This window comes from Streptomyces sp. CC208A (assembly GCF_030010625.1).
Taxonomy (GTDB): Bacteria; Actinomycetota; Actinomycetes; order Streptomycetales; family Streptomycetaceae; genus Streptomyces.
In genome coordinates, this window is the sequence record NZ_JASCXN010000004.1 from 171,914 (window position 1) to 228,210 (window position 56,297).

Annotated in this window: 53 protein-coding genes and 2 tRNA genes (2 of these 55 running past the window's edge); 23 read left to right on the forward strand and 32 right to left on the reverse strand. The window is 72.6% G+C overall.

Annotated features, from left to right (window positions below; translation table 11 throughout):
- Positions 1-1,103, forward strand: partial view of a hypothetical protein gene (locus QK442_RS06930; protein ID WP_282692950.1) — the 3' portion only. 718 nt of this gene lie to the left of the window's left edge; the window shows 1,103 of its 1,821 coding nt (coding positions 719-1,821); its start codon lies beyond the left edge, outside the window; it ends in the stop codon at positions 1,101-1,103.
- Between the two features lie 231 nt (positions 1,104-1,334).
- Here the strand turns inward: QK442_RS06930 and QK442_RS06935 are convergent.
- The 7 genes from QK442_RS06935 to galU all read right to left on the reverse strand — a co-directional run bounded on the left by QK442_RS06935 (position 1,335) and on the right by galU (position 6,754).
- A tRNA-Ala gene (locus QK442_RS06935) sits at positions 1,335-1,411 on the reverse strand.
- A gap of 87 nt (positions 1,412-1,498) precedes the next feature.
- Entirely contained in the window at positions 1,499-2,536 is a 1,038-nt protein-coding gene (gene glpR, locus QK442_RS06940) for a gephyrin-like molybdotransferase receptor GlpR (protein ID WP_282692951.1), read from the reverse strand.
- 154 nt (positions 2,537-2,690) lie between these two features.
- Complete coding sequence (locus QK442_RS06945; RefSeq protein ID WP_282692952.1) at positions 2,691-3,311, reverse strand: GNAT family protein; 621 nt, start codon at positions 3,309-3,311, stop codon at positions 2,691-2,693.
- Entirely contained in the window at positions 3,308-3,817 is a 510-nt protein-coding gene (locus QK442_RS06950) for a MogA/MoaB family molybdenum cofactor biosynthesis protein (protein WP_282693119.1), read from the reverse strand. The genes QK442_RS06945 and QK442_RS06950 overlap by 4 nt, the downstream gene beginning before the upstream one ends.
- A gap of 107 nt (positions 3,818-3,924) precedes the next feature.
- A complete protein-coding gene (gene moaC, locus QK442_RS06955; protein ID WP_282692953.1) occupies positions 3,925-4,422 on the reverse strand; it encodes a cyclic pyranopterin monophosphate synthase MoaC in 498 nt (165 codons plus the stop codon).
- Positions 4,423-4,479: 57 nt separating this feature from the next.
- The gene (gene glp, locus QK442_RS06960) at positions 4,480-5,748 is read right to left on the reverse strand and encodes a gephyrin-like molybdotransferase Glp (RefSeq protein ID WP_282693120.1); all 1,269 of its coding nucleotides are present in this window, start codon (positions 5,746-5,748) and stop codon (positions 4,480-4,482) included.
- A gap of 94 nt (positions 5,749-5,842) precedes the next feature.
- Positions 5,843-6,754, reverse strand: coding sequence for a UTP--glucose-1-phosphate uridylyltransferase GalU (gene galU, locus QK442_RS06965; protein ID WP_282692954.1), 912 nt, complete (start codon positions 6,752-6,754; stop codon positions 5,843-5,845).
- 115 nt (positions 6,755-6,869) lie between these two features.
- On the opposite strand from galU, the gene QK442_RS06970 reads away from it, so the two are divergent.
- Positions 6,870-7,472, forward strand: coding sequence for a 5-formyltetrahydrofolate cyclo-ligase (locus tag QK442_RS06970; protein ID WP_282692955.1), 603 nt, complete (start codon positions 6,870-6,872; stop codon positions 7,470-7,472).
- A gap of 6 nt (positions 7,473-7,478) precedes the next feature.
- Here QK442_RS06970 and QK442_RS06975 read toward each other — a convergent pair whose 3' ends face one another.
- Positions 7,479-10,223, reverse strand: coding sequence for a penicillin acylase family protein (locus QK442_RS06975; RefSeq protein WP_282692956.1), 2,745 nt, complete (start codon positions 10,221-10,223; stop codon positions 7,479-7,481).
- 284 nt (positions 10,224-10,507) lie between these two features.
- On the opposite strand from QK442_RS06975, the gene QK442_RS06980 reads away from it, so the two are divergent.
- The 6 genes from QK442_RS06980 (at position 10,508) to mscL (ending at position 16,346) form a co-directional block, all read left to right on the forward strand.
- Positions 10,508-12,028, forward strand: a complete 1,521-nt coding sequence (locus QK442_RS06980) for a potassium/proton antiporter (protein WP_349239634.1) — start codon at positions 10,508-10,510, stop codon at positions 12,026-12,028.
- Positions 12,029-12,310: 282 nt separating this feature from the next.
- A complete protein-coding gene (locus QK442_RS06985) occupies positions 12,311-13,597 on the forward strand; it encodes an MFS transporter (RefSeq protein WP_282692957.1) in 1,287 nt (428 codons plus the stop codon).
- A 220-nt stretch (positions 13,598-13,817) separates the two neighbouring features.
- A complete protein-coding gene (locus QK442_RS06990; protein ID WP_282692958.1) occupies positions 13,818-14,123 on the forward strand; it encodes an FmdB family zinc ribbon protein in 306 nt (101 codons plus the stop codon).
- A gap of 93 nt (positions 14,124-14,216) precedes the next feature.
- Positions 14,217-15,107: an S-methyl-5'-thioadenosine phosphorylase gene (locus tag QK442_RS06995; protein WP_282692959.1), complete on the forward strand. Its 891-nt coding sequence runs from the start codon at positions 14,217-14,219 to the stop codon at positions 15,105-15,107.
- Between the two features lie 99 nt (positions 15,108-15,206).
- Positions 15,207-15,749: a hypothetical protein gene (locus QK442_RS07000; protein ID WP_282692960.1), complete on the forward strand. Its 543-nt coding sequence runs from the start codon at positions 15,207-15,209 to the stop codon at positions 15,747-15,749.
- A gap of 114 nt (positions 15,750-15,863) precedes the next feature.
- Complete coding sequence (mscL, locus tag QK442_RS07005) at positions 15,864-16,346, forward strand: large conductance mechanosensitive channel protein MscL (protein WP_282692961.1); 483 nt, start codon at positions 15,864-15,866, stop codon at positions 16,344-16,346.
- A 19-nt stretch (positions 16,347-16,365) separates the two neighbouring features.
- On the opposite strand, the gene QK442_RS07010 is transcribed toward mscL, so the two are convergent.
- The 6 genes from QK442_RS07010 to QK442_RS07035 form a co-directional block, all read right to left on the reverse strand.
- A complete protein-coding gene (locus QK442_RS07010) occupies positions 16,366-16,584 on the reverse strand; it encodes a hypothetical protein (protein ID WP_282692962.1) in 219 nt (72 codons plus the stop codon).
- A 102-nt stretch (positions 16,585-16,686) separates the two neighbouring features.
- Positions 16,687-17,091 (reverse strand): DUF6755 family protein, encoded by a 405-nt coding sequence (locus QK442_RS07015; RefSeq protein WP_282692963.1) that lies wholly within the window; start codon positions 17,089-17,091, stop codon positions 16,687-16,689.
- A complete protein-coding gene (locus QK442_RS07020; protein ID WP_282692964.1) occupies positions 17,088-17,735 on the reverse strand; it encodes a Rieske (2Fe-2S) protein in 648 nt (215 codons plus the stop codon). Before QK442_RS07020 ends, QK442_RS07015 begins: the two co-directional genes overlap by 4 nt.
- The gene (locus tag QK442_RS07025) at positions 17,732-18,331 is read right to left on the reverse strand and encodes a 4Fe-4S dicluster domain-containing protein (protein WP_282692965.1); all 600 of its coding nucleotides are present in this window, start codon (positions 18,329-18,331) and stop codon (positions 17,732-17,734) included. The genes QK442_RS07020 and QK442_RS07025 overlap by 4 nt, the downstream gene beginning before the upstream one ends.
- A gap of 6 nt (positions 18,332-18,337) precedes the next feature.
- Positions 18,338-20,650 carry a molybdopterin oxidoreductase family protein gene (locus QK442_RS07030; RefSeq protein ID WP_282692966.1) on the reverse strand — a complete coding sequence of 771 codons (2,313 nt, stop codon included), beginning with the start codon at positions 20,648-20,650 and terminating at the stop codon, positions 18,338-18,340.
- Positions 20,651-21,631 (reverse strand): MFS transporter, encoded by a 981-nt coding sequence (locus QK442_RS07035; RefSeq protein ID WP_282693122.1) that lies wholly within the window; start codon positions 21,629-21,631, stop codon positions 20,651-20,653. It lies immediately after the preceding gene.
- 933 nt (positions 21,632-22,564) lie between these two features.
- Here QK442_RS07035 and QK442_RS07045 point away from each other — a divergent pair.
- The 3 genes from QK442_RS07045 to QK442_RS07055 all read left to right on the forward strand — a co-directional run bounded on the left by QK442_RS07045 (position 22,565) and on the right by QK442_RS07055 (position 25,829).
- On the forward strand, positions 22,565-23,743 hold the full coding sequence (locus tag QK442_RS07045; RefSeq protein WP_282693123.1) for a low temperature requirement protein A: 1,179 nt from the start codon (positions 22,565-22,567) through the stop codon (positions 23,741-23,743).
- Positions 23,744-23,791: 48 nt separating this feature from the next.
- Positions 23,792-24,886: a P1 family peptidase gene (locus QK442_RS07050; RefSeq protein WP_282692967.1), complete on the forward strand. Its 1,095-nt coding sequence runs from the start codon at positions 23,792-23,794 to the stop codon at positions 24,884-24,886.
- A gap of 166 nt (positions 24,887-25,052) precedes the next feature.
- The gene (locus tag QK442_RS07055; RefSeq protein WP_282692968.1) at positions 25,053-25,829 is read left to right on the forward strand and encodes a DUF6227 family protein; all 777 of its coding nucleotides are present in this window, start codon (positions 25,053-25,055) and stop codon (positions 25,827-25,829) included.
- A gap of 26 nt (positions 25,830-25,855) precedes the next feature.
- Here QK442_RS07055 and QK442_RS07060 read toward each other — a convergent pair whose 3' ends face one another.
- Positions 25,856-26,932, reverse strand: coding sequence for a glycosyltransferase (locus QK442_RS07060; RefSeq protein WP_282692969.1), 1,077 nt, complete (start codon positions 26,930-26,932; stop codon positions 25,856-25,858).
- Between the two features lie 332 nt (positions 26,933-27,264).
- Here QK442_RS07060 and QK442_RS07065 point away from each other — a divergent pair, with 332 nt between their 5' ends.
- On the forward strand, positions 27,265-27,981 hold the full coding sequence (locus QK442_RS07065) for a hypothetical protein (protein ID WP_282692970.1): 717 nt from the start codon (positions 27,265-27,267) through the stop codon (positions 27,979-27,981).
- A gap of 48 nt (positions 27,982-28,029) precedes the next feature.
- Positions 28,030-28,323, forward strand: coding sequence for a hypothetical protein (locus QK442_RS07070; protein ID WP_282692971.1), 294 nt, complete (start codon positions 28,030-28,032; stop codon positions 28,321-28,323).
- Positions 28,324-28,407: 84 nt separating this feature from the next.
- Here QK442_RS07070 and QK442_RS07075 read toward each other — a convergent pair whose 3' ends face one another.
- Entirely contained in the window at positions 28,408-29,949 is a 1,542-nt protein-coding gene (locus QK442_RS07075; RefSeq protein WP_282692972.1) for an MFS transporter, read from the reverse strand.
- A 62-nt stretch (positions 29,950-30,011) separates the two neighbouring features.
- Between QK442_RS07075 and QK442_RS07080 the strand changes: the two genes are divergently transcribed.
- On the forward strand, positions 30,012-30,968 hold the full coding sequence (locus QK442_RS07080; RefSeq protein ID WP_282692973.1) for a transcriptional regulator: 957 nt from the start codon (positions 30,012-30,014) through the stop codon (positions 30,966-30,968).
- A 101-nt stretch (positions 30,969-31,069) separates the two neighbouring features.
- On the opposite strand, the gene QK442_RS07085 is transcribed toward QK442_RS07080, so the two are convergent.
- Positions 31,070-32,104, reverse strand: a complete 1,035-nt coding sequence (locus QK442_RS07085; protein ID WP_282692974.1) for a sigma-70 family RNA polymerase sigma factor — start codon at positions 32,102-32,104, stop codon at positions 31,070-31,072.
- Positions 32,105-32,469: 365 nt separating this feature from the next.
- On the opposite strand from QK442_RS07085, the gene QK442_RS07090 reads away from it, so the two are divergent.
- Complete coding sequence (locus QK442_RS07090; protein WP_282692975.1) at positions 32,470-33,480, forward strand: questin oxidase family protein; 1,011 nt, start codon at positions 32,470-32,472, stop codon at positions 33,478-33,480.
- Between the two features lie 6 nt (positions 33,481-33,486).
- Here QK442_RS07090 and QK442_RS07095 read toward each other — a convergent pair whose 3' ends face one another.
- Positions 33,487-34,254, reverse strand: a complete 768-nt coding sequence (locus QK442_RS07095) for a class III extradiol ring-cleavage dioxygenase (RefSeq protein ID WP_282693124.1) — start codon at positions 34,252-34,254, stop codon at positions 33,487-33,489.
- A 134-nt stretch (positions 34,255-34,388) separates the two neighbouring features.
- Between QK442_RS07095 and QK442_RS07100 the strand changes: the two genes are divergently transcribed.
- Positions 34,389-34,895 (forward strand): MarR family transcriptional regulator, encoded by a 507-nt coding sequence (locus QK442_RS07100; RefSeq protein ID WP_282692976.1) that lies wholly within the window; start codon positions 34,389-34,391, stop codon positions 34,893-34,895.
- Between the two features lie 49 nt (positions 34,896-34,944).
- Here the strand turns inward: QK442_RS07100 and QK442_RS07105 are convergent, their stop codons facing one another.
- Together QK442_RS07105 and QK442_RS07110 are read right to left on the reverse strand one after the other, a co-directional pair.
- Positions 34,945-36,495 (reverse strand): MFS transporter, encoded by a 1,551-nt coding sequence (locus QK442_RS07105; protein WP_282692977.1) that lies wholly within the window; start codon positions 36,493-36,495, stop codon positions 34,945-34,947.
- 78 nt (positions 36,496-36,573) lie between these two features.
- Entirely contained in the window at positions 36,574-37,254 is a 681-nt protein-coding gene (locus QK442_RS07110; protein ID WP_282693125.1) for a TetR/AcrR family transcriptional regulator, read from the reverse strand.
- A gap of 321 nt (positions 37,255-37,575) precedes the next feature.
- Here QK442_RS07110 and QK442_RS07115 point away from each other — a divergent pair, with 321 nt between their 5' ends.
- Positions 37,576-38,847, forward strand: coding sequence for a M6 family metalloprotease domain-containing protein (locus QK442_RS07115; protein ID WP_282692978.1), 1,272 nt, complete (start codon positions 37,576-37,578; stop codon positions 38,845-38,847).
- On the opposite strand, the gene QK442_RS07120 is transcribed toward QK442_RS07115, so the two are convergent.
- Together QK442_RS07120 and QK442_RS07125 are read right to left on the reverse strand one after the other, a co-directional pair.
- Positions 38,834-40,501: a class I adenylate-forming enzyme family protein gene (locus tag QK442_RS07120; protein WP_282693126.1), complete on the reverse strand. Its 1,668-nt coding sequence runs from the start codon at positions 40,499-40,501 to the stop codon at positions 38,834-38,836. The two genes, QK442_RS07115 and QK442_RS07120, sit on opposite strands and share 14 nt — an antisense overlap.
- 71 nt (positions 40,502-40,572) lie before the next feature.
- On the reverse strand, positions 40,573-41,208 hold the full coding sequence (locus QK442_RS07125; RefSeq protein WP_282692979.1) for a ScbR family autoregulator-binding transcription factor: 636 nt from the start codon (positions 41,206-41,208) through the stop codon (positions 40,573-40,575).
- Between the two features lie 126 nt (positions 41,209-41,334).
- Between QK442_RS07125 and QK442_RS07130 the strand changes: the two genes are divergently transcribed.
- Both QK442_RS07130 and QK442_RS07135 read left to right on the forward strand, forming a co-directional pair.
- The gene (locus QK442_RS07130; RefSeq protein ID WP_282692980.1) at positions 41,335-42,324 is read left to right on the forward strand and encodes a ScbA/BarX family gamma-butyrolactone biosynthesis protein; all 990 of its coding nucleotides are present in this window, start codon (positions 41,335-41,337) and stop codon (positions 42,322-42,324) included.
- Positions 42,321-43,325, forward strand: a complete 1,005-nt coding sequence (locus tag QK442_RS07135; RefSeq protein ID WP_282692981.1) for an FAD-dependent oxidoreductase — start codon at positions 42,321-42,323, stop codon at positions 43,323-43,325. Before QK442_RS07130 ends, QK442_RS07135 begins: the two co-directional genes overlap by 4 nt.
- Here QK442_RS07135 and QK442_RS07140 read toward each other — a convergent pair.
- The 7 genes from QK442_RS07140 to QK442_RS07170 all read right to left on the reverse strand — a co-directional run bounded on the left by QK442_RS07140 (position 43,322) and on the right by QK442_RS07170 (position 50,339).
- Positions 43,322-44,428: an alcohol dehydrogenase catalytic domain-containing protein gene (locus QK442_RS07140; protein ID WP_282692982.1), complete on the reverse strand. Its 1,107-nt coding sequence runs from the start codon at positions 44,426-44,428 to the stop codon at positions 43,322-43,324. The two genes, QK442_RS07135 and QK442_RS07140, sit on opposite strands and share 4 nt — an antisense overlap.
- Positions 44,429-44,435: 7 nt before the next feature.
- A complete protein-coding gene (locus QK442_RS07145; protein ID WP_282692983.1) occupies positions 44,436-45,329 on the reverse strand; it encodes a TIM barrel protein in 894 nt (297 codons plus the stop codon).
- On the reverse strand, positions 45,326-46,114 hold the full coding sequence (locus QK442_RS07150) for an SDR family NAD(P)-dependent oxidoreductase (protein WP_282692984.1): 789 nt from the start codon (positions 46,112-46,114) through the stop codon (positions 45,326-45,328). Before QK442_RS07150 ends, QK442_RS07145 begins: the two co-directional genes overlap by 4 nt.
- Positions 46,115-46,127: 13 nt before the next feature.
- A complete protein-coding gene (locus QK442_RS07155; protein ID WP_282692985.1) occupies positions 46,128-47,270 on the reverse strand; it encodes an alcohol dehydrogenase catalytic domain-containing protein in 1,143 nt (380 codons plus the stop codon).
- Positions 47,267-48,361: an ROK family protein gene (locus tag QK442_RS07160; protein ID WP_282692986.1), complete on the reverse strand. Its 1,095-nt coding sequence runs from the start codon at positions 48,359-48,361 to the stop codon at positions 47,267-47,269. Before QK442_RS07160 ends, QK442_RS07155 begins: the two co-directional genes overlap by 4 nt.
- On the reverse strand, positions 48,358-49,677 hold the full coding sequence (locus QK442_RS07165) for a sedoheptulose 7-phosphate cyclase (protein ID WP_282692987.1): 1,320 nt from the start codon (positions 49,675-49,677) through the stop codon (positions 48,358-48,360). Before QK442_RS07165 ends, QK442_RS07160 begins: the two co-directional genes overlap by 4 nt.
- 191 nt (positions 49,678-49,868) lie before the next feature.
- A complete protein-coding gene (locus tag QK442_RS07170; RefSeq protein WP_282692988.1) occupies positions 49,869-50,339 on the reverse strand; it encodes a MarR family transcriptional regulator in 471 nt (156 codons plus the stop codon).
- 182 nt (positions 50,340-50,521) lie between these two features.
- On the opposite strand from QK442_RS07170, the gene QK442_RS07175 reads away from it, so the two are divergent.
- The 4 genes from QK442_RS07175 (at position 50,522) to QK442_RS07190 (ending at position 52,901) form a co-directional block, all read left to right on the forward strand.
- Positions 50,522-51,748, forward strand: coding sequence for an MFS transporter (locus tag QK442_RS07175; protein ID WP_282692989.1), 1,227 nt, complete (start codon positions 50,522-50,524; stop codon positions 51,746-51,748).
- A gap of 191 nt (positions 51,749-51,939) precedes the next feature.
- Positions 51,940-52,015, forward strand: a tRNA-Arg gene (locus tag QK442_RS07180).
- Positions 52,016-52,191: 176 nt separating this feature from the next.
- Positions 52,192-52,458: a hypothetical protein gene (locus tag QK442_RS07185; RefSeq protein WP_282692990.1), complete on the forward strand. Its 267-nt coding sequence runs from the start codon at positions 52,192-52,194 to the stop codon at positions 52,456-52,458.
- Positions 52,455-52,901 (forward strand): hypothetical protein, encoded by a 447-nt coding sequence (locus QK442_RS07190; RefSeq protein ID WP_282692991.1) that lies wholly within the window; start codon positions 52,455-52,457, stop codon positions 52,899-52,901. The genes QK442_RS07185 and QK442_RS07190 overlap by 4 nt, the downstream gene beginning before the upstream one ends.
- 211 nt (positions 52,902-53,112) lie before the next feature.
- Here QK442_RS07190 and QK442_RS07195 read toward each other — a convergent pair whose 3' ends face one another.
- The 3 genes in view from QK442_RS07195 to QK442_RS07205 are tightly spaced (at most 5 nt apart) and all read right to left on the reverse strand, a layout consistent with a single transcriptional unit that may run on beyond the window.
- The gene (locus tag QK442_RS07195) at positions 53,113-54,852 is read right to left on the reverse strand and encodes an ADP-ribosylglycohydrolase family protein (protein ID WP_282692992.1); all 1,740 of its coding nucleotides are present in this window, start codon (positions 54,850-54,852) and stop codon (positions 53,113-53,115) included.
- A gap of 5 nt (positions 54,853-54,857) precedes the next feature.
- Positions 54,858-55,556 carry a DarT ssDNA thymidine ADP-ribosyltransferase family protein gene (locus QK442_RS07200; protein ID WP_282692993.1) on the reverse strand — a complete coding sequence of 233 codons (699 nt, stop codon included), beginning with the start codon at positions 55,554-55,556 and terminating at the stop codon, positions 54,858-54,860.
- Positions 55,553-56,297 carry the 3' portion of a DEAD/DEAH box helicase gene (locus QK442_RS07205; protein WP_282692994.1) on the reverse strand. Its footprint extends 656 nt past the window's final position, so 745 of the gene's 1,401 nt are visible here — the last part of the coding sequence; its start codon lies off the right edge, out of view; the stop codon is at positions 55,553-55,555. The genes QK442_RS07200 and QK442_RS07205 overlap by 4 nt, the downstream gene beginning before the upstream one ends.

The window sequence follows — 56,297 nt, forward strand, 5'->3', positions numbered from 1 at the left end:
GCCTGCTCGTCGCCGCCCACTCCCGTACGGGCGAAGGAGCCACGAAGGGCCGCCGCGCGCCCTCCTATCCACAGCTCTGCCTTGGTGTCAGCCTGGACACTCCGACCGTCCGTACGGGCGAGAACGCGGTCACCGTGTTGAAGCACCTCGCCGAGCTTCGACTGCCGACAGGTATCTGTGCCGCAGATCGGGCCTACACCGGCTGCTCGCCGGAGAACTTTCAGGTTCCGGTACGCCGACTCGGCTACCGCCTGGCCCTGGACTACAAGGCGGCCGACCGTGGCATCCAGGGCAGCTGGCAAGGAGCCGTACTGATCGACGGCTCCCTCGCCTGCCCACACATCCCCAACGCCCTGGCTCAGGCCACTCACGGCATGGACGACAAGACCTTCCGCCGACGGCTCGATGAACTGAAACCGGTGGCCGCCGAGCGGCTGCCCTACTTCCTCAAGCTCAAGCAGAACGCCGACGCCCGTGGAACCGTGCGCCTGCAGTGCCCGGCGGCCGGACCGTCCCCTTCGGTGAACTGTCCACGCCGAGAACGCCTCCGCCCTACTCGACCGACCGCCTCGGGCCCGCCTCAGACCGTGATCAAACTGGCGGATCTCCGCTCTCGCGCCAGCCACGCCTCGGCTCGCCCGACCATCCAGCTCCCTGACAGAGAGTGGACGGACCCTCCCGGCAAGGAGGCGCTGCCCGCCGTCTGCGGGGCCTCCGCGATCAGCGTCCCCGCCGACGCGGCCGGAGACCTGAAGATCGCAAAGTTCCGACAGGACAGTCACTACCTCAGCCCCGCCTGGGACCGGATCTACAAGCCGATCCGCTCCCACAACGAGGGGCTCAACGGTCGTCTCAAGAGCGCCGACATGAACATCGGGAACCCCATGCACCGCCGAGCGCCCGGCCAGGTGGCCCAGACGATCCTCATCGCGATCATGGTGACAATCGGAAACCTGGACATCCTGGAAACCTGGCTCTACGAGCGCACCGGCAGCCGACTCTCCGACGCCGACTTCGAATCCGTTCCAGCTGCCCCAGATCATGACCTGGCGTACATGCCCACCCCACTCGACATGGGGCGGCATCCGCCGGCCAACCTCTGATCGGGCAGCGTCACAGCCGCACAGCACCATCACCAGCCCCGGGCGACCGGGGCCGGTTCGCACGCCCCGGCAGCGGTGAGGCACCTGCCGAGCAACCCGCCAGACCCGATACGCCGCCATCCACCACCCCGAACAGGCATCGAACGACCCCGAAACGACGAAGATCCCGCCCGATCTTGCGATCGGACGGGATCTCGTCAACGTTCCTGAGAGCTACTCAAGAACAATCGCTGGTGGACCTGAGGGGATTCGAACCCCTGACCCCCTCGATGCGAACGAGGTGCGCTACCGGACTGCGCCACAGGCCCCTGCGACGTGTGAAACATTAGCATCCCGATCGACGAGAAGAAAAATCGCTTCCGCCGCAGGTCGGGCGGGGGCCCGGCCGGTCGTGCTCATTCGTTGGCGGCGCGGGGGCGCTCGTCGTCGGTGGGGTCGGCGTACTGGTCGAAGAGGGGGGTGCGGCCTTGGTCGCGGCCGCGGCGCGGGGGGGCCGGGCGGCGGCGGGGGGCCGGGGAGGCGGGCGGGGGCTGCTCGGCGGCCGTGGAGGAGCGGGCCGCGCTCCAGGTCTCCGGGTCGGTGACGTCCACGCCGTTGGAGGCCCGGGGGGCGACCGGCGCGGTGACGTACGTGGGGAGCGGCACCGGCACCGGGTCCCAGCTGTCGCCGCGGGCCGGGCCGCGCTCGCGCTGCTGGTCCACCCACTCCGCGTGGTCGGTCTGCTCGACCAGGGCGCGCCGGTCGGCCTCCTGCGGGGAGACGGCGGGGGCGGGCGAGGGCTCCGGGGCGGGGGCGGCCGCGCGGCTCTCGCGGAGGCGGGCGGCGGCGGCCTCGGCGCGGCGCCGGTCCATCACGTAGACGAAGCGGCGGCGCTCCTGGGCGCGCAGGTGGACGATGTAGGCGCTGAGCAGCACGGCGGGGACGCCCGGCGCCCACAGGAACGCGATGCCGCCGACGGCGGCGACCACGGCCCCGAGGGTGAAGGCGGAGAAGAGCATGATCGTGGTGCGCCGGCGGCGCGCCAGGACCTTGCCGCGGCGGGCCCGCTCGGCGGCGCCGGCGGCGGCCTGGCGGGCGGGGGCCGGCGCGGGCGCCGGGGCCGGTTCCGGCTCGGGTTCGGGCAGCACGAGGCGCGCCTCGGTCCTGGCCGGAGGCGCGGAGAAGGCCCGGACGTCGACCGAGCTCAGATGCTCGGTCGCCGCGTCCGGGTCCACGTCGGGCGTCGCGTCCCGGGCCGTACGGTCCCGCTCACGGAGCTCCTTGGCGTACCGGCGCTCCATGCCCGCCCGTCCGGACAGCAGCCGGATGGCGGTGCTGAAGCGTTCCGTCGGACGGGCTTCGTTCAGCTCGTCCTGCCTGCGGAGCCACATCGGCACCAAGTAGGCGGCCCAGGCCCCGACGATGACTGCGTAGATGAGGCCGCTGCTGCTCACGTCTCACACGGTAGAGGTGTTCGCGACGGGGCATCGGCCAATTGGGCCGGTGTGTCGCACGATCTGGCTGATATCACTGAACTTTTTTGTGATTGTTCAGATCGAGCGGTGTTCATATGCCGCTGGAATTCGAACAGTTATGTGATTTACGGGTTCAGGCGGCGTCCCGGCGTCGCGTGCGGTGCCAGCGGGCGAGCAGCCCCTCCGAAATCTCCTCCACCGTCAGCGCGAAGACCAGGTGGTCCCGCCAGGCCCCGTCGATGTGCAGATAACGCGGCCGCAATCCCTCTTCCCGGAAACCGAGTTTCTCCACCACCCGGCGCGAGGGGCCGTTCTCCGGCCGGATGCAGACCTCCATGCGGTGCAGCCCCACCGTCCGGAAACAGTGGTCGACGGCGAGCGCGACCGCCGTCGGCATCACTCCGCGCCCGGCGACCTCGCTGTCCACCCAGTAGCCCACGTGCCCCGAGCACATCGACCCCCAGGTGATCCCGGCCACCGTCAGCTGCCCGGCCATCCGCCCCCGGTACTCGATGACGAACGGCAGCATCCGCCCCGCGTTCGCCTCCGCCCGCAGGTGGCGCACCATCTGACGGTACGTGGGGCGCTGGGCGGGCGGCATGCCCGGCGCGGGCGGCGGGACCGTCGCCTCCCAGGGGCGCAGCCACTCGCGGTTGCGGCGGTTCACCTCCCGCCACTCCTTCTGGTCGCGCATCCTTATCGGGCGGAGCAGTACGTCTCCGTCGACGAGGACGACCGGCCAGGCCGCGGTCATGACGCCGGGCCCGCTTCCACCGGTCTCGGGTGGTCGCCGCCGCGGATCTGGTCCACGGCGTGCCGCAGCAACGGCTCCAGGACGGCGAGCCCGTCCCGTACCCCGCCGGTCGAACCCGGCAGGTTCACGATCAGCGTCCCGCCCGCGACCCCGGCGAGGCCGCGCGAGAGCGCCGCCGTCGGCACCTTCTCCCGGCCGTACGCCCGGATCGCCTCCGGGATGCCGGGGATCTCCCGCTCCAGGACGCGGGCGGTGACCTCGGGCGTCTCGTCGGTCGGTGAGATCCCCGTCCCGCCGGTCGTCAGGATGACGTCGTACCCGGCCGCGATCCCGGCCCGCAGCGCCGCCTCGACCGGCGCCCCGTCCGGGACGACCTGCGGGCCGTCGACCGCGAAGCCCATCCCGCGCAGGCCCTCGGCGATCAGCGGACCACCCTTGTCCTCGTAGACCCCGGCCGCCGCCCGGTTGGAGGCGGTGACGACGAGGGCCGCGTACGGCGCGACCAGGGCGCCGCCGGTGTCCGGGCCGAGCGCCGCCGGAGCGGGCCCGGACTCGTGCGCGCCCGGAGCGGGCTTCTCGGGCTCGTGCGCGCCCGCCACCCGGCCGCCGCGGGTCACGCCGCGCCCTCCGTGTCCGTCCTGGTCCAGTGGCCCGACTTGCCGCCGGTCTTCTCCTCGACCCGTACGTCGGAGATGACCGCGCCCTTGTCGACCGCCTTCACCATGTCCACGACCGTCAGCGCGGCCACCGAGACCGCCGTCAGGGCCTCCATCTCGACGCCCGTGCGGTCCGTGGTCTTCACGGTCGCCAGGATCTCCACGGCGTCGTCCGCGACCGACAGGTCGAGCGTCACGCCGGAGACGGCCAGCGGGTGGCAGAGCGGGATGAGGTCCGGCGTCCTCTTCGCGCCCATGATCCCGGCGATGCGGGCGGTGGCCAGCGCGTCGCCCTTCGGGACGCCCTCGCCGCGCAGCAGCTCGATGACGCGCGGCGAGACGAGGACCCGCCCGCTGGCCCGCGCGGTGCGGGCCGTGACGTCCTTGGCGGAGACGTCGACCATGCGGGCCGCCCCCGCCTCGTCGATGTGGGTGAGACCTTGCTGCGTGCTCATGGCCGTGACACTCCCGGTCGCTGTGTGGGACTGCACCGTACCCCCACCCGCTCCTCCTCAGCCGAGGAGGACCACGTCCAGCTCCTCCCCCGGCTCCGCCCCGTCCCGCTCCTCCGGGACGACGAGCAGGCAGTCCGCGTGGGCGAGGGCCGCGATCAGGTGGGAGCCGGCACCGCCCACGGGGGTGACGGTGCCGGACTCGGCGTCGTACGTCCCCCGGAGGTACTGGCGGCGGCCGGGCGGGGAGGAGAGGGGGGCGTCGGCCTTCAGGGTGGCGCGGACGACCGGGCGGTGCAGGTCCTCCAGGCCCATCAGGGCACGGATCGCGGGGCGGACGAAGAGCTCGAAGGAGACGTACGAGGAGACCGGGTTGCCCGGCAGGGCGAGGAGCGGGATCTGCTCGGCGCCGATCGCGCCGAAGCCCTGCGGCTTGCCCGGCTGCATGGCCAGCTTGCGGAAGTCGACCTGCCCGTCGGCGGTCAGGGCCTCCTTCACCACGTCGTAGGCGCCGACGCTGACGCCGCCGGTGGTGACGATCAGGTCGGCCCGGATGAGCTGGTCCTCGATGGTGGAGCGCAGGGACTCGGCGTCGTCGGCGACCGCGCCGACCCGGTAGGCCAGGGCGCCCGCGTCCCGGGCGGCGGCGGCGAGCGCGAAGCTGTTGGAGTCGTGGATCTGGCCGGGGCCCAGCTCCTCGCCGGGCTGGACGAGCTCGCTGCCGGTGGAGAGGACCACCACGCGGGGGCGCGGCCGGACCCGCACCGTGCCCCGGCCGATGGCCGCGAGCAGCCCGAGCTGCGGCGGCCCGAGGACCGTGCCCGCCGCGAGGGCGAGCTCCCCGGCCCGTACGTCGCTGCCGGCCCGGCGGACGTGGGCGCCGGCCTCCGCCGCGCGGTGCACCCGTACTTCTCCGGCGGCGCCCTCCGGGGCGGCGCTCGCGGCCCGCATGCCGGTGGCGGCGCCCTCGCCCGTGCCGCCGTCGGTCCACTCGATGGGGACGACGGCCTCGGCGCCGGGCGGGAGCGGGGCGCCGGTCATGATCCGGGCGGCCTGGCCGGGGCCGACCTCGGGCAGCCCGCCCGCGCCCGCGGCGACGTCGCCGATGACGGTGAGGACGGCGGGGAACTCCTCGGTCGCGCCGGTGACGTCGGCGACCCGGACCGCGTACCCGTCCATGGAGCTGTTGTCGAACGGCGGCAGCGCTGCCGGCACCGTCACGTCCTCGACCAGGACGCAGCCCTGCGCGTCGAGCAGCTGGAGCTCGATCGGGTCGAGCGGGCGGACGGTGGCCAGGATGTCGGCCAGGTGCTCGTCGACCGACCACAGGCCACGGGCCGGTCCCGCGCAGGGGTCGCCCGGGCCGTGACCGTGGTCGTGGCCACGGGGGGCCTCGGACGGTGCCGTGTCGCTGCTCAAGGTCCTACATCTCCTCGCTGACGTATCTCCGGAGCCAGGCCCGGAAGTCCGGTCCCAGATCTTCACGTTCGCACGCGAGTCTGACAATGGCACGCAGATAGTCGCCGCGGTCCCCGGTGTCATAGCGGCGTCCCTTGAAGACGACGCCGTGCACCGGCCCGCCGAGCTTCTCGTCGCCCGCCAGCTTCTGCAGGGCGTCGGTCAGCTGGATCTCGCCGCCCCGGCCCGGCTCGGTCTCCCGGAGCGTGCCGAAGACCGCCGGGTCGAGCACATAGCGGCCGATGATCGCGTAGTTGCTGGGTGCCTCGGCCGGCTCCGGCTTCTCCACCAGGTCCGTCACCCGCACCACGTCGCCGTCGACGGTCGCCTCGACCGCCGCGCAGCCGTAGAGGTGGATCTGCGAGGGCTCGACCTCCATCAGCGCGATCACGCTGCCGCCCTCGCGCTCCTGGACCTCGACCATCCGCGCGAGGAGGGGGTCGCGCGGATCGATCAGGTCGTCGCCGAGGAGGACCGCGAAGGGCCGGTCGCCGACGTGCGGGGCCGCGCACAGCACCGCGTGCCCGAGGCCGCGGGGGGCGCCCTGGCGCACGTAGTGCATGGTGGCGAGGTCGCTGGACTCCTGGACCTTGGAGAGGCGCTCGTCGTCGCCCTTGCGGCTCAGCGCCTCCTCCAGCTCGTAGTTCCGGTCGAAGTGGTCCTCCAGGGGGCGCTTGTTCCGACCGGTGATCATGAGCACGTCGGAGAGCCCGGCGGCGGCGGCCTCCTCGACGACGTACTGGATCGCCGGCTTGTCGACGACCGGCAGCATCTCCTTCGGGGTCGCCTTGGTCGCCGGGAGGAAGCGGGTGCCCAGACCGGCGGCCGGGATGACAGCCTTGCTGATCCGGCCGGGCCGGGGGGACTGCTGATTCATACGGGCACCTTATCCGCTGGGGAATGAGAGAAAGATGGGGTTCCGATTAACTTTCGCCGCATAAAGACGATTACGAGAGGTTCCTGAGCTCCCCGTGCAGAAAGAGAGTCCTGATTTGTCCGAAAAGGCACTGCTGCGCCGCCGCCTCCTCGACGCCCGCGCCGCGCTCTCCCCCGACGCCCTCGCCCGGACCGCGCGGGCCCTGGCCGAGGCCGGCCTCGGGCTGCCCGAACTGGCCGGTGCCGCCACCGTCGCCGCGTACGTCTCGGTCGGCCGTGAGCCCGGCACGCGCGTGCTGCTCGACGCCCTCCACGCGCGCGGGGTACGGGTCCTGCTGCCGGTGCTGCTGCCCGACAACGACCTGGACTGGGCCGCGTACGAGGGGAGGGAGGCGCTGGCGAAGGCCGGCCGCGGCCTCCTCGAACCGACGGGCCCGCGGCTCGGCCCGGACGCCGTGTGCACGGCGGACGCGGTGCTGCTGCCGGGCCTCGCGGTGGACGCGCGCGGCATGCGGCTCGGCCGGGGCGGCGGCTCGTACGACCGGGTCCTCGCCCGGCTCGCCCGCTCCGGGAAGGACCCGGCCCTGGTGGTGCTCCTCTACGCGGACGAGGTGGTCGCGCGGGTCCCTGAGGAACCGCACGACCACCCCGTGCACGCGGTGGTCACCCCGGACGGGGTGGCCCGTTTTCGCCGTCCCAAGGACAGCCGGCCGTCCTGAGGGCCGTCACGGCCTGAGCGTCAGCGTGTCCTTCGCCGCCGCGTCGACCGCCGCCTTCCCGTAGGCCCAGTCGTACAGCTCGCCCTGGGCCCAGGCGTCCGTCTGGTCGGTGTAGTTGTCGTGGAAGGCGTGGCCGGAGGCGCCGGTCAGGTTGATCCACCGGGACTTGTCCCAGTCGCCGACGTTGACGACCATCCGCATCGACGGCACCCAGACGACCTCGTAGCCGCCGGCCGCGTTCCAGCCGGTGGCGTCGACGGCCGCCTCGCCGCCGCCGAGGTTCCACGGGCCGCGGTTGAGCAGCCGCTGGACCACACCGGGACCGGCGGTGCCGAGGGTCTGGTTCTTCAGGGTCAGCTGGTGCAGCCGGCCCCAGCTCCAGGTGGAGACGTCCTTGCCGAGCTTGGCGGTCAGCTCCCAGCGGGCGTCCTTCATGGCCCGGGCGAGCAGCTGGTCACGGGTCTCGGCGGCCGGGTCGGTGCGGGTGGCGGGGGTCTTCCACCACTCGCTCTTCTCCTGCTTGAGGAGCGGGCGGACCACCTCGTACCAGCGGTCGCCGCCGTCCGGCTGGGCCGAGTCGGCGTCGCGCTCACCGCACTCGCGGACCAGCTTGTTCTGCTCGTCGACCGGGCCGGTGGCGTCGGCCGGGCGCACGTTGACGCAGTCGCCCTCGGCGCGCACCTCCTTCGGCAGCTTGTCGCCGAAGGCGAGCTTGAGGACGTTGCGCCAGACCGCGTTGAAGTACGCGGCGGCGGCCGAGTCGGGCTCCTGCGTGTAGTCCCAGCCTTCCAGGAGCTTCTGCGCCTCGCGGACGTGCGGGTCGGAGATGTCGATCTTCAGCAGGAGCGGGTTGAGCAGGGTCGCGATCTCGCTGCGGTTGTCGGTCTGCATGGTCCGCATGTCGTCCGGCGAGATCTTGCCGCCGTCCTTGGTCTTCGACTCGATGAGGTCGTTGATCCGCTGGCTGCGCGAGCCGTAGCCCCAGTCCTTGGTGAGCAGGTCGCGGTACTGCTTCGGGGAGATCACGGCCTGGTTGGCGGTGACGATGTAGCCGCGGTCCGGGTTGTACTCGTACGGCAGCCGCTCGAAGGGGATGTAGCCCTTCCACCGGTACGAGGAGTCCCAGCCGGGCGCGGGCAGGGTGCCGTCGCCCTTGGCGCGCCGCGGGATCTTGCCCGGGGACTGGTAGCCGATGTTGCCCTCGGTGTCGGCGTAGATCAGGTTCTGCGAGGGGACCTCGAAGTTCTTCGCGGCGGCCCGGAACTGCGCGAAGTTCTGGGCGCGGTCGATCGCGAAGATCGCGTCCATGGACTTTCCGGGCTGGAGGGCGGTCCACTGCAGGGAGACGCCGTAGCCGGTGGAGCGGTCGGGGGCGGAGTTGCCGACGGGGGCCTTCTGGCCGACCTTCTCCAGTTCGGAGGAGCGGTCGGAGAGGAGCGGACCGTGGTCGGTGGAGCGGATGGTGATGGTCCGGTCCCGGCCGCCGGCGACCTTGATGGTCTCCTCGCGGGTGTCGAAGGGCTTGACCTTGCCGTCGACGAGGTAGCCCTCGGGGCTGATCTTCTCCAGGTAGAGGTCGGTGACGTCGGCGCCGAGGTTGGTGAGGCCCCAGGCGATGGAGTCGTTGTGGCCGATGATCACACCGGGCGTGCCGGAGAAGGTGTAGCCGGCGACGTCGTAGCGGCAGGTCGCCGAGACGGAGCGGCAGTGCAGGCCCATCTGGTACCAGAGGGACGGCAGCATCGGCGCGAGGTGCGGGTCGTTGGCGAGCAGCGGCTTGCCGGAGGTGGTGAGGTTCCCGGCGACCACCCAGGAGTTGGAGCCGATGCCGTTGCCGTTGGGGCCGAGGAGCGAGGGGACGCCGTCGAGGACGTCGGAGAGGCTCGACAGGGCGGCGAGCTGGGCACTCGCGCCTGAGCCCGGGCTTCCCTCACCGCTCCGGCCGTCCTCGCCGCTCTGGCCGTCCCGGCCCTCCTGGCCGGCCTTCGGGTCGAACTTCCTGGTGACCGGGTCGACCGTGCCGCGGTCGACGATCGGCTGGTGGAGCTCGTACGGGTACTCCGGGTACAGCTGCTTGATCTGGGCCGGGGTCAGCCGGCTGGTGAGCAGGGAGCGGTCGATCTCGTCCTGCATGTTGCCGCGCAGGTCCCAGGCCATTGCCTTGAGCCAGGCGACCGAGTCGACCGGCGTCCACGGCTCGATCGTGTAGTCGTGGCTGAGGGTGAGGGCCGCGTACTCGACGGAGACGTCCTTCGGGGCCCGGTCCTTCAGGTAGGCGTTGACGCCCTCCGCGTACGCCTGGAGGTACTTCTTCGTCTCCGGGGTCAGGACCTTGTCGTACTCCTGCTGCGCGACCTGGCGCCAGCCGAGGGTGCGCAGGAAGGCGTCGGTGTCGACCTGACTGTCGCCGAACATCTCGGAGAGGCGGCCGGCGGTGAGGTGGCGGCGGACGTCCATCTCGTAGAAGCGGTCCTGCGCCTGGACGTAGCCCTGGGCGCGGAAGAGGTCGGTCTCGGTGTCCGCGTAGATCTGCGGGATGCCGTGGGCGTCCCGCTTGACCTCGACGTCGCCGGAGAGGGCGTCGAGCCGGACCTCGCCGGTGGTCTGCGGGAACGAGGCCCGGACGGTGCCGACTCCCCACCAGCCGCCGAAGCCGACGGCCCCGACCAGCGCGAGGACCAGGAGCAGGACGATCAGGCGGGCGCGCCTGCCTTTCTTCTTGGCGGGGGGCGCGGTCGTGTTGGAGGGCATCGCTGTCCTTCGAGGGGCAGGGTGGTCCTGGAGTACGGGAGCAACCATAGGCGCAGCGTCCGAGCGCCCTGGACTCGGTGTCAGGTCGGTATCGGGAGGGGGTTGCGCCCAGGGACGTGCGGGAGGGGCTCCGGAACGCAAAGAAGGCGTCAAGAAAGCGTTAAAGATTAGGTAAGGTAACGAAGTACCGTCCGCCGGCTGAACGATCCGGCGCGGCCGCGAGGGGAAGGAACGGCGCACTGACTGTCCACCAGCTCAACGAACTCCTGCTGATCAGCTCGCTGGTGCTGCTGATCGCGGTCGCCGCCGTGCGGATCTCCTCCCGGAGCGGGCTCCCCAGCCTTCTGCTCTACCTCGGCATCGGCGTCGCCATCGGACAGGACGGCATCGGGGGCGTCGCCTTCGACAACGCCGAACTCACCCAGGTCATCGGCTACGCGGCCCTCGTCGTCATCCTCGCCGAAGGTGGTCTCGGCACGCAGTGGAAGGAGATCAGGCCCGCCCTGCCCGCCGCGGCCGTCCTCTCCACCCTCGGCATCGCCGTCAGCGTCGGCATCACCGCCGCCGGCGCCCACTACCTCGTCGGCCTGGAGTGGCGGCAGGCACTGATCATCGGCGCCGTCGTCTCCTCCACCGACGCCGCCGCCGTCTTCTCCGTGCTGCGCAAGGTGCCGCTGCCGCCCCGGGTCACCGGCGTCCTCGAAGCCGAGTCCGGCTTCAACGACGCCCCCGTCGTCATCCTCGTCGTCTCCTTCTCCACCGCGGGACCCGTCGACGCCTGGTACCTCCTGATCGGCAAGATCGCCCTGCAGCTCGCCATCGGCGCCGCCGTCGGCCTCGCGGTCGGCTTCGTCGGCTCGTACGGGCTCAAGCACATCGCCCTGCCCGCCTCCGGCCTCTACCCGATCGCCGTCATGGCCATCGCCGTCACCGCCTACGCGGCCGGCGCGCTCGCCCACGGCTCCGGCTTCCTCGCCGTCTACCTGGCCTCGATGGTCCTCGGCAACGCCAAGCTGCCGCACTCCCCCGCCAACCGCGGCTTCGCCGAGGGACTCGGCTGGATCGCCCAGATCGGCATGTTCGTCCTCCTCGGCCTGCTCGTCACCCCGCACGAGCTCGTCCACGACTTCTGGCCGGCCGTCGTCATCGGCCTCGTCCTGACGACGGTGGCCCGGCCCACGGAGGTCCTGGTCAGCCTGCTGCCCTTCCGCATCCCCTGGCAGGAGCAGGCCCTCATGTCCTGGGCCGGCCTGCGCGGAGCCGTCCCCATCATCCTCGCCACCATCCCGATGGTGGGACAGATCGAGGGCAGCGAACGGATCTTCAACATCGTCTTCGTCCTGGTCGTCGTCTACACCCTCGTCCAGGGCCCGACCCTCCCCTGGCTCGCCCGGGCCCTCAAGCTCGGCGACTCCGCCGAGGCCGCCGACCTCGGCGTCGAGTCCGCCCCGCTGGAACGGCTCCGCGGCCACCTGCTCTCCGTCGCCGTCCCCGACGGCTCCCGGATGCACGGCGTCGAGGTCGCCGAGCTGCGCCTCCCGGCCGGAGCCGCCGTCACCCTCGTCGTACGGGACGGCACCAGCTTCGTCCCCGGCCCGGCGACCGTGCTGCGCAAGGGCGACGAGCTGCTGGTCGTCGCCACCGACCCGGTACGCGACGCCACCGAGCGCCGGCTGCGCGCGGTCGGCCAGGGCGGCAAGCTCGCGGGCTGGCTCGGCACGGGCGACGGACGGGAGGCGGTCGCGACCACCCCGGCCCGCTTCCGCCTGCCGGGTGCGGGCAGGCGGAAGAAAACCTCCCACTGATCTCCTGGGCCTCGGCATTGTTCCTCGGCATTATTTCGGGGCCGGAGGTGTTCCCCCAGTGGAATCACAGGCGGGAACCCGCTCCTCCCTGTACCATGAAGGCACACTTGATCGAACCAACTCTGCCTGACGCAGAGCTGGCGCGACCGTATGGCGGCCGCGCGCCCCCTCCCGCAGCGGGGGCCCGCCGGTATCTACCGCAGTTCCGCGCAAGAGGACAGCTCTCGGCGAGACCGGCACCACCGTGCCCGCGCGCTACCAGGCGGCAGAAAGGCAAGGACCGTGGCGTCCACGGTCGTCTCCGGGAAGCGGCCCGGCTACGGGCAGCTGCTGCGCACCCCCGGTGCGCTCTCGTTCCTGATTCCGGGCTTCGCCGCCCGGCAGCCCTTCGCGATGCTCACCATCGGCATCGTCCTGCTGGTCCAGCACACCACCGGTTCCTACGGCAGCGCCGGCGCCGTCGCCGCCGTCACCGGCGTCTCCATGGCGCTCTTCGCCCCGCAGAGCGGCAAGCTCGCCGACCGCTTCGGCCAGCGGGCCGTCCTCGTCCCGGGCGTGATCGTCCACGCCGCCGCGGTCTCCCTGCTCGTCGCGCTCGCGCTGGCCGGCGCCCCGCTGTGGGCGCTGTTCCTGGCCGCCGTGCCCGCCGGCGCGTCCGTGCCGCAGGTCGGTCCCATGGTCCGGGCCCGCTGGGCCGCCAAGCTCGACGGCAGCCCGCTGATGCCGACCGCCGCGGCCTTCGAGTCCGTCACCGACGAGTTCACCTTCGTCGTCGGCCCGGTCCTCGCGACCGCGCTGTGCACCGGCGTCCACCCGGCCGCCGGTCTGATCACCGAGGCCGCCCTCACCCTCGTCGGCGGTCTCTTCTTCGCCGCCCAGCGCGCCACCCAGCCGCCGCACGGCCTGCTCGCCGCCGTCGGCCGGGCCGACGCCGAACCGCGCCGCTCCGCGCTCTCCATCCCCGGCGTCCGCGTCCTGATCGTCGCCTTCCTCGGCATCGGCGCCGTCTTCGGCGGCATGCAGGTCTCGCTCACCGCCTTCACCGAGGAGATCGGCAACCCCGGCGCCAACGGCCTGCTGTACGGCGTCTTCGCGGCCGGCAACATGCTCGCCGGCATCGCCATGGGCGCCGTCACCTGGAAGACCGGCCCCCGCCGCCGCCTGGTCCTGGGCTACGCCGGCCTCACCGTCGCCGCCTCCCTGCTGTGGACCGCGCACTCGGTGGTGCTGCTCGGCGCCCTCGGCCTCGTCGTCGGCCTGTGCATCGCCCCGGCCCTGATCACCGGCTACACCATCGTGGAGACCCTGGTCCCGGCCTCCGCCCGGACCGAGGCGTTCACCTGGCTCACCGGCGCCGTCGCCCTCGGCCAGGCCATGGCCGTCACGGTCGCCGGCCGGCTCGCCGACGCCCACGGCTCCGCCGCCGGGTTCCTCGTCCCGGCCGCCGGCACCGCGCTCGCCTTCGTCACCCTCGTCGCCCTGCGTTCGCGACTGCGGCCGGCGCGCGCGACCCGTACGGTCGCGCGCGGCACGGTCGACCGCGGTCTCGTCGCGGCCACTGAGATGTGACGCCTTCTCCTTCCGCCTCTTCAACACCGGCGGAATGCGTCACTGCGACTCCTCCGCCTACGATGAGGCGGCTTCTCACTCGAGCCCGGAAACTTCCGTGACGGCCAAGCCCTGACCGCTGCCGAGGCAGGTGACGAATCTTACTCCGATCGGGCCCCGGAAACCGTTAACATGGAAAATCGTTAGCACTCATCGAGTGAGAGTGCCAGGAGGAAGACTAGTGCCGACCTACCAGTACCAGTGCACCGAGTGCGGCGAGGGCCTTGAGGCGGTCCAGAAGTTCACGGATGACGCGCTGACCGAGTGCCCCGCCTGCCACGGCCGCCTCAAGAAGGTGTTCTCGGCCGTCGGCATCGTCTTCAAGGGCTCGGGCTTCTACCGGAACGACAGCCGCGGCGCCTCGTCCAGCAGCTCCCCGGCCTCGAAGAGCTCGACGTCCTCGACGACGTCCACCTCGTCGTCCTCTTCGGACTCGAAGCCGGCCTCGACGACGTCCTCGTCGGCGTCCTCGACTCCGGCCGCCTGACGCCGGACCCCATAACCCCGCCGGGACCCGGCCGTGCTCACAGAGACGCGGCCGGGTCCCGGCGCGTCCGGGGCGCTGCGTAGGGTGACGTCCATGGCGACGACTCCCGGCACCAGCACCGCGTCCGACTCCTCTTCCTCCTCTTCCTTCGACGACCACGCCGAGATCGGTGTGATCGGCGGCTCCGGTTTCTACTCCTTCCTCGACGACGTCCGCGAAGTCACCGTCACCACCCCCTACGGCGACCCCAGCGACTCCCTCTTCCTCGGCGAGGTGGCGGGCCGGCGGATCGCCTTCCTCCCCCGCCACGGCCGCGACCACCGCATCCCCCCGCACCGGATCAACTACCGCGCCAACCTCTGGGCCCTCCGCTCCCTCGGCGTCCGCCAGGTCCTCGGTCCCTGCGCCGTCGGCGGGCTGCGTCCCGAGTACGGCCCCGGCACCCTCCTCGTCCCCGACCAGCTGATCGACCGGACGAAGAACCGTGTCCAGACCTACTTCGACGGCGAGCCGCGCCCCGACGGCGCCGTCCCGAACGTCCTCCACGTCTCCTTCGCCGACCCCTACTGCCCCGACGGGCGGCAGGCCGCGCTCAAGGCCGCCCGCGGCCGGGACTGGCAGGCCGTGGACGGCGGCACCCTCGTCGTCGTCGAAGGCCCCCGCTTCTCCACCCGCGCCGAGTCCCGCTGGCACGCTGCCAACGGCTGGTCCGTCGTCGGCATGACCGGCCACCCCGAAGCCGTCCTCGCCCGCGAACTCGGCCTCTGCTACACCTCCCTCACCCTCGTCACCGACCTCGACGCCGGCACCGAGACCGGCGAGGGCGTCTCCCACACCGAGGTCCTGCGCGTCTTCCGCGAGAACATCGGCCGGCTCCGCGACGTCCTCTTCGACGCGATCTCCGCCCTCCCCGCCACGGTGGACCGCGACTGTCTCTGCACTCATGCCCACGATGGCTGGGACCTCGGCATCGAACTGCCGTAGAAGTCGGTAAACCACCCGCGGGGGTGGGCGAGTTGTCCACAGGACGTGAGCCGTCCACAGGCCGGAGCGGGATCGCGGCGCGGGCGGGACAGTGGCCGCATGAACACGACTCGTACGCTCACGTCCACATCCGCCGTCGGCTCCGTCCCCTCCCCCTGCGAGGTGCCGGACTTCCCGCCGCTGCGGGTCCGCGGCGCGCGGTTCCGGCCGCGGCTGCGCCGCGCACCCGGCGCGCTCCTCGTCCTCACTGCCGCGGCGCTCGCCCTGACCGCCGCGCTGCCCGCCCCACCGGGACGGTACGACCCCGGGGCGCGCCCCGTGTCCGCTCCCGCGGCCCGCGCCCCCGCCCCGGTCCGGCTCGTCTCCGCGCCCGTACGGATCGCGGACGCGGAGGCCGTACGGCTCCTGCGCGCCGGCGACCGGGTGGACGTCATCGCCGCCCCGACCACCGGCTCCCCGCTCGGGGGCGGCGGCAGCCCGGTGCGGGTGGTGGCACGGGCCGCCCGGGTGGCCGACGTACCACGGCCGTATGAGGCCCGTCCGGACGGCGGGGCGCTGATCGTCCTGGCCGTGCCCCGGGCGACGGCGACAGCACTGGCGGGTGCCGGTGTCACGTCCCAACTGGCGGTGACGGTGTGCTGATTCGCACGGACTCACTGTCAAGTCACCGTCCCGTGTGTACGGATTGGACGGCCTTGCGCCCTTCACGGCCTAATGGCTCCGCACACAGCGGTACACACGAAGAAAGGCACCTTGGTGGCCGAGAAGAAGGAAAGCGTGCTGGCGGGCTTCAAGGCCTTCCTGATGCGCGGAAACGTGATCGACCTGGCGGTGGCGGTCGTCATCGGTGCCGCGTTCACCAACATCGTGAACTCGGTGGTCAAGGGCATCATCAACCCGGTCGTGGGCGCCTTCGGCACGCAGGACCTGGAGAGTTACAGCACCTGCATCAAGGACCCCTGCACGATCGTGGACGGCGAGATGCAGGGCATCGAGCTCCAGTGGGGCCTGGTGCTGAGCGCGGTCCTCAGCTTCCTGATCACGGCGGCCGTCGTCTACTTCCTGATGGTCCTGCCGATGGCCAGGATCCTCGCCAAGCGTGCCGCGCACGACAAGGCGAAGGAGGGCGTCGAGGAGGTCCTGGAGGTCAGCGAGCTGGAGGTGCTCAAGGAGATCCGCGACCACCTGGTCTCGCAGCGCGGCCCGAGCAGCAACACCGGGACGCACTCCACCTCCTGACCGGAGGGGCGCTCCGGCGTCAGAGGTGGTGCGGCGGCTTCTCGTCGAGGAAGCGCGCGAGGTCGGCGGCGCTGCCGCCGGCCGGAGGCCGCTCGCCCCACCCGCGGTCCGTGTCGTCCGCGGACTGGACGTCGAGCGGATCGTCGAAGACGATCACCGGCTTCGGAGGGTTCTCGGAATTCGGCCGAATGCCGGTCGGCTTCGCGTCTCGCGGTCCGTGGGCGGGGGCGGTGCTCATATCTTCAGGGTACGCCCGCTCTCCCGCCCCTGACCTGCCCGATCCGCCGTTTCCCGGCCGGCGGCCTCCCTCCCCACGGCCTTCCGATCCACGGCCTTCCGATCAGCGGTCCTTCGGGTCCAGCGCCCACAGGCCGAGGACCACCAGGAACGACAGGACGAGGAAGCCCGCGCCCCACCACGCGGTGCCGGTGTCGCCGGCCATCCACTCGTCCACCACGACGGTCAGCCCCCAGAGCTGGCCGATCACCACCGTGAGCGCCAGCACCAGTCGCGCCGACAGCTTCGAGGAGCGCTCCGGTTCCTGCTCCGTGCCCGCCCCGGGGCCCGGCCCGGTGTGCCGGATCCGGGGGTCGCCGTACCCGCTGGTGGGCCGGATCTGCGGATAGCGCTCTTGCACCGGGCGGTTCAGCCGCGGCTGGGCGCTGCCCGGGCGGTACGGGGGCGGCTCGGGCGCCGGCGGGCGCGGGGCCTCCGGGTCCCGGGGGAACGGGCTGTCGTCCGTCATGGACGTTCGCTCCTCTCGGCGGCGGCGCCGACAGCTCTTTCGGCCTGGGCGCGGCACAGGCGCAGGGCGTCGCCCTGCTGGCGGCACAGGCCCTCGCGGGCGGTCTCGCCGGAGCGGGCGGTGCCGATGGCCCAGACGCTGCCGTCGACCTGCTCGATCAGGACGACCTTGGGCAGGCCGCGCGGCGGCGGGCCGGCGGTGACCTCTCCCGTACGGGCGTCGAAGACCCCCTCGTGGCAGGGGCAGTACAGCTCGCCCTCGCTGCCCCGGTCCTTGCGCCAGAGGACGGCGCAGGCGAGGTGGGTGCAGACGGCGGAGTAACCGGCGAGGGTGCCGTCCTCCATGCGTACCGCGATGGCCCGGTCCTCGTCGCCGGGGTAGCGGAAGGCGAGGGACTCGCCGGGCAGGATCCGGTCGGCGATCCTCTTCGGTGCGGGTGCGCCGTCGGTGTCGCCGTGCCGGTGCAGGATCCCGGAGGCGACGGCGACGCCGCCGACGGCGAGGCCGCCGGAGACGGTGGCGACGATCCGCAGGTAGTCGCGGCGGGTGGTGAGGGAGTCGGCGGCGATCCGGTCGCGCAGCGCCTCCTGGGCGGCGTCGGCGCCGGCCTCCGGCGCGGGCGGCTGCGGGTCGGTGACGCTCATCGGACGTCGACTCCGTTGATCTCGACGACGGGCAGGCCGCCGGGGACGGGCCACTGGACCTTGTCGGCGGGGACGACCATCGCCACGCCGGTGTGGACGACGACGTCGCCGAAGGTGAAGGAGTCGGCGACCTGGACGCCGGGGCGCTCGGCGCGGAGTTCGTCGAGGGTGCCGTAGAAGAGGGCGCCGGTGGGGCAGACGGTGGCGCACATGGGGGCGAGACCGTAGGCGGTGCGGTCGTAACAGAGATTGCACTTCATCTGGAGCTTCGCCCGGAGGTCGATCTTCGGCACGCCGAAGGGGCAGGCGTTGACGCAGTTGGCGCAGCCGATGCAGCGGGTGGTGTCGGCCTGCTGCACCACGCCGTCGGCGGTCACGAGGATCGCGTCGGCGGGGCAGACCTCGGCGCAGGGGGCGACGGGGTCCTCGCAGTGCATGCAGACGGTGGGAAGGGAGGCGACGGAGTGACCTTCGTCGGGATAGTCGAGGTGGATCATCGACTTGCCGCGGTGCGAGTCGCATTCGCGGCAGGCGGAGACGCAGGCCTGGCAGCCGATGCAGCGGCCCGGGTCGATGAAGATCGTGCGGCCCATCATGGGCGGTCAGCTCCTCTCCGCGGTGCCCCGGCCCTGCGGAGCGGTGGGAGGCAGGGGGTCGGTGCGGGAGACCTGGGTCTCCGGGTAGGCGGTGCGGCCGGGGGCGGTCGGCGGCGCGGGGACGGCGTCGACGCGTTCGGCGGGTTCGACGCGGGCGGCGCAGACCTTGTACTCGGGGATCTTCGAGCGGGGGTCGAGGGCGTCGACGGTGAGGGTGTTCGCGGCGGTGGGGGCGGGCCAGTGGTAGGGGACGAAGACGGTGTCGGGGCGGATGGCCTCGGTGACGAGGGCGGGGAAGACCGCGCTGCCGCGGCGGGTGACGACGCGGACGGGGTCGCCGTTGCTGAAGCCGTGGGAGGGGTGGACCTCGACCCAGGGGCGGGGGGTCTGTTCGACGAGGGCTCCGAGCCGGCGGGTCTGGTTGCCGGAGAGGAAGTGGGCGACGGTGCGGCCGGTGGTGAGCGAGAGGGGGTACTCCTCGCTGTGGGGGTCCATCGGCGGGTGCCATTCGACGACCTGGAGGTGGATCTTTCCGTCGGGGTGGTAGGTGCGCCCGTCCTCGAAGAGGCGGGGGGTGCCGGGGTGGTCGGTGGTGGGGCAGGGCCAGGCGATGCCGCCGGTCTCCTCCAGGCGTTCGTAGGTGATGCCGTAGTAGTCGTTGACGGTGCCGACGGAGGCGATCCGCAGCTCCTCGAAGACGGACCGGGAGTCGGGGAAGGCGAACTTGTCGCCGGCGCCGAGCCTTTTGGCGAGCTCGCACAGGACCCAGGTGTCGGTGCGGACGCCGGCCGGGGGTTCCTGGGCCTTGTTGTGCTTGACGACGCGGGCCTCGGCGTTGGCCATGACGCCCTCGTCCTCGGCCCAGACGGTGACGGGGAGGACGACGTGGGCGTTGGCGGCGGTCTCGGAGAGGAAGAAGTCGAACTGGGCGTGGAACTGGAGGGTGTCGTAGCCCTCCTTGACCGTGGCGTAGTGCGGGAGGGAGACGAAGGGGTTGTTGCAGACGCCGATGAGGCCGCGGATCTCCTTGCGCTGCATCTGCCAGACCATCTCCATCATGGAGGTGCCGGCGGGCGGGAGTTCGGACTCCTCGATGCCCCAGATCTCGCAGATCTGGCGGCGGTGCTCGGGGTCGGAGATGGAGCGGCCGCCGGGGAGGAGGTCGGACTTCTGGCCGTGTTCGCGGCCGCCCTGGCCGTTGCCCTGGCCGGTGATGGTGCCGTAGCCGGCGCCGGGTCGGCCGATGTTCCCGGTGGCGACGCACAGGTTGATGATGCTGAGGCAGTTCTCGACGCCCTGGGAGTGGTGTTCGACGCCGCGGGCGTGCCAGGCCATGGCCCTGCCGGCGCCGGCGAACATGCGGGCGACCTGGACGATCTGTTCCTCGGGGACGCCGCAGAGCTGCGCGGAGCGGGCCGGCGGGTACTCGGCGACGGTGGCCCTGACCTCGTCCCAGCCGGTGGTGTGGGCGGCGAGGTACGCCTCGTCGGTGAGGCCCTCGGCGACGATCACGTGGAGGACGGCGTTGAAGAAGGCCGAGTCGGTGCCGGGCCTGAGGGCGACGTGGAGGTCGGCGGTGCGGGCGACGGCGGTCTGCCGGGGGTCGACCACGATGAGGGTGGCGCCGCGGTCGCGGGCCCCCCACAGGTACTGGGTCATCACCGGGAAGCATTCGCCGACGTTGGAGCCGGCGATGAGGAGGCAGTCGGTGAGGAGGATGTCGGAGAAGGGGTTGCCGGCCCGGTCGATGCCGAAGGCGAGCTTGTTGGCGCCGGCGGCGGAGACCATGCAGAGGCGGCCGTTGTAGTCGACGTGCCTGGTCCTGAGGGCGACCCGGGCGAACTTGCCGACGAGGTAGGTCTTCTCGGAGAAGAGGCTGGCGCCGCCGAGGAGCCCGAAGGCGTCGTGGCCGTACTCGTCCTGGATGCGGCGGATCTCGGCGGCGGTGTGGTCGAGCGCCTCCTCCCAGCCGACCTCGCGGAACGGTTCGTCGCGGCTCGGGCGCATGAGTGGGGAGGTGAGCCGGTCGGGGTGGTTGACCTGCTGGTAGGCGTTGACGCCCTTGGGGCAGAGCCGCATCCGGTTGATGTCGTGGTTGCGGGGTTCGACGCCGAAGACCTTGCCGGCGCGGTCGACGCGCAGGTACATGCCGCACTGCACGCCGCAGAAGCAGCAGTGGGTGGGGACGAGGGTCTCGCCGCTCTGGTCGGCGTGCCAGCGGTCGGCGGGGAGGCCGCCGGCGTCGCGGAAGGCACGGGCGCCGGGCGGGGCGACGGAGGGATCGAGCGGCAGCCTGCGGGAAGGGCCGGTGGCGGTCACTTACTTGAAGCCCTTCTTCACGTGGTCGAGGTAGGCGTTGCCGCGGAGGACGCGCTTGCAGCGGGGGCAGTACTCGGCCCATGCGTCGAAGTCGAGCCTGAGGTCCTTCATGGTGTCGCGCAGGTTCTCGACGTAGGGGGCGGTGTCGATGGGTTCGTGGCAGCGGCGGCAGGCCTTCAGCTCCTCGCCGTCCTCGCGGCGGGAGGTGTACTTGAAGAGCTGCATGCCGACGGCGGCGGGCCGCTGGACGATGTGGAAGAACTTCCCGAAGGGGATGTAGACGAGGGTGAAGACGACCGAGGCCATGTGGAGGACGGCCAGGAACGCGTAGCCGCCGCCGTGCAGGAAGACCGACGAGAAGGTGAGCAGCAGGCCGGTGACCGAGATGACGATCAGGGCGATCAGCGGGATCATGTCGTAGGCGAAGCGCTGGCCGGTGATGGCGCCGCGGTCCTTCATGCGCCGCCACAGGAAGTAGGCGGCTCCGGCGATGACAAGGACGGCGGCGAGGTCCAGGCCGTGGAACATGAGCCAGCCGGCGACGCCGAGCGAGTCGAAGCCGAGGATCTTGAAGCCCCAGATCCGCATCTCGTAGCCGGGTCCGTCGCCGGTGCCGGAGGTGAAGGTGAACCAGCCCCAGGTGAGGGGGAAGGTGATGAGCGCGGCGAGGACGCACCCCCAGAAGAGGAGCTGGTGAGCGGCCCAGCGGGCGTGCGAGCGGGCGCCGAGGAACTTCTGGAGGCCGAGGTAGGTGGCGATCATCCTCGGCACGGCGGTGGGGGCCCTGCGGAAGTTCGCGGCGGAGAAGAAGGAGCGCCACCCCTGCCGGAAGAGGCGCCGGGCGCCGGGGGCGGAGACCCAGACGGTGTAGCGGTAGGCGACGCCGAAGGCGAGGAAGACGGTGGCGACGGCATAGGGCAGCAGGGCCGAGTCGAAGTCGCGCAGCAGCCGGCTGCCGAAGACGATCGCGAGGATCAGCAGGACGGAGACGGTGGTGCCGGCGAGGACGGCACGGCGCCGGACGTCCGCGGGTGTCTGGGCCGTCGGCGCGTCCGCGGCCGGTGCGGGACCGTCCGGTACGGGGAGGGGTTCGGCGGTCTGCGGTGGCTCGGTCACGGGGCCCACGGTAGGACTTATGTACCCATTAGGCCCGTTTTGCCCCTTGGAGGGGTGAACGTGTCACAGGACGGTCCGGGATGCGGAACTGCGCACCGCCAGGTGTGCAGAAGCACGTGGAAGCCTGCACAAGTCCGTCTTTTCCGTTCGCCTCCGGGTTGGTTGCCGATGGTGCCGGTCAGGTCCGCGGTGTCGGTCTCCGGCGGGTTGGGCGGGAGTGATGGGCACGGCGGAGAGGGGGCGGTCGCGGCGGCTCGCGCCTCCGTTCGTCGCAGACGGTCCGTCCGGTGTCAGCATCCGGGACCGGCTCAAGGGTCTGACCGCCCGGGACGATGAGGTCCTGCAGGCCATGGGCGCGCACATGGGCGGCTGGCGTCCGGGGATCCGGCTCGCCGCGTGCGAGGCGGGCTGGAGCACTCCGCCGAGACATGGGCGGCACGGAAGCGGGAACCGACCGCCGTCCCGTCTTCCCGGTGGGCCTGCTCGGTCGCCGCGAACACGCATGATCAGTGGGCTCCGTCCCGCCGCGCCCGGCACGCGCGTCCGCGGTCCCTGGACGCCGGGATCCGCACGGTCCGGCACCGGCTGTCACTGCCGCTCGGCTCAGGCCTCCCCGCCGGCAAGCTCCGCGCACGCCTGCTGTCGATGTGCGCGAAGGCCGGTATCACGTGATCGCCGTCGGCCCCGCCCCCACCTGGAAGTGGGGCACCGAGCACCGGCGGAAGCCCCTGACGGTGTTCCGCGTGGCGTGCGGGGGCGGGAGCGGGGGCGGCGTGCTGTCCTGGCCCCATGAGCCCGATGAGACAGCCCTTCCTGCCGCTCACCGCGCGGTCCCGCGAGGAGTCGCACCGCTCGGCCACGCCGCTGGAACTCTTCTTCGACCTGTGTTTCGTCGTCGCCGTCGCCCAGGCGGGCGTGTCGCTCGTGCACGCGATCGCCGAGGGGCACGCCGGTGAGGGCGTCCTGAACTACGCGATGGTCTTCTTCGCGATCTGGTGGGCCTGGATGAACTTCTCCTGGTTCGCCTCTGCTTACGACAATGACGACGTTCTGTACCGGATCGTGACGCTCGTTCAGATCGCCGGGGTGCTGATCCTCGCCGCCGGAGTCTCGCGGGCCTTCGACGACCACGACTTCCTCGTCGTCTACCTGGGCTATGTGGTGATGCGGGTGGCGCTCGCCTCGCAGTGGCTGCGGGCCGCCCGTCACGCCTCGTCGCCGGAGGAGCGGACGATGTGCCGGCGGTACGCGGGCGGGGTCCTCGCGGCGCAGGTCGGCTGGCTGACGCTGCTGGTCGTGCCGGAGGGGGCCCTGCCGTGGGTGTTCCTGGTGATGGCGCTGGTGGAGCTGGCGGTGCCGGTGTACGCGGAGAAGGCCGCGCCGAGCACCTGGCATCCGCACCACATCGCGGAGCGGTACGGGCTTTTCACGATCATCGTGCTCGGCGAGTCGGTGGCGGCGGCGACGGTGGCCGTGAAGACGGGGGTGGTCGAGAACGACGCCCTGAACGAGCTGCTTCCGATCGCGGCGGGCGGGCTGCTGATCGTCTTCTCCGCCTGGTGGATCTACTTCGTCGTCCCGGCGCACGACCGGCTGACCGACAGCCGGCAGGGCTTCCTGTGGGGGTACGGCCATTACGTGATCTTCGCGTCGGCGGCGGCGATCGGCGCGGGCCTGGAGATCGCGGTCGAGCAGGCCGTCGGCGAGGCCCACATCAGCACGCTCGCCGCGTCGGCGGCGGTGACGGTCCCGACGGCGGTCTTCCTGCTGTCGGTGTGGCTGCTGCACGCCCGCCACTTCAAGGTCGGGCTCGCCCAGCAGGCGGTGCTGCCGGGGTCGGCGGCGGCGATCCTGCTGTGTTCCTTCGCGGGGAGCTGGGCGGTGCTCGCGGCCGGTCTGGTGGCGGCGGCCACGGTGGCGATCGGGGTGACGCTCACCGCGCGGAATCCGGCCACCAGGGCGCCCCGCCCCGCCTGAGGCGGGGAACTCCGTGAGGCAGGGGCCCTCTTGAGATAGGAAGGGGACATGACAGAGACCGCGTGGTTCTCCCCCGACGGCATCGCCGACGTGTCCGGGGTACGCGTCGGGCACGCGCGCGTGGCGGGGGTCCGGGCGCTGTCCGGGACCACCGTCGTCCTCGCCCCGGAGGGCGGGGCGGTGGCCGCCGTGGACGTACGCGGCGGGGGGCCGGGGACCCGGGAGACGGACGCCCTCGACCCGAGGAACGTGGTCCAGCGGATCGAGGCGGTCGTCCTGACCGGCGGCAGCGCCTACGGCCTGGAGGCCGCCGCCGGGGTGATGGCCTGGCTGGAGGAGCACCGTCGCGGGGTCAGGGTCGGTCCCGATCCGGCGCACGTGGTGCCGGTCGTGCCGGCCGCGTGCGTCTTCGACCTGGGCCGGGGCGGCGACTTCGCGGCCCGCCCGGACGCCGCCACCGGCCGGGCCGCGGTGGAGGCCGCGGCGGCGGGCGGGGACCACGCGCGCGTGGCGACGGGCGCGGTCGGCGCCGGCACCGGGGCGGTCGTCGGCGGGCTGCGCGGCGGCGTCGGCACGGCGAGCCTCCGTCTGGAGTCCGGGATCACGGTCGGCGCCCTGGTGGTGGCGAACGCGGTCGGTTCGGCGGTGCACCCCGGGACCGGGGCCCTGTACGGCAGCCTCTTCGAGGACGCCCCGCCGGAGCTTCCCCCGCGCGAGGTCCACGAGGCGGCGTCCCGGCGGCTCGCCGAGGCGCGGGCCGCCTCCGTCCGGCCGCCGCTGAACACCACGCTCGCGGTGGTGGCCACGGACGCGGCCCTGACCCGCGCCCAGGCGCAGAAGCTGGCGGGCACGGCGCACGACGGCATCGCCCGCGCGATCCGGCCGGTGCACCTGATGAACGACGGCGACACCGTCTTCGCGCTCGCGACCGGCGCCCGGGAACTGCCCGCCGAGGCGGGGCCGCTCGCCCTCAACGACCTGCTGGCCGCCGGCGCCGACCTGGTGACCCGCGCGATCGTCCGCGCGGTGCTCGCCGCCCCCGGGGGCCTGCGCGGCCCGGGCGGCGACTTCCCCTCGTACGGGGAGCTGTACGGCCCGCCCAAGGACCGGCAGCCCCGGGGCCGACAGCCCCGGAGCCGGTAGTCCAGGGCCGGTAGACCAGGGCCGGTAGTCCCGGCGACAGGGCGGGAGTTGGGCCGGGAACTTCCCCCGGGGGTCCCTCGTTCTCCGTAACCCGACCCCGTTGTCGGACCCAGGGACTACGTTAAGCAAGCACCAAGTGACATGCGGCGACGGCCTGGAGACCCTCTTGAACGATCCGCGGGATCACCACGATCCGTACGAGACGACCGAGGCGCACGTCGAGCGGCTGCTCGGCCGGGCGCTCAACTCCTTCGACCTGCCCGACGCGACGGTGGAGCGCCTGGAGTCGGCGCTGGCCCACTCCACCGCGCTGCACTCCGCGCACCACAGTTCCTCGCTGCGCCGCACCCTCTACCGCCACGCCTATCTGCTGTCCGACGGCAGCGCCCTCACTCTCTGGGAGCTCGTGCACAACGCGGGCCGGGACGGCGCCGAGCAGCACGAGCTGTACGCGGAGGAGGCGGAGGCCCGGCTCGCCGCCTCCCGGCTGTCGGCGGGCCCGCCGCCGGAGTGGACCGTGGAGCGCTCGGACGGAGGTCCGTCCGGGGAGGACGACGACCTGGCCGCGCTGGGCGCGCTGTTCGCCCGTCCGATACCGGCCCAGCCCCGGATGTACGTGCCGGACGACTCGGCGGACCACGCCCGCCGCGTCCTGCGCCGCGCGGAGAACGCGGACCGGCCCTCCGAGCGGACCGCCCGCCGGCTGCGGATCGCCTTCGGCCACCACATCACCCAGGTCTTCGGCCGCAACTGCCCCGTGGAGGGTGGCCGGGACGCCGGCTTCAGCCTCTACGAGCACCGGTTCCTGCTGCTCGACGGCTCCGAGCTGAGCCTGTGGGAGGTCGAGCACACGGCCACGCCGGACGGCCGGCACATGTGCGAGGTGTACGAGTCGGAGGCCGCGGCCCGCCGGGCGATGGAGGCCCGTTCCCGCGTCCGCTGAGCCCCCCGTAGGCCGGGCACGCCGGTTCAGACCTGGACCGGCACCCCCAGGGCCCGCACCGCGAACTCCCGGTTGGCAGCAGCCTGTTCGCGGTACCGGGCGGGCAGATCGGGCAGGTCGAGGAGCCGGTCGCAGGCGGCGAGCGAGGCCGCGTGGTCGCCGACCCAGTAGGCGGTGATCGAGTACTCGAAGAGCAGCCCCCAGCGGTAGACCCACGGCTGGAGGAAGAGCAGGTCGTCGGCGGGCGCGGGCCGGTCGAGGACGGCCGAGAGGAGGGCGTGGGCGGTGTGGTGGCGGCCGGCGATACGGAGCCGCGAGGCGAGTTCGTACACCGCCTCCAGCCGTTCGGGGCGGGTCTCCCAGGCGCGTACGAGGGCGTCCTGCCCGGTCGGCCAGTCGCCCGACTCGGCGGCGAGGACCCCGGCCTGGAGCAGGGCGTAGTACACCTCCTCGGCCCAGCCGCCCATGGCCGCGCGCCGCTCGTAGAGCGCGATCGCCTCCCCCGTTCGGCCCATGTCCCGCATGGTCTGGGCGAGGTAGAAGACCGTACGCGGGTTGCTCGGGTCGCGGACGAGTTCGGCTCCGAGCAGCCGGGCGTCCCGCTCGAACTTGTCGTGCCGTGAGCCGCCGTCGGCGTGGTCCTCGATGACCAGGGCGTCCAGGTTCCGCTGCTCGTGGTCGCGGTCCGCGGTCAGGTACTCGTGGGTGACGCCCTCGTACCGCCACGGCAGGGAGGCCCGGACCAGGCGCTTGATCCGGTACTCCAGCTCGCCCTCGTGGCGCAGCATGTACGCGTCGGCCGTCAGCTCCGGCAGCGGGCCGTCCTGGCGAAGGACGTGGTCGGCGTCGAGGAGCAGCAGGTAGCCGTCCCGGCCGTCCGCGCCGACGCGGGCCCGCGCGCGGGCGATGTTCAGGCTGCGGTTGTGCCCGAAGTCCACCCAGGGCTCCTCCACCAGCTCGCCGGGGATCCCGTCGAGGGCCTTCCTGATCAGGTCCTGGGTGCCGTCGGTGGAGCCGGTGTCGGAGATGACCCAGGTGTCCACGAGGTCACGGACGGAGGCGAGGCACCGCTCGATGACCGAGGACTCGTTCTTGACGATCATGCACAAGCAGAGGGACGGCCGCATGGCAACACCACTTCTCGCGGTTCGGTCGGGGGGCGACGGTAGGCACGGCCCGGTGGGGGCGCGGCGGCGGCACGCCGACAGGGCGGTTCACGTTCGCCGCCGCGTACGCATCCATTCGGCTGGCACCGCTACGCCATGGCGCTGAGAGTGCCCTGAACCCCGTCAAGACTTCGCGAACGCGATCCGATGACCTGATGGAAAGTTCATCCCACGATCCGGGTCCGGGCGGCGCGTCCGGCCCGGACCCGGATCTCCCCACGGTTTTCGCGCCGGTGCCGCTGGGTGCCGGCGAAGGAAGGAGCACCCTCATGCGTCCTGACCCCAGGACCCGGTCCCCGCTCGGACCGCTGCCCCGGCGGCGCGTCCTGCTCGGCGGCGGCACGCTGGCCTCGGTCGCGCTCGTCCTGACCGGTTTCGCGCCGGCCGCCTCCGCGTGGGGTGCCCCGCAGGCCCCGGCCTCGGAGACGGCGGTGTCCAACCCCCTGACGGGCTGCAAGCACCGGGCCCTTCCGGGCAGCCCGGACACCTCCGCCCTGGAGGAGTTCCTGGCGCAGGAGGGTGCCGCCGCGGCGGCCGGCGTCCCGAGCACGGAGGCGGGCGGCAGCACCGGCTGCAAGGGCCCGACGGGTCCCACGGGCCCGCCCGGACCGAAGGGCCCGAAGGGCGACAAGGGCCCGAAGGGCGACAAGGGTCCGAAGGGTGACAAGGGCGACAAGGGGCCGAAGGGCGACCGCGGACCCACGGGTCCCACCGGGCCCACCGGACCCACCGGACCTGCCGGGCCCGTCGGCCCGAAGGGTGACACCGGCCCCGCCGGGCCGAAGGGTGACACCGGGCCTGCCGGGCCGAAGGGTGACACCGGGCCTGCCGGGCCGAAGGGTGACACCGGGCCTGCCGGGCCGAAGGGTGACACCGGGCCTGCCGGGCCGAAGGGTGACACCGGGGCCACCGGCCCCGCCGGGCCCTGCGTGGACATCGACACCTACAGCCCGTCCAACAGCGAGGACTTCCAGGCCGCGCTCTAGGGCGGCAAGGCGTTCGTCGGGAAGGCGTCCACCCCCGGTGGGACGATCGTGTGGCAGGACCTCACCAACACGACGGCGACCATGACGGATCCGGCCAACCCGAACTATCCGGCCGATGCCTGCGGCATCTCCATCGAGGCCCAGGGCAACGACGCCTTCGTCAAGGTGATCACTCCGGCCGGGGCCGTCTGGCAGACCCACGGCGACATCATGGGCGGCACCTTCGTCTGGGACGAGCCCTGGGTGCAGCAGACCACCCCGACCCCGGTCATGCTCCGCTCCTCCGCCTACAAGGGCGAGTTCAAGGGCGACCTGAGCCTCCGCGGCACGGTCAACCGCTAGCGGAGACACCGAACCGTCCTGACACGCCGAAGGGCCTCGGTCTCCGGAGACCGAGGCCCTTCGCGCGGAGGTCGTGCGCGCCGCTCAGGAGGCGAGCGCCGGTTCCTTCTCCGCGGCGGCCGGGCCGGCGTCGGACGCGCCGGCCTCCAGGTGCTGCTTGGGCTTCGCCGGGAGGGCGAACATCACCAGGAAGATGCCGGCGAGGACGACCGCGGCCCAGCCGAGGGAGTTGCGGAAGGCGTCCGCGAAGGCCTCCGCGACGCCCGTCGGGGAGGTGGCCGCCGGGAGCCGGTCGTCGACGACGCCGAAGAAGACGACCGCCACCAGGCCGAGACCGATCGCGTTGCCCATCTGGCCGGTCATGTTGATCAGGCCGGAGGCCGAACCCGCGTGCTCCTTCGGGACCTCCGAGAGCACCGCGTCCGTCAGGGGCGCCACGATCAGCCCCATGCCGAGGCCCATCACCACAAGGGCCGGGATCATCTGCCAGGACGAGATCTCCGCCCCGTACCGCCCGGCGGCGAAGAAGTACAGCAGGATGCCCGCGACCATCGTCAGCGCGCCCGCCTGGAGCACCTTGCGGCCGAAGCGGGGCACGAGGAGCTGCACCGACAGGCCGGCGGCCATGGAGACCGCGATCGAGAACGGCACCCCGGTCAGGCCCGCCTTGAGGGCGCTCCAGCCGAGACCGATCTGCATGTAGAGCGTCCACACCAGGAAGAAGATGCCGAGGGCGATGCCGAAGGTCAGCTGTACGGCGATGCCGGCGGCGAAGGACTTCACCCGGAACAGGGACAGCTCGACGAGCGGGGAGCCGTCCTTCCGCGTCTTGTACCGCTCGTAGGCGACGAGGGCGGCGAAGACCAGCGGGCTGGCCGCCATCATCACGTGGCCCCACAGCGGCCAGTCCAGCTCGCGGCCCCGGGTCAGCGGGTAGATGAGCAGAAGCAGGGCGGTGGTGACGAGCAGGACGCCGACCAGGTCGAGGCGGAGTGCCTTCGGGGCCTTCGACTCGGTGATGTACATCCGGCCGAGGAGCAGCGCGGCGACGCCCACCGGCAGGTTGATGAGGAAGATGGGCCGCCACTCCAGGCCCGCGATGTTCCACTCGGTGAGCAGCGCGCCGAGCAGCGGTCCGGAGACCGCGCCGAGGCCGACGACCGCGCCGAACATGCCGAAGACCTTGCCGCGCTCGTGGGCGGGGAAGGTGACGTGGACGATCGACAGCACCTGCGGCACCATCATCGCGGCCGCCGCGCCCTGGAGGAGGCGGGAGGCGACCAGCATCTCCGAGTTGGCGGCGAGGCCGCACAGCGCGGAGGCGACGGTGAAGCCCGCGGTGCCGAGGAGGAAGAGCCGCTTGCGGCCGTAGATGTCGCCGAGGCGGCCGCCGGTGATGAGGCCGGCCGCGAAGGCGAGGGCGTATCCGGCGGTGATCCACTGGATGGCGCTGGTGGTGGCGCCCAGGTCGTGCTCGATGCTGGGGATCGCGATGTTGACGATGGTGGCGTCGACCAGGTCCATGAAGGCGGCCGTCATGACGATGGCCAGGGCTATCCAGCGTCGGCTGTCCCCGGGGGTGCTGCTGTCCGCCTCCGTGGCGGCGTCGGTCTCGTGTGCGCTCATGGGAGGACCATAGAAGTCGTACAGGACAGCATGCGTCCTAATGACGCAGCATCATGGGCGCCATGACGGACACCCCGGCACGACTCCTCAATCTGCTCTCGCTCCTCCAGACCCCGCGCGAGTGGCCCGGCAGCGAGCTCGCCGAGCGGCTCTCGGTCTCCGCGCGCACGATCCGCCGCGACATCGACCGGCTCCGGGACCTCGGCTATCCCGTCGAGGCGACCAGGGGCGCGGTGGGCGGCTACCGGCTCGTCGCCGGTACGGCGATGCCTCCGCTGCTCCTCGACGACGAGGAGGCCGTCGCCATCGCGGTGGGCCTGCGGGCCGGTGCCGGGCATGCCGTCGAGGGCGTCGACGAGGCCTCGGTACGGGCCCTGGCCAAGCTGGAGCAGGTGCTGCCGGCGCGGCTGCGGCAGCGGGTCTCCACGCTCCAGAACGCGACGCTCCCGCTGACCCGCGGCGACGGCGCCACGATCGCGCCCTCCACCCTGACGGCCCTGGCGGGCGCGGTGACCGGCCGGGAGAAGCTGCGGTTCAGCTACCGGGCGGGCGACGGGGCGGAGACGAAACGCCTTGTCGAGCCGTACCGGCTGGTGTCGACGGGCCGGCGCTGGTACCTCGTCGCGTACGACCTCGGGCGCGAGGACTGGCGGACCTTCCGGGTCGACCGGGTCACCGAGCCGTTCGCGACGGGGGCGCGGTTCGCTCCGCGGGAGCTGCCGGAGGGGGACGAGGCGGCGTATCTGGTGCGGTCGATGCAGCGGGCGCAGGGGGAGGTGGACCTCGACGTCTCGTTCGCGGCGCCGGTGGAGACGGTGGCGGCGCGCCTCCCCGCGCACCTCGTCGCCGTCGCGACCGGCCCGGACGCCTGCCGTCTGCGGGCCCGTGTCCCCGACTCCGTCGAGTGGCTGGCCCTCCGCCTGGCCCTCATGGACGTCCCCTTCACCGTCCACGCACCCACCCCTCTCCGCACCTACCTCCAGTCCCTCGCGACACGCCTGGCGGCAGCGGTCGGCTGACGTCCCGCCTCGGGCGCCGCGCCGCCGCCCCGCACGGGGGTGCGGCGGGGCGCGGCCCCGGCGGGTGCGGGCCGCCGCAGGGCCCTGGTTGCCGGCCGCTCCTAGGCCACCGCGTCGAAGCCCGTGTCCCGGGCCATCTTCTTCAGTTCCAGGAGCGCGTGCTTCTCGATCTGGCGGATGCGCTCGCGGGTCAGGCCGTGTTCCTTGCCGACCTCCGTGAGGGTTCGTTCGCGGCCGTCCTCGATGCCGTACCGCATGCGGATGATGGAGGCGGTGCGGTGGTCGAGCTTGTCGATGAGGTCGTCGAGCTCCTCGCTGCGGAGCAGCGTGAGGACGGACTGCTCCGGGGAGATCGCCGAGGTGTCCTCCAGGAGGTCGCCGAACTGGGTCTCGCCCTCGTCGTCGACGGACATGTTCAGCGAGACCGGGTCGCGCGCCCAGTCCAGGACGTCCGTGACCCGCTCCGCCGTGGAGCCCAGTTCCTCCGCGATCTCGGCGGGCTCCGGCTCGCGGCCGTGTTCGCGGTTGAACTCGCGCTGGACGCGGCGGATCCGGCCCAGTTCCTCCACGAGGTGGACGGGGAGGCGGATGGTGCGGGACTGGTCGGCGATGGACCGGGTGATGGCCTGGCGGATCCACCACGTGGCGTACGTGGAGAACTTGAAGCCCTTGGTGTAGTCGAACTTCTCGACCGCGCGCACCAGGCCCGCGTTCCCCTCCTGGATCAGGTCGAGGAGCGGCAGTCCGCTGCGCGGGTAGCGCCGGGCGACGGCCACGACGAGTCGCAGGTTGGACTTGATGAAGAGGTCCTTGGCACGCTCGCCCTCGGCGACCAGCGCTTCGAGCTCCTCGCGGGTCGCTCCGGCGGCGTCGCTCGACCCCGCCGCGGTAGCGGCTGATGTCACAGTGCCGTCGAGGATCTGCTGGGCGTAAACGCCGGCCTCGATCGTCTGGGAGAGCTCGACCTCCTTGGCGGCGTCGAGCAGGGGGGTGCGCGCGATCTCGTCGAGGTACATGCCGACCAGGTCGCGGTCGGCGATCTCCCCGCCCACGGCGCGAACGCTGCTTGCCCGGCCGTCCCCGCTCTTGGTGCTCCTGGCAGTGGACTGACTACGGGCGACGGCACGGGTTGCCATGCGTGCTCCCTTGCTGAGTAGGTCGCGACACCCTCGCGGGTGCCCTGCATCCGACGGAAACAACGACCGGAATCGGGACAGAATTCCCAGGAGGCTCAGGATTTTCGCGATCATGCAGTATCCTGCGCGGCCACCCGCCCCCTCCCGTGCTCCGCCGCCGGTGTGGATGCGCAGGTCAGGGCAGGTCGGGCCGCACTCCGGGCCTTCACCGACCGCACTGTCGGTGAGACGGTCGTCACACTCCCGGCCGTCTCCGTCCCTCTTTTCCTACGACGCCGGACCAGCGGCCCAGGGTTGCCTCGGTCCCGCGGTGTAGGTCCCGAGGCCGTTCCGGGACGGGCCCCGCTCGCCCTACCTTCACCGGCATGGACACCACCGGAATCCTCGACGAGGCCCTCGAACGGCTCCACTCCACCGGTCCCGAGCGGGACGGCTGGCTCACCAACCACGCCCCCATGGCCGTGGAGGCGCTGACCCGCCACGGCCACTCCGCGGCCGTGCACCGCTGGCTCGACGCCTACGCGCCGAAGCTGGAGGAGGCGCCCGCCCCGTACGCCCCGGTCACCGCGGAGAACTGGCGGGAGGCGCTGGGCGACCCGGCCCGGATCACCGACTGGGCCCGCTTCTTCGCCCGCGAGGTGGACGACAGGGCGTGGCGGGAGGTGCTGGCCGAGTGGTGGCCGCGACTGCTGCCGGGGATCGCGGGCGGGGCGACGCATCCGGTGATCCGTACCGGGCACGCCGTACGGACGCTGCTCGCGCCCGGCGGGGAGACGGCGCCGCGGCGGGCCGAGCTGGCGCACGCGCTGGGCTACTGGGCGGCCCGCCACCAGCCGCTGCCGCCGCTCGCCCCGCCGGCCGCCGCGCCGGACGCGGCCGCCGCGCTCGCCGCCGTACCGCCGGTGCCGGAGCAGGAGGGCGGGATCCGGGCGCGGCTCGCCCAGCTGACGGCCCTGCCCGTGTGGGGCGCGGAGACCGAGCCGGAGGCGGTACGGGAGCGGCTGGCGGAGCTGGTGACGGCGGCCGTGCACCGGTACGCCACGCACGGGCACGGGGAGCCGATCATGCTGGTGCACGCGGCGACCGCGCCCAACGCCGTCCTGCGGGCCCTGCCCGCGCTGCCCCGCTCCCTCTGGGCGCCGAGCCTGGCCGCCGCCTGGTCGGCCTCGGCGGCGGTGACGGCCGCGTACACGCCGCGGGAGGCCGTCCCGTACGCGGCGGACGACTCCCTCACCGCCGAGGAGGTCTTCGCCCGGGCGGCGGCGCACGGCGACGACCACACGATCAAGTTCGCCGACACCGCCCTCGATGTCGGCGGGCCGCTCGCGCTGGCCGCCGCCGTCCGCTCCGTCGAGCTGAATCCGCCGGTCTTCTGAGGGTGCTCAGCCGAACTGGACCGAGCGCTTCGCCAGGCCCATCCAGAAGCCGTCGATGACCGAGCGTCCGGCGTCGAGGTCACCGGCCGCGTCGGCCGCGCCGAGGGTGACGAAGAGCGGGGCGAAGTGTTCCGTACGGGGGTGGGCGAGGCGGCCGGCCGGGGACTTGTGCTCGAAGTCGAGCAGGGCGTCGACGTCACGGGCGGCCAGGGCCTCGTCCCCCCAGGCGTCGAACTCGGCGGACCAGCCGGGCACTCCGCCGCCGGTGTGGCGGAGGGCGGCGAGGTTGTGGGTGAAGAAGCCGCTGCCGACGATCAGCACGCCCTCGTCGCGCAGCGGGGCGAGCCTGCGCCCGAGCTCCATCAGGCGGCGCGGGTCGAGGGTGGGGAGGGAGATCTGGAGGACGGGGACGTCGGCGTCGGGGTACATCTCGACGAGCGGCACGTACGCGCCGTGGTCCAGGCCCCGGTCGGGGATGTCCTGGACGGGGGTGCCGGGCGCGCGGAGCAGCTTGCGGACGGCCTCGGCGAGCGCGGGGGCACCGGGGGCGGCGTACCGGACCCGGTAGTAGTGCTCGGGGAAGCCCCAGAAGTCGTGGACAAGAGGGACGGTCTCGGTGGCGCCGAGGGCGAGCGGGGCCTCCTCCCAGTGCGCGGAGACCATGAGGACGGCCCGGGGGCGGGGCAGGCCGGCGGACCAGGCGGCGAGCTCGCCGGGCCAGACGGGGTCGTCGGCGAGCGGGGGCGCGCCGTGGGAGAGGTAGAGCGCGGGCATCCGCGCGTCGAGGGCTGCGTCCATGGCGGCGGCCTCCGTTCGTCGGGTCGTCACGTCACCAATATCTTGAAAGTTCAAGCATTGCGAATGCAGCATAAACGTACATAGTTCAACTTTCAAGGACGGGTCGTACGATGGGCGTCATGGGAGACAGGACCGAACCGCGCTGGCTCAGCGACGGCGAGCAGCGCGTCTGGCGCGCGTACCTCCACGCCACCACCCTCCTGGAGGACCATCTCGACCGCCAGTTGCAGCGCGACGCGGGCATGCCGCACGTCTACTACGGCCTCCTCGTCCAGCTCTCCCAGGCTCCCCGCCGCCGCCTCCGCATGACCGAGCTCGCGAAGAGCGCCAAGATCACCCGCTCCCGGCTCTCGCGCGCCGTCGCCCGCCTGGAGAAGAACGGCTGGGTACGCCGGGAGGAATGCCCCTCCGACAAGCGCGGCCAGTTCGCCCAGCTCACGGACGAGGGCATGGAGGTGCTGCGGCGCACCGCGCCCGGCCATGTGGCGGCCGTCCGCCAGGCGATGTTCGACCGGCTCAGCCCCGAGCAGGTGGAACAGCTCGGCACGATCATGCGGGCGATGGCCGAGGGCCTGGAGCCGACGGGCCCGGACGCGGACCTGCCCTGGCTCCGCTGAGCGAGACGCCGAGCGGTACCAGGGCAGGCATTTCCCACAGAGAGCGAGGTCAGTGCGCGATGACCGGCACCTTCACCTCGTCGCCCTCGGCCCCCGCGCCGGAGCCCGAGGCCGCGGCGGCGCCCGTGTCCGGCTTCCCGGTGGTGATCAGCGTGACCGCGATCGTCGCGGAGACGACCAGGATGCCGACCGCCCACCAGATGGCGGCGGTGTAGCCCTCGACCATGCTCTGGAGCTGGAGCAGCCGCTGAGCCGCCGGGGTGGTGGCGCCGACCACGTGGTCGGTGAAGTACGCGGTCGTCGCCGAGGCGGCGATCGTGTTCAGCAGGGCCGTACCGATGGCGCCGCCGACCTGCTGCGAGGTGTTCACCATCGCGGAGGCCACACCGGCGTCCTTCGGGTCCACGCCGTGCGTGGCGAGCGACATGGCCGGCATGAAGGCGGTGCCCATGCCGAGGCCGAGCAGCAGCTGCGCGGGCAGGATCAGCGCCGCGTACGAGGTGCCGACCTCCAGCTGCGTCAGGAGCAGCATGCCGGCCGCGGCGGTCAGGAAGCCGGGGCCCATGAGCAGCCGCGGCGGGACCCGGGTCATCAGCCGCGTACCGATCTGGGTCGAACCGATGATCATGCCCGCGATCATCGGCAGGAACGCGAAGCCCGTCAGGACCGGCGAGTACCCCTTCACGACCTGGAGGTAGTACGTCAGGAAGAGGAAGAGGCCGAACATCGCGATGACGGCGAGGCCGAGGGAGAGGTAGACGCCGCCGCGGTTGCGCTCGGTGAGGACGCGCAGCGGGAGCAGCGGGGCCTTGACCCGGCCCTCGACGAGCACGAAGGCGCCGAGCAGCACCACCGAGCTCACGAACATGGCGACGGTGACGGTGTCGCTCCAGCCCTCGGACTCGGCGCGGGTGAAGCCGTAGACGAGCGCGACCAGACCCAGGGTGGAGAGGATGACGCCGGGGACGTCGAGCGCGGAGCGGCTCCGGGCGTCGGCCGGCTCGCGGATCACCAGGTAGGCGCCGACGGCGGCGACGATCGCGAACGGGATGTTGACGTAGAAGGTCCAGCGCCAGTTCAGGTACTCGGTGAGGAAGCCGCCGAGGATCAGGCCGACGGCGCCGCCGCCACCGGCGATCGCGCCGTAGATGCCGAAGGCCTTGGCGCGCTCCTTGGCCTCGGTGAAGGTGACCGCGAGCAGCGAGAGCGCGGCGGGCGCGAGCAGCGCGCCGAAGGCGCCCTGGAGCGCGCGGGCCCCGAGCATCATCGCCTCGCCGGTCGCGGCCCCGCCGAGGGCGGAGGCGACGGCGAAGCCGATCAGGCCGACGACGAAGGTGCGCTTGCGGCCCCACAGGTCGGCGATGCGGCCACCGAAGAGCAGCAGACCGCCGAAGGCGAGGGCGTAGGCCGTGATGACCCACTGCCGGTTGCCGTCCGATATGCCGAGGTCCTGCTGGGCGGAGGGGAGGGCGATGTTCACGATGGTCGCGTCGAGCACGACCATCAGCTGGGCGAGGGCGATGAAGACGAGGGCTTTCCAGCGGCCGGGGTCGGGCTGGGGAGCGGTCGCCGACCGGGCGGTCTTGGCGGTTTCAGGCATGGGGGCAGCCACCTCTTGGCTCGGAAGGGGAGGAAAAGGGCGTAAGTCTTCAGGGGGTGGAGGGCGCGTCCTCGCGCGTCAGGCGTCGCGTCGCAGGTCCTCCAGGGTCACGGCCGAGCCCGGCAGCACGGAGCGGGCGGGCGCCTCCAGGCCGTCGAGGAAGAGCTGGAGATGGCGGCGGACGAAGGGGGCGAACTCCTCGCAGCCGGTGCCGGGGAGCGGCCGGGTCAGCTGGGAGACGCCGACCAGCAGGTCGCCCGCGCCGACGTCGGGGCGGAGCCGGCCCGCCGCGTGCGCCCGTCCGATCAGGTCCTCGACGGCCCGTTCGAGCCGGCTGCGCCCCACGACGAGATCGGGATGGTCGTGGTCGAAGTCGGCGTCGAGCATCGGGCAGAGCGCGCCCACCCGCTCGTCGGCGGCGCCGTGGACGAAGTCCCGTACGGCGTCGAAGGCGTCGGACTCACCGGCGGCGACCGCCTCGGCGGCCCGCTCGGCGAGCCCGGCGACCCGGGCGGTCAGCGAGAGGACGACCTCGCGGACGAGGTCGGCGCGCTCGGGGAAGTTCCGGTAGAGGGTGGCGCTGCCGACGCCGGCCCGGCGGGCGACCTCGTCGTACGGCACGGAGCAGCCGGACTCCACGAAGATCTCGCGGGCCGCCGTCACCAGCCGCTCGCGGTTGCGCAGGGCGTCGGCGCGGGGGCGCGGCACGCGCCGGGCGGGGCCCCGCGAGCCCTCCACGCCGGGTCCGTCGGTACGGATCACGCCACGACCTCCTCGGTCCACCAGGTCCTGCGGCTCCGGCCTCTCAGCCGTTCGGAGCCATCCGGGGAAAGAATCCCCACTTCATCGAACTCTCCCCTAAACGGGGAGGGAATCCCCGGTTATTTCCCCACCCTCTGTGACGCGCATCACGTCGCCATCACATCGCCATCGCGTCGCCCTCACGCCGCCGTCCCGTCGCCGGAGGCCCCCGCCCGGTCCACCGATCGGTCCACCCGACGCGCGCCCCCGCGCCCCTCCGCACAGGCTGATCGCACGGCATCACGCCGCTGACCTGGCCCCGACCGGAGAGGCGACCGCATGCAGCACACCCGTCGGCGGATACGCAGACCGGTCGCCCTCGCGGCGACCGCGGCCCTCCTGCTCACCGTGCTCGCCTCCGCGAGCACCACGCTCCCCGGCCCCGCCCCGGCCTCGGCGGGCCCGGTGGCCGCCCCGCCGGACACCACCCGGCTCGGGCCGTGCCGCATCGCCACCACGATGGGCGTGCAGATGTCGGAAGGGCTGCCGACCGCCCCCGGGTACGCCCGCTCCACCGGCGAGGTCCGTGCCCTGACCCTGATGGTCGACTTCTCCGACGCGCCCGGCGAGGGCACGGCGATGAGCCGCTTCCGGGAGTTCTTCCCGCAGACCGCCGACTGGTTCCGCGTCAGCTCCTACGGCCGGCTCCAGTACCGGGCCGAGGCCCCGATACCCGACTGGCTGCGGATGCCGCGGCCGTTCTCCTCGTACGGGATCGAGCGCGGCGCCCCGTACGAGCCGGGCTACCGCTCCTTCGTCGAGGACATCGTGAAGGCGGCCGACCCGAAGGTCGACTTCAGCGCCTACGACCTGGTCAACGTCCTGGTCACGCCGAACGCCGGGCCCTCCGCCCTCGACACCGTCCTGTCCGTGACCTTCTCCGGCAACGACGACGCGCCCTACGCCGACGGCGTCCCGCTCGCCAACACGTCCTTCGTCTACAGCCGCCAGGACGACGGCTCCGGCAGCTTCGCCCAGACCGGCTACCGCGTCCTGCCGCACGAGAACGGGCACGTCTTCGGCCTGCCCGACCTCTACACCGCCGACGGCGGCGGCACGGTCGGGCACTGGGACATCATGTCCGAGGACTGGGGGGCCAACAACGACCTGCTCGGCTGGCACAAGTGGAAGCTCGGCTGGCTCGACAACGACCAGGTCCGCTGCGCCTCCGCCGCCGGCACCAGCGAGCACCTGCTCACCCCGCTGGCCCTCGCCGGCGGCCCCAAGCTGGTCTTCGTCCCCCTCAGCGAGACCTCCGGGTACGCCGTCGAGGTCCGCACCCGCGAGGGCAACGACGAGGCCGTCTGCGAACCGGGCGTCCTCGTCTACCGCGTCGAGTCCGACGTGGACACCGGCCACGGCCCGGTGACGGTCGCCGACAGCGACCGCGCCAGCGGCGGCTGCACCCGCCGCCCCAACGTCCACGCGGAACTCTCCGACGCCCCCTTCGGACCCGGCGAGACCTTCACCGACCGCACCCACGGCATACGGATCGGGGTCGTGGAGGAGGACCCTGCGGGCGGCTTCCGCGTCCGCGTCAGCCGCGACTGACGGCCTTCCCGATCCCCTTCCCGACCCCCTCCCCGGCCGCCTCCCCGATCGCCTCCAGGAGCTGCTCCCGCAACGGTCCCTTCACCAGCTTCCCCGCCTGGTTCCGCGGCAGCTCCCCCTCCCGTACGAGGACGTGGGCGGGCACCTTGAAGGCGGCGAGGCGCGCGGCGACGTGCGCCCGCAGCTCCCCGGCTCCGGCCGCCGCGCCGGGCCGGAGCCGTACGACGGCGCCGACCTCCTCGCCCAGGAGCGGGTGCTCCACGCCGACCACGGCCGCGTCGAGCACGTCCGGATGCGCCTGGAGCACCCCCTCGACCTCGACGCAGTACACGTTCTCGCCGCCCCGGATCACCATGTCGGTGAGCCGGTCGACGATGGTGACCCGCCCCTCGGCGTCCACCCGCGCGAGGTCGCCGGTGCGGAACCAGCCGCCGGGCGCGAAGGCCGCCCGGGTGGCGGCCTCGTCCCGCCAGTACCCGCGGAACAGGGACTGCCCCCGCAGCCACAGCTCCCCCACCCCGTCGGGGCCCGGCGCCTCGATCCGCACCTCGGTGGCGGGCGAGGGCCGCCCGACGCTCCCCGGGTGGGCGCGGTACTCGGCGCCGACGTTGGCGAGGACGCCGCCGCAGGTCTCGGTGAGCCCGTACCCGTTCCGCGGCTGGATCCGCTCCCCGTACCCCTCGGTCAGGCCGGTCACGACGCCGGGCAGCGCGGCGGCCCCGCCGGTGGAGAGCAGGACGAGGCTCTCCAGCGGATCACCGGTCTCCCGGGCCAGGGCGAGCAGCTGGAGCGCGGTGGTGGGCACCCCTGCGTAGTGGGTCACCCGGTGCTCACGGATCAGCTCCAGGGCGCGGGCCGGGTCCCACTTCCGCATCATGACGAGCGTCCCGCCGCTCGCCATCACCGCGTAGAGGGAGGTGAAGGCGGCGACGTGGAAGAACGGGAACGTCGTCAGCGACACGATCGCCGCCCCGCCCCCCGGCCGCTCCCCGCGCGCGAGCGCCGCCCGGGCGGCGAAGTACCGCGGATGCACGGCGGCCCCCGCCTGCGCGAGCTGCGTGGCCACGGCCCCCTTGGGTCGCCCGGTGGTCCCCGAGGTGTAGAAGATCGTCGCGTCCTGCTCGGGCAGCACGTCGACGTCGGGCGGCCCGAGCAGGGGATCGTCGTCGACCTCGTACGCCGTGAACCCCGGCTCCGCCTCCCCGGCCTCCCCCCGGAACACGATCCCCGGCACCCCGGCCGCGCGCGCCCACTCCCGCACCCGGGGAACCCTCTCCCCGTCGACGAGCAGCAGCCGGGGAGAGCAGTCGCCGAGCGCGTACGCGAACTCCTCCTCCCCCCACCAGGCGTTCAGCGGCACGGCGACGAGCCCGGCGAGCTGCACCCCCCAGAAGGCCACCTGCCACTCGGGCAGGTTCCGCATGGCGACCACGACCCGGTCCCCGCGCCGGAGCCCGTACTCCCCCACCAGCCGCCGGGCCAGCCCGCAGGCGGCGTCGAAGAACTCCCGGTAGGTGAGGCTCCCGCCCTCGGAGACGAGGAAGACCCGGTCCCCATAGCCCCAGACGGCCTCGACGAACTCCCGCAGCGTCCGCACCCCGCCGACGTACACGCCGTCCCGCACCTCGAAGGGCGCGCCGGCCCCCGTCAGCACGCCGTCATCCGCGCTCAGCCCCACCACGATCCTCCCTCCGGCCACCCCCACAGTCTGACCCACGCCCCCTGTCACACGGGCTGCTCGGCGTCCGGGACGGTGATGTGGGCGAGGACGTGGGCGGGGGCCAGGGCGGGCAGGAGGCAGTGCCACATGGCGGAGATGCGGGCCGGCAGGTCGGCCCGGCCGGTGGAGAGCTGCGACATGATCTGGGTGCCCGTGTAGGCGGCCACCAGGAGGGAGGCGAACGTCGCCTCGTCCACCCCGGGGAGGAGCTGGTCCCGGGCGCGGGCGGCGACGAGTTCCCGGCGGAAGCGTTCGGCCCACCACTCGTAGATCGCGTACTCGTGGAGGTCGACCTCGTTCTGCTCGACGGCCAGGCGGACGCCGGCGCGCAGGAGGGTGTTCCGCTGCATCTCCGCCGCCAGGTAGGCGGTCATGTCGATCAGGTGCTGGAGGCCGGGCTCCCCCTCGGGGAACTCCAGGTCCCGCGCCTGCTCGTGGATCACCGCGTGGGCCAGGCCCTCCTTCGACTTGAAGTGGAAGTAGACGGCGCCGGCCGTCAGTCCGGCGCGGTCGATGATCCGGGTGATGCTCGCCCTCGTGTAGCCGACCTCGTCGAACACCTCGGCGGCGGCTCTGAGCAGCACCTCCCGGGTGCGTACCGCGCGCTGCTGCATGGGTCGCCCGGCCTGTTCCACCTGCACCTTGTCCCCCTCGACAAAGAAAAATGATTACCGCTATGTTATTGGTGTCGCGCGTCAACTATCCAGTGCCGCACGGCCCATGAGTCCGATCAAAGCAGCCCATGCGTCCGATCAAAGGGGAGTGACGTGCCGTCGCTTGACCACGACCTCGACGAGACGGCCTTACCGTTCGCGCCGGTTCCTCAGGCCCTCACCCACAAGCTGAACGCCGCGGAGGTCCTGCTCACCGACTGGCGCCGGACCGCCCCCGACACCTTCGCCGTCCGCGCCCGCTGGCCCCGGGCGCACGGCTTCTACCTGAACCGCCACGGCCGGCACGACCCCTTGCTGCTGGCCGAGTCCGTGCGGCAGGCGCTGCCCCTGCTGTCGCACGCCGCGTACGCCGTACCGATGGGGCACCAACTGCTCTGGCAGGACTTCCGCTGGGAGCTCGACCCGGTGGCGCTGTACGCCGAAGGCCGCGCCGTCGACGTCGAGTTGAGCGTCGTCTGCGATGACGTGCGGTACCGCCGGGGGCGGGCCGCCGCCATGGTCCTCCGGGCCGAGGCGTACCGGGAGGGCACCTGGCTGGGCCGGGCCCGTACGCAGTTCACCATCCAGGACCGGGCCATATACGAGCGGCTGCGCGGCGCCTACGCCGACACCGCCCGCGCGGTCGCCCGCGCCCGCCCCGCCCCGCCGCCCGTCCCGCCCCAGCTGACGGGGCGTTACTGGGGCGAGGACGTCGTGCTGTCGGCGGTGGAGGCGGTGGAGGCGGTGCCGGTGGAGGCGCTGCCGGTGGGGGCGGTGCACCCGGCAGGGGACGGTGTGGACCGGTGGGGGCTCCGGGTGGACACCTCCCACCCCGTCCTCTTCGACCACCCGGTCGACCACGTCCCCGGCATGCTCCTCATGGAGGCCGCGCGCCAGGCCGCCCAGGCGGCCGCCCACCCGCGCGCGACCGTCGTCGTGGGCATGGAGACATCCTTCGTCCGCTACGTGGAACTCGACGCCCCCTGCCGGATCGAGACCCGACCGCTCCCCGACGGCACCGCCGGCCGCCGGCGCGTCCTGGTCACCGCCCTGCAGCACGGCGAGGAGGTCTTCAGCGACGTCGTCACCCTGGCCGACGCATGACGCGGCGCGTCCTGGTCGTCGGCGGCGGCATCAGCGGCCTCGCCACGGCGGTCGCCCTCGGGACGAGAGGCCATGAGGTCCTCGTCCTGGAGCAGCGGCCGGTCTTCGCCGGGAGCGCGGCCGGCACCCGGCTGACGCCCCACGACTTCCGGCTCCTCGACCTGCTCGGCGTCGGGCACGCCGTACGGGAGCGGTCGCTGGCGCTCGACGAGCTCCGGGTCCTGGACGGCTCGACCGGCGCCCTGGTCGCCTCCCTGCCCGGCCACGCCACGGCCCACCGCCTCGACCTGTACGAACCGCTGCTCGACGCGTGCCACGCGCTGGACGCCGTACGGCTCCGTCCCGGCAGCCGCGTGACCGGCCGCACCCGGCACGGCGCGACGGTCACGGTGGCCCTCGCGGACGGCCGCGCCGTCACGGGGGACGCGCTCGTCCTCACCGGCGGCGCCCGCCGGCACGACGAGGGTGTCGAGGGCGGGGAAGGCGGGGACGCGGACACCGTCTACCGGACCGTCGTCCCGATGGAGGCGGTCGCCGAGCGGTGGCAGGAGAGCGCGGCCACGTGCTGGGTCGGCGAGGACTGGCGGGTCTCGCACTACCCCCTGCCGGACCACCGGTACCTGGGCCTCTCCGCCACCCGGCACCGTGGCGGCGGCCGCGCCGGCACGGCGGCCGGCCGCGTACGCCCCGAGGACGTCCTCGCCGCGTTCCCGGACGCCGGGCGCGGCGCCCGCGACGTACTGGCGCTGGGCGAGCACTGGCGGGCCTGGTCCGTACCCGGCCGGCGTACGGCTCCGGTACCGGTCTCGGCCTCGGCACGCGGCCGGGTGGCCCTGGTCGGCGCCACGGCCCACGGGGTGCGCCGCCTCGGGCGGTCGTGCGTGCACGAGGCGCTGGACGGCGCCGTCGCGCTCGGCGCCGCGTGGGACGCGTCGACGCGCCTCGGCGATCGGACGCCGCCCGACCGCCGTTTCCTGCCGACGGGGTACGGAGCGCTCTAGTCGGTGGCGGTCTCGACCAGCACCTTCCCGGGATGGTCCACCGCGCCCGAGGCGGTCGCCATGACCAGGGCCGGGAGGTCGGCCATGCCGATCCGCCGGGAGGCAAGACGGTCGAGGGGGAACGCGTCCGGGTGCTCCGCCCGCAGCCGGAAGCCCTCCTCGTAGTCCTCCCTGAAGCAGCCGTACGCCCCCGCCACGCCGAGGCGCTTCCCTCCGTACTCCACGAAGTCGAGGCGTTCCTGGCGGCGGACGGCGTCGACGTCCAGAGAGCGGCCGCCGTTGCCGTTGCCGTTGCCGTTGCCGTTGCCGGGGAAGCGGTCCCCCGCGCGCGTCCCGCCGTAGACGAGGAGGACCGCCCCGTCGGCAGCCGTTCCCGCCGCGAGGGCGAGGAGGTCCGGGGTCACGACGGTGGGCGCGACGATCACGGCGTCGAAGGCGTCGCCGTACGCCGTGGCCTCGGTCAGCGGGTGCACCTCCGCATCGGCGAGGAGGCCCCGCTCGCGGGCGAACGCGCGGCGCGCCGCCCCGCGGTTGAACACCGAGACCCGCCCGCCCAGGTGCCGGGCGTACATGGCGAACATGAGGCCCGCGCAGCCGGCTCCGACGATCCCCACCCGCTTGCCCTCGAACGAGGGCGGACCGGCGAGTGCGAGCAGCTTGCGGACGGCGTGCACGACGCAGGCGAAGGGTTCCGGCATCCAGACACCGTCCCGCAGGGCCGGCTCCGGCACCCGTACGACCGCCTGGTCGAGCTGCTCCTTCGTCCCGCGCACGAGGACGTACTCGGCGAAGCCGGTGGTGCGGTCCGGGGTGATGTTCGGGTTGAACGTGACCTGCTCGCCCTCCCGGAAGCCGGTCGCGCTCCCCGCGAAGACGACCGGGCCGACGAGCTCGTGGCCGAAGAGCGGTCCGCGGTCCTCCGGGACGTCGCGCGAGCCGAGGACCTCCTTGATGTCGGCCCGGCAGACGCCCATGTGGGCGGGTTTGATGACGACGGTGCCGTCGGTCAGCTCCTGGTGGGGAAAGGCGTGCGTGGCGAGGCCGACCACGCCGTCCCTGAGCGTCGTCGTCTCGTACGTGGCCGGGATCGGGGTCAGTGGCATGGGTGGGTCAGCTCCTGTCGGCGTAGGGGGTGTGGGGGGCGCAGGGGGCGTGGGCGCGGGTGCGTGCGATGTCCCGGGCGAGGCGGCGGACGTCGCCGTCGCGGTAGTCGTTCTCCAGGACCAGGGCCTCGGGGGCGGCGTGCCCCCTGGCCGCGCGGAGGGCGGCGAGGGCCTCCCACACCCTCCCGTCGCCGTCCCCGAGGCACTCCCGGCCCACGACGCCGCCCGTGCCGTCCTTGAGGTGGATCTGCGGCGCGATCCACGCGTGGGTCGCCTCGATCAGCGCCAGTACGTCGACCCCGGCCGCCCGTGGGTTGTACGTGTCCAGGAGCAGGCGGAAGGAGGGCGCCGCCACGTCCTCCACCAGGGCCAGGGCCTGCCGCGGCCCCAGCGCGTTCTCGTTGGCCAGGAGCAGCCCGCGGGCCTCCGCCTCGCGGGCCGCCCAGGCGAGGAAGGCCGCGGTACGCCGCAGGTCGCGCGCGTCGCGGACGGCGCTGCGGCGGAAGCTCGGGACGAACGCCAGCGGCGCCCCGAGCGCCAGGGCGGTGTCGAGCACCCGGACGACGACCCGCCGGGCGCGCAGCGCGTCGCGGCTGCCCGGCGGGGCGGTGAGCCCGATGTCGTTGAGGGTGTTGCCGGACACCGCGAGCGGACGCAGCCCGTGCCCGGCGCAGGCGTCCCGTACCCGCTCCGGCGTCCCGCCCTCGTCGAGCCGGGGCCCACGACCGGGACCACCGAGGTCGAACTGGAGCCCGTCGACCCCCGCCCCGTGCGCCAGCTCGACGGCGTCGAGGGCATCACCCGGCAACCGCCAGTCGGCCAGGCCTACGAGGGAGGACGGACTCGCGGGGGCCGGCGGGTCGGCCGGCTCCGCCGGGCCGGCGGGTTCCCCCGGGTTCACGACCCCGCCCGGGACGAGAGCGTGCGGCTCTGGGAGGCCGGCGTCCGCTCGTGGACCGGGTGCCACTCCCCCGTGTCCTCGACCACGAGGTGGGCGCCGTGCAGGCCGGCGCCCGCCGTCGCCGCCAGTTCCCGGGCGAGGGGGGCGAAGCTCGCCGGCGCCATGTAGCCGCTGTAGTCGAAGCCGTCCGGGCGCCTGCGCCGTATGCCCGGGGTGTCGACCATGCCGGCCGGGAGGGCCTGGACGACGCGTACCGTCTCCCTGCCGGACGTCTCGGCCGTCTCCTCCTGCGCGAGGGAGTCGAGCAGGGCCGCGCCGGCCGCCTTGGTCGCGGCGTAACCGGACCGTCCGGGGCCCGCGTTGTAGACGACCTCGGACGAGACGCCGAGGAAGACGCCGGGGGCGTCGCCCCGGCGGAGCGCGCCGACCGCCTGACGGAGGGTCGACCACAGGCCGTGCAGGTTGACGTCGACCTGGCGGCGCCACTCCGCCTCTGTGACCTCGTCGAAGAGGGCGCGCCGGTCCCCGTAGTGGACCGCCGAGTAGCAGACGGCGTGCAGCGGGTCGGCGGTGGCGGCGGCCAGGCTCTCGGCGATCCGGCCGGGGTCCGTGAGGTCGGTCGCCAGCCACCGGAGGCGGTCGGCGCCGGCCCCCGCAGGGGCGGAGCGGCTGAGCACGAGGACGTCGAGACCGGCGTCGGCCCAGGCGTCCGCGACGCCGCGGCCGATGCCCGTCGATCCGCCGACCACCAGGGCGCGGCGCCGGTTGCGTACAGGGGGTGTCACTGGCTCTCCTCGGTCACTGGCTCTCCTTGGGTGGGACCGGTACGGGGGCGAACCGCACCGCGAGCTTGACCAGCCGGTCTCCGTCGACCGTGCGACTGCCGCCGGCCGACAGGCGGTTCAGGATCGGGACGGCTTCCCGGGGCCCGACGACGTGCGTCACGAGGTCGCGGTACGCCGCCGGGTCCCGGCACAACTCGGCCGCGGCCTCGGCGAGATGGCCGTTGGCCACACCCCGGTGACCCGTCAGCCGTACGCGACGGCCCTCGGCGGTGGTCACCCGGGCGAACGCGCCCGGCACCGGCCGGCCCGCGCAGTTCGCGGCCCGGACGGCGGCCAGGTCGACTCCGGGCAGCAGCGCGGTCGCCGCGCCCGGCGGGAGGCCGCCGAACAGGTCCACGGTCAGGTCGTCGCCGCCCAGGCGCAGCGCCGACTCCAGCGCGGCCAGGGTGCCGTCCCGGGGGGTGGCGAGCAGGGCGGCCACCGGTCCTTCCCCGAGCGCGGGCGGGGGGCCGGGCCGCAGCGGCTCCACGCCGGGGACCGGGTGCCGGATGCTCCACCGCAGTCCCTCGTCGGTGTGGTGGACGAGGAGGACGCGGACGCCGTCGCCGAGCAGGCGGCGGGCGGCGCGTACGGCGAGATGGCCGATGGTGCCGTCGCCGTACACCACCAGGGTGCGGGGGCGCGCCGTCGCCAGCAGGCCGAGGGCGTACCGTACGGCGGCCAGCGGCTCGATCAGCGTGCCGGGCACGGGGTCGGGGAGCCGGTCCAGGGGGACGACGAGGCCGCCCCGTACCGCCGTCGCGGGGATGCGGGTGCGTTCCTGGAGCAGGCCGTCGACGTTGTGCCCGAGCAGGAAGGACGGGTCGGTCCGGTGCGTCGGGTTGATCACGACGGGGGTGCCCGGCCGGGCCAGGGCCTCCGGTACGCCGGGCCCTGCGGCGACGACGCGGGCGATGCCCTCGTGGCCGATGACCGGCGCCGGGTCGTCGCGCAGCCCGCGCAGCATCTGGAGGTCCGTCCCGCACACGCCCGCCACCTGCGTGGCCACCAGCAGTTCGCCCGGTGCGGGCGGCGGGGTGGGGCGCGGGCGCAGGGCGAGTCGGCCCGCTTCCCGTACGAGCGCCCGGTGGGTGGGGATGTCCGCCGGGGCCGTCATGCCGGCACTCCGGCACACGCCGCGATCCCCGCCCCCGCGAGGCTGTCGGCCTCCCCGGGACGACTGACGGTGATGCGCCGCTCCCACCAGCCGGGGGTGCGTTCGCCGGTCAGGTACAGCCCCTGACGCGTGAGGTGGCCGAGGAGGGCCGCCCGGTAGTGGTGGCCGAGCCCGTGGACGACACCGCCGGTCAGGACCGCCTCGTCGATCTCGGGGTCGAGGCAGAACGCGGTGCGCAGGACGTCGGCGACGGGGGCGGTGACGGCGTCGAGAAGCTCGACGGCGAGATCGCCCCGGCTCTCCCGCTCGTCCTGCCGGCCCCGGCCCTCCCGCTCGCCCCGGCCCTCCGACTCGTCCCGCTCGTCCAGCGCCCGGCGCAGCGCGGTCTCGAAGTCCAGGCCGTCCGCCGTCAGTTTCCCGAGCCGGGACGCCGACCAGCGGGCCGGTTCCCGGCGCCGCAGGACGTCGGCCATCCGGGCGATGCCGGGGCCGGAGGAGTACGCGGCCAGGTGGCGCGGCCTCCCGCAGTCGCAGTCCAGTCCGACCGGGCGGCCGGCCAGCTCGGCGTGGGCCGGCAGGTGGCCGATCTCGCCCTGCAGCCCGTGGTCGTCCACCGGGATCAGGCCGCGGCGCCGGTCGATCACCCGGCAGGCGATGCCCGAACTGATCGTGGCAAGGAGCACTTTGCGGTGGCCGGCGCGGCCGGGGTCGGCGGCGGCGTGCAGCAGGGCGGCGGTCACGTCGTTGACGATGTGCCACTGGACGTCGGGCCGCCGGGCCGTCAGCGCGGCCCGGAGGTCGTACGGCTCGTCGTGCCCGCCCCACAGGGGCGCCGACGCGTAGACGGTGCCCGAGCGGTGGTCGAGCGCGGCTCCGAAGGAGATGCCGACCACCGGGTCCGGTGTCTCGGGCACGGCGTCGCACAGTTCCCGGACCATCATGGCCCGCAGTTCGCGGACGTCGGCTCCGGGGAAGCGGCGGAAGCTGGGCGAGGGGCGGGAGGTGCGGGCACGCAGCTCCCCCTCCCGTAACCACCAGGCCTGGCGGATGGACGTGCCGCCCACGTCGAAGACGGTGACGGCCGCGCTCATATCGCGGCGCCGGCGAGGGCGGTGCCGGGGGCACCGGCACCGGCGGGCACGGCCTCCGCGTCGGCGTCCTCCGCACCGGCGGCCTCCGCACCGGCCGCTTCCGCACCGGCCGCTTCCGCGTCGGCGGCGGCCTTCCAGGAGGCGACGAACTCCAGCGCCCGGCCGAGCTCTTCCGGCGCGAGGTCGTTGGCGAAGACGACGGAGCCGATGCCCCGCGTGAGCGGGACGCGCTGGAGCCCGTCGCGGTGCTTGACCGCGTCCGCGAGCGCCTCTTCGAGCAGCTCCCGCGTGAAGACCGGGTGCGCGATGGGCAGGCCGAAGCCCCGGATCAGCCGCAGCGCCCGGTCGGTGTCGTGCTCGGAGAGGTGGCCGCGCAGGTGCGCGAGGGCCAGGCAGATGGCCATGTCGACGGCGACGGCCTCGCCGTGCAACAGCGGCGGGTCGGCCCGCAGTTCCAGGGACGGGCTGAAGGTGTGGCCGTAGTCGACGGACCGTTCGAGGACCTGCTCCCACAGGTTGGGCTCCAGCTCGTCCAGCATGCCGGAGATCGCCCGGGACAGCACCTCGCTGACCGCCGAGCCGCAGCCGGCCAGGGTGTCGGGGGTGATGGTGCCGACCGTCGCCTCCAGGAGCTCGAAGAGGGCGGCGTCCTTGACCAGCGCCATCTTGATGATCTCGGCCATGCCGTTGGCGACGTGGCGCTCGTCGATGGTGCGCAGGAAGTGCGGGTCGATCAGGGCGAGTTCGGGCGCGAAGTAGGAGCCGAGGCGGTTCTTGTGGTGGCCGTAGTTGATCCCGGTCTTGACCCCGATCCCGGCGTCGATCTGGCCGACGAGCGTGGTGGGGACGCGGACGTACGGGACGCCCCGGCGGTACATGCTCGCCGCGAAGCCGACGACGTCGAGCACGACGCCTCCGCCGATGGCGATCACCTTCTCGGCGCGGCGCAGGATGCCCATGCGCGACATGGCCTCGGTGACGCGCACGGCCTGCTCCAGGTACTTGGCGTCCTCGTCGCCCTGGACGATCTGCCAGGTCGCCTCGATCGCCCAGTGGTCGAAGTACGCGGCGAACCGCTCCCGGTAGAGGCGGTCGACCGCGGCGTCGATCACCACGAGGGCCCGGAAGGGGCGCCCGTGGCCGCCGCCGCAGGCGCGGGCGAGGGTGGGGTTCTCCGGGTCCAGCAGGCCGCGCACCATGCTGACGGCGTAGGCGACGGGCTGTTTCGCCCGCACGTTCCAGTGCAGGCCGGGCGGCTTGGGGAGATCGGCGATCGCGGACAGGCCGGCGGGGCGGGAGGTGGCGGTACCGGACATGGCGGGGCCTCCAAGGGTGCCATCGAACTCGGGTTCGTCACTCGCATGCATAGAGCAGTGACTGTGGGCACTATACATACATTCAAATGCATGCAACTAGCCACAGGAATACGCCTGCGTCACAGCCTGCGAGAACGACCCGGGAGAACAGCCCGGGAGAACGGGCCCGCGAACGGGGGAAGCGGCGCGGCTCACTCCACGGGAAGCACCGGCACGTACCGCAGCCGGGCGACGAGCGAGGCCGTGGCGTCGTTCAGCGCGGCCGCGTCGAGGACCTCGGCCAGCGCTCCCCGCAGGGTCTGGCGTGCCGCGCCGGCGAGCCGCCGGCCCTCCTCGGTGATCTCCACGTCCACACCGCGCCCGTCGCCCACGGCGCTGCGGCGCTCCACCCACCCGGCATCCTCGAGCCGGGCGACCGCGCGGCTGACGGACGGCTGGTTGCTCCCCACCGCCTTGACGAGGTCCGAGATCCGCAGCGTGCCGTCCCGCCGCTCCGCCAGCGAGAGCAGGAGCATCAGTTCGCTCACGGAGACCCCGTGGCCACGGGTCAGCCGCTTGCCGGCGGTCGAGTTGACCTGCTCCATCAGGCGCGAGAGCTGCCGCCACAGGGCGATCTCGTCCACCCCGCCCGCCGCCCGCTGCGCCGGTCCCCAAGTCTCCATTGACGCGGCCCTTCGCTGTGTCCTTCGAACGATCCGTTCACCCGCCTGTCACGCCGCCCAGCGTAACTCCTTGTGACGGTGGGCCACACCCGTCCGTTCGTCCGCGATTTACATGCAATCGAATGCATCTTTAAGATGAGCTCCAGTCGTGAAGGCCCAGCCCCTACGAAAGGCCCGTCGCCATGCCCCTGCCCCTCCTGGCCCTGATGCTCGGGGTCTTCTGCGTGGGCACCGCCGAGATCGTCATCGCCGGGATCCTCCCCGAGATGTCCACCGATCTGGGCGTGTCCATCCCGACCGCCGGCCTGCTGGTCACCGGCTACGCCCTGGGCGTGACCATCGGCGGGCCGATCATCACCCTGATGACCGCCAAGCGGGCCCGCAAGGCCCTGCTGCTCGGCCTGATGGGCATCTTCATCGCGGGCAACGTCATCGCGGCGCTGGCCCCCAACTACGGCGTGCTGATGGGCGCCCGCGTCTTCACCTCGCTCAGCCACGGCACCTTCGCCGCCGTGGCCTGGCACGTCGCGGCACTCATGTCCCCGCCGGACAAGCAGGCGACCGCCATGGCCAAGATCGCACTGGGCTTCAACTTCGCCAACGTGCTCGGCTCCCCCATCGGCACCTTCATCGGCCAGCAGTTCGGCTGGCGGGCCACCTTCGTCTTCATCACGGTCTTCGCCGTGGTGTGCTTCCTGCTCATCCAGCGGTTCGTGCCCAGCGGCCTCTCCACCGAGGAGGAAGGGACCGAGGGGAACACGTCGGTACGCGAACAGCTCAAGGTCTTCCGCAAGGGCAGCCTCCAGCTCTCCATGCTGATCACCGTCCTCGCCCAGGGCGCCGTCTTCACGACCTCCACCTACCTGGCCCCCCTGCTGCGCGACGTCAGCCACTTCGCGGCCCCCATGGTGGGCGTCCTGCTCGTGGTCTTCGGCGTCGGCTCGGTCGTCGGCAACATCCTGGGCGGCAGGGCGGCGGACAGGAACGTCATGCGCGGCGTGCTCTGGGCCCAGACCGCCCTGCTCGGCGCGCTGCTCCTCTTCTGGACGGTCAGCCCCAGTCAGATCCCCGCGATCGGCGCCCTCCTCCTGTTCGGCGCCGCCGGCTTCTCCATCATCCCCGCCCTCCAGGCACGGATCCTCTCCGTGGCCGCCGCCGCACCGGCCCTCGCCCTCTCGGCCAACGTCTCCGCCTTCAACCTGGGCAACGGCCTGGGCGCCTGGCTAGGCGGCACCACCATCGACCTGGGCCTCGGCGTCCGCAGCGTGACCCTGACCGCCGCCCTCGCCACCTCCGTGGCCCTGGCCCTGTCCCTCGCCATGTGGGCCCACAGCCGCCGAACGTCACCCCCGCTCCCCTCCCCCGACCCGAGCGGCACCACCACCCCCACACCCCAGAAGACCCCCTGACCCACCCCGGGCACGCCCACGACAACAGAACAGAACGCCCGCGATCACCGACGAGAGGCGACACCACAGCCCACCGCCCGCATCCGATCCGCTAACCTGTCAGGGACCGCCCCCCGTGGCGGTCCCTCTCCTTGCCACGGCACGGGTGTCTGCTCCCACAGAGCACGCAGCCACGTCGCACGCAGGGCCCCGCCTCCGTAGCTCAGGGGATAGAGCACCGCTCTCCTAAAGCGGGTGTCGCAGGTTCGAATCCTGCCGGGGGCACCATGCAGTACCGCTCTGACCTGGGGTTTTACCCCCAAGGAGAGGTTCCATTCGGCCTCGGACTCCTCGTCCGGGGCCGCTTGCGTGAGCGGCCGGAGAGTTGATCTCCCGAATACGTCCCAAAGAATCTGCACCATCCGGCAGGGGCTCCGAGCTGACGGGCATGACATACTTGAAGTATGTCAACTCGGAAGATCACCATCACCATGCCGGAAGAGCTGGTGGAATCGATCAAGGAGCGCGTCGACGCACGCGGGGTGTCCGGCTACATCGCGGCCGCCGCCGCTCATCAGGACGCCATGGACCGACTGCGCGAGCTGGCCGGGCGCCTTGAGGAAGAGCACGGGGCCGTGACGGACGACGAGCAGCAGGCAGCGCTGGACCGCATCGCCTCCATTGACGGTTGGCATGACGAGCAGCGATCGCCTTCGGACGAGGCCGCGTGAGCCGCACCGCCCGGGCGAAACTGCACCGGCCGCGACAGCGCGTCTTCGTGTTCGACTCCGAAGCTCTCTCCAAAGCCGTTCAGGGCGATCGGGAAATGACTGCGCTGATCAAGACGGCGCCGCGGCTCGACATCCCGATCGTCACCTCAGCGCTCACGACCTTGGAGGCATGGGACCCTCGCGAAACGTCGAGGCAGGCGCTGTGGAACTGGACGCTGTCCCGGATCCGCGTCGTGCACACGGACGACCAGGTGATCGCCGTGGCGCGCGACATGCTGAAGACGGCCGGCCTGCATGGGCACAAGTACGCCATCGACGCAATTCTGGCGGCTGTGGCCGGGCGGGAAGCCGCGCAGGGAGCTGATGCGACCGTCTTCACCTCCGACACCGACGACATGAATCAACTGCTCGCAGGGCACTCCGTGCGAGTCGAGAAGGTCTGACGACACGCCGCCAGCACCTCACTCCACGACTCGTCGGCTCCCCCGACTGCCCTCCGGCCGTACACCGACGGGCACCCTCCGTTACGGGAGGTCAAGCCGACCGCCGGGACACAGCCCACGCGCTCTCCACACGTCGCGGGGGTACGAGGACATCGGCCCATAACCAACCGTCACCGGCCTCGCCAAGGATCGTGGACGGTCGATTGCGCCGTCACCCCGCAGGCGGCTCAGCATTGTTGATGGAGACAATCAGGTACGGGTCGATCTGCAACCAGAAGGCACCGCCGTCCCGTTGAATCGCTCCGTCGAAGCCCATACCGCGCAGCCGCTCCCATACCGCACGGACATCTGTGACCGCGACGCGGAGTTGGGCTCCCGGAACGTCCATGACCCGTTCCTTGCTGTACCACTGCCTGATGACCAGGTTCTCGTAGGAGACCCAGTCCTTCCCGCGGCCGGACGTGGTGATCCCCAGAGCTATGAGGGCTTCGTGCACGCGACCGATGTCGGTGACGGGCAAGTACGCTCCCTGTAGTCGGGGTCGTACAGCCGATCGGTTCACGACATCCGCCGGTGCTTCCGCGCGAGGCACATCGTGGACATCTCCCGTTTCCACGCGCCGCACCCCACGGATGAAGAAGAGGCTCTGCCCGTCCACAGTGGTCAGACGAGTGCGATGTGCCGACCAGTTGCCGCCCATCAACTTGCCTCGACTCACAACGCGTGCCTCGCGGCGGTCCGGGAGCAGAAGGCCGGCTCCAATGTCGGCGGCGTCGAGTTCGTCGAGGAACCGCGACCGCGCCTGACTGGCTTCGTCCGGAGAAGGCGGAGTCAGTGGCCGGGGGACCGGCCGGAGCAGGTTCTCAGCCAGCGCGTTCAGCAGAGGCGCGTCCTGAACGGACCGGCCGTACGAACCGAGCCATTCCTGCCCCAGAGCCGCGCCGAGCAAAGCAGCAGTCATGGATGCCAACGTGTCGGTGTCCGCGCCCTCTTGTCGTGCCGGAACGCCGACGCCGCGCTCTGGGCTGGAAGCGGACCGCGCGGCAAGATACATGGCAGCCACCGCGCACAAGGTCCCTGAACCGCGAGTCTTCGTCCGCGTCAGGCCATGCGTCTCCAGAAAGGCGGAGGGAGCGCTGAGCGCGCCGCTCTCCAGCGAGGCTCGTGCGCCGCTGAGGAGTTCCTCCACCTCTTGCACAGTCTCGTCCCAAGCGCGTTCGTAGCCATCCGGGAACGCCCGGGACGCGGCGTCCAGCCAGTGCCGGTCCAAGCCCTGCCACACCGGTTCCCGCCAGTCCTTCAGCCCGTCCTGCACCACTTCGACGAGCCAGCCGTAGGCGAGCGGAGCGGGCTGACGCAAGCTGACCCACAGCGCGTAGGCGTACACCAGCGCGCCCAGGAGAGCACGGGGATGTCCGTGCGTAGTCGCCGCGTCGTGGACCACGTCGTGGGCCAGGTCTCCGAAGGTACCCTCGCGATGGGCGATGACATGCGGCGCGATGCGCATGGCCGCGCCATTGGCTCCGGCGGCGAAGTACTTGTCCTGATCGTCGGCCCGATTCCCCCAGGCCGCTCCCTGCTTATCCCAAGCTCGGCAGGCGCGCTTGACGCCAGCCCCGGCTCCACGTTCGTAGTCGAGGAGGAAGGGCCACTCCACACGTTGCAGCCAGGGAAGCCACTGGTCTCCGGCAGTGAGACGCGCGCGGGCCACGGCAATCAGCATCTGGGTGTCGTCGCTGTACTCGCCAGGCCCGATGTCCTCGACAATCGGGCGGAAGCGGCTGCCGGCCATACGCCGCCAGACGAAGAACCGTCCGGAGACCTGACTGAGGGGCGGCAGTGAGCGTGTCCGGTCCCGGCGCTCGTAGGGCCAGCCCATGGCGTCCCCGACTGCTGCCCCGACGAGCATGCCACGGGCCCGGTCGGTCCATGGGTGTAGCTCAGCGTTCACGTGTGTCACTCTGCCAGAGTCGCTCGTGGGATGTACGGGGTCTCCGGTGGCCGCCTGCCGGAGCGCACCGAGGTGCTCAGGGCGTACCTGTCGAAGAGCACCGGCGCGACGGTTAGGGGTGGCAGCAGAGCTGCCATACCGAATTGCATGAGTCTGAAGTACTCCAGATCCGCCTGCTGTTCGTCCCGGACGATGACCGAGCGGACGGCGGACAGTGGAATGGTACCGGGTACCTGAATCTCAGCCTGGTCGTCCGTGGGCCACCACGCCGGATGGGCGTGGTGCCGCCTCCGCGTCGTATTCCCCGTCACGGTCGGCGCGAACAGAGCGTCGAAGGCATCGGCACCGGGCAGGGCGCCGGCGCTACTGTCCCGCGCCGAGTTGTACGGAGAGAACCGCGTGCCCGGCGCGCCGAGCAGTTCGACGTCCACCGTGAGCACCACCCAGTCGCTGAAGTGCGGGTCTCGACCGGCGGCCTGGGACTGGTACCACGCGTTCGGGTATTCGACGCTCAGAAAAGTGCGGTCCGGTGCTCCGTCCAGGCGCTGGGTGTCGGCCGGCCGGTAAGCGTCCGCCGCCTCCCGCAGGGTGGACACCGGCCGTATCTCGCGGCTGTCGAGGATGTGCGACAGGTTGGTCGACTTGGTGCAGTGGCACAGTCGCGTGACACCGCGGGCCCTGGCGCGGGCGACGATGTCGCTCACGAGTCCACCCGGACGTACAGGTCTGACATCTCGTTCGGCAGCAGATCGGTGAGTTTGCCGGAGTGCAAAATGACGAGTTCCGTACGGGCCCGGGTGACCGCCACGTACAGCTGCCGTCCTTCGCGCGCCTTCGCCTCATCGGGGCCGTGCGCCTCCACCTCGCTGGGTTTCGGCAGTTCGTCGGCGTCGCAGAGTGGGAGAATCACCGAGTCGAACTCGAAGCCCTTCGCCGCGGAGTACGTCCCGTAGAACACGCCGGGGCGGTCCGACCAACGTGGCAGGTCACGGTGCAGCCGTTCCACGGGAACACGGCCGCCGGCGAGAAGGGGCCTGAGCGTGACCTCGTGTTCCCGGGTGCGCATCAGGATGGCGACTTGGCGATCGACTCCCAGTGCCAGGGCCGTCCGCGCGGCCTCGACGAGTTGGCGCTCCTTGTTCGGAGTCTCCAAGATGGTGGGCTTGGGGCCGTCGGCCGCGGGGCGGGTCGGCTGGACGAGGTCGACCTCGTCCTTGAAGTACGGCATCTCGGACATGACCTGGGCGAGCTGGGCTATCTGACGGCTGTTGCGGTAGTTGTGTGCGAACTCCACGGTGCCCCGCGGCACGTGGAGTCCCAGCGAGCGCCAGGACATCCGGCTTCCGTAGATCTGCTGTGCATAGTCCCCGAAGAAGGTCAGTGAACCGTCCTCGGGGATGGCTGCGGCGAGACTGCGGATCATCTCGGGTGTGAAGTCCTGGCCC

What these genes read in the sequence shown, in the direction of transcription:
- QK442_RS06975 (WP_282692956.1), bottom strand. Translation starts at nt 10,223, where the DNA reads ATGCCCTCCAACACGACCGCGCCCCCCGCCAAGAAGAAAGGCAGGCGC.
- QK442_RS07000 (WP_282692960.1), top strand. Translation starts at nt 15,207, where the DNA reads ATGAACACGACTCGTACGCTCACGTCCACATCCGCCGTCGGCTCCGTC.
- QK442_RS07185 (WP_282692990.1), top strand. Translation starts at nt 52,192, where the DNA reads ATGTCAACTCGGAAGATCACCATCACCATGCCGGAAGAGCTGGTGGAA.
- QK442_RS07065 (WP_282692970.1), top strand. Translation starts at nt 27,265, where the DNA reads ATGCGTCCTGACCCCAGGACCCGGTCCCCGCTCGGACCGCTGCCCCGG.
- QK442_RS07045 (WP_282693123.1), top strand. Translation starts at nt 22,565, where the DNA reads ATGAGACAGCCCTTCCTGCCGCTCACCGCGCGGTCCCGCGAGGAGTCG.
- QK442_RS07050 (WP_282692967.1), top strand. Translation starts at nt 23,792, where the DNA reads ATGACAGAGACCGCGTGGTTCTCCCCCGACGGCATCGCCGACGTGTCC.
- QK442_RS07080 (WP_282692973.1), top strand. Translation starts at nt 30,012, where the DNA reads ATGACGGACACCCCGGCACGACTCCTCAATCTGCTCTCGCTCCTCCAG.
- QK442_RS07160 (WP_282692986.1), bottom strand. Translation starts at nt 48,361, where the DNA reads ATGAGCGCGGCCGTCACCGTCTTCGACGTGGGCGGCACGTCCATCCGC.
- QK442_RS06995 (WP_282692959.1), top strand. Translation starts at nt 14,217, where the DNA reads ATGGCGACGACTCCCGGCACCAGCACCGCGTCCGACTCCTCTTCCTCC.
- QK442_RS07175 (WP_282692989.1), top strand. Translation starts at nt 50,522, where the DNA reads ATGCCCCTGCCCCTCCTGGCCCTGATGCTCGGGGTCTTCTGCGTGGGC.
- QK442_RS07010 (WP_282692962.1), bottom strand. Translation starts at nt 16,584, where the DNA reads ATGAGCACCGCCCCCGCCCACGGACCGCGAGACGCGAAGCCGACCGGC.
- QK442_RS07015 (WP_282692963.1), bottom strand. Translation starts at nt 17,091, where the DNA reads ATGACGGACGACAGCCCGTTCCCCCGGGACCCGGAGGCCCCGCGCCCG.
- galU (WP_282692954.1), bottom strand. Translation starts at nt 6,754, where the DNA reads ATGAATCAGCAGTCCCCCCGGCCCGGCCGGATCAGCAAGGCTGTCATC.
- QK442_RS07155 (WP_282692985.1), bottom strand. Translation starts at nt 47,270, where the DNA reads ATGACGGCCCCGGCGGACATCCCCACCCACCGGGCGCTCGTACGGGAA.
- QK442_RS07020 (WP_282692964.1), bottom strand. Translation starts at nt 17,735, where the DNA reads ATGAGCGTCACCGACCCGCAGCCGCCCGCGCCGGAGGCCGGCGCCGAC.
- QK442_RS07100 (WP_282692976.1), top strand. Translation starts at nt 34,389, where the DNA reads ATGGGCGTCATGGGAGACAGGACCGAACCGCGCTGGCTCAGCGACGGC.
- QK442_RS07140 (WP_282692982.1), bottom strand. Translation starts at nt 44,428, where the DNA reads ATGCCACTGACCCCGATCCCGGCCACGTACGAGACGACGACGCTCAGG.
- QK442_RS07090 (WP_282692975.1), top strand. Translation starts at nt 32,470, where the DNA reads ATGGACACCACCGGAATCCTCGACGAGGCCCTCGAACGGCTCCACTCC.
- QK442_RS07025 (WP_282692965.1), bottom strand. Translation starts at nt 18,331, where the DNA reads ATGATGGGCCGCACGATCTTCATCGACCCGGGCCGCTGCATCGGCTGC.
- QK442_RS07115 (WP_282692978.1), top strand. Translation starts at nt 37,576, where the DNA reads ATGCAGCACACCCGTCGGCGGATACGCAGACCGGTCGCCCTCGCGGCG.
- QK442_RS07135 (WP_282692981.1), top strand. Translation starts at nt 42,321, where the DNA reads ATGACGCGGCGCGTCCTGGTCGTCGGCGGCGGCATCAGCGGCCTCGCC.
- moaC (WP_282692953.1), bottom strand. Translation starts at nt 4,422, where the DNA reads ATGAGCACGCAGCAAGGTCTCACCCACATCGACGAGGCGGGGGCGGCC.
- QK442_RS07165 (WP_282692987.1), bottom strand. Translation starts at nt 49,677, where the DNA reads ATGTCCGGTACCGCCACCTCCCGCCCCGCCGGCCTGTCCGCGATCGCC.
- QK442_RS07075 (WP_282692972.1), bottom strand. Translation starts at nt 29,949, where the DNA reads ATGAGCGCACACGAGACCGACGCCGCCACGGAGGCGGACAGCAGCACC.
- QK442_RS07170 (WP_282692988.1), bottom strand. Translation starts at nt 50,339, where the DNA reads ATGGAGACTTGGGGACCGGCGCAGCGGGCGGCGGGCGGGGTGGACGAG.
- QK442_RS07105 (WP_282692977.1), bottom strand. Translation starts at nt 36,495, where the DNA reads ATGCCTGAAACCGCCAAGACCGCCCGGTCGGCGACCGCTCCCCAGCCC.
- QK442_RS07095 (WP_282693124.1), bottom strand. Translation starts at nt 34,254, where the DNA reads ATGCCCGCGCTCTACCTCTCCCACGGCGCGCCCCCGCTCGCCGACGAC.
- QK442_RS07060 (WP_282692969.1), bottom strand. Translation starts at nt 26,932, where the DNA reads ATGATCGTCAAGAACGAGTCCTCGGTCATCGAGCGGTGCCTCGCCTCC.
- QK442_RS06945 (WP_282692952.1), bottom strand. Translation starts at nt 3,311, where the DNA reads ATGACCGCGGCCTGGCCGGTCGTCCTCGTCGACGGAGACGTACTGCTC.
- QK442_RS07085 (WP_282692974.1), bottom strand. Translation starts at nt 32,104, where the DNA reads ATGGCAACCCGTGCCGTCGCCCGTAGTCAGTCCACTGCCAGGAGCACC.